Source organism: Parapedobacter composti (assembly GCF_900112315.1).
In the GTDB taxonomy this organism is placed as follows: Bacteria; Bacteroidota; Bacteroidia; order Sphingobacteriales; family Sphingobacteriaceae; genus Parapedobacter; species Parapedobacter composti.
Map to the genome: position 1 here is coordinate 115,344 of NZ_FOLL01000006.1, position 57,671 is coordinate 173,014.

55 protein-coding genes, 1 tRNA gene and 1 pseudogene (2 of these 57 cut by a window edge) are annotated in these 57,671 nt (G+C 48.8%); 40 read left to right on the top strand and 17 right to left on the bottom strand.

Annotated elements, in window-relative coordinates; genetic code table 11:
- Both mltG and BM030_RS08560 read right to left on the bottom strand, forming a co-directional pair.
- Nucleotides 1–752: the 5' portion of an endolytic transglycosylase MltG gene (gene mltG, locus BM030_RS08555; RefSeq protein ID WP_090973176.1), read on the bottom strand. Its footprint begins 295 nt before the window's first position; 752 of the gene's 1,047 nt are visible here — the first part of the coding sequence; its start codon is at nt 750–752; its stop codon lies beyond the left edge, outside the window.
- Nucleotides 753–804: 52 nt separating this feature from the next.
- Nucleotides 805–1,563, bottom strand: coding sequence for a PASTA domain-containing protein (locus tag BM030_RS08560; protein WP_090973177.1), 759 nt, complete (start codon nt 1,561–1,563; stop codon nt 805–807).
- 150 nt (nt 1,564–1,713) lie between these two features.
- On the opposite strand from BM030_RS08560, the gene BM030_RS08565 reads away from it, so the two are divergent.
- Nucleotides 1,714–2,712 (top strand): D-alanine--D-alanine ligase, encoded by a 999-nt coding sequence (locus tag BM030_RS08565; RefSeq protein WP_090973178.1) that lies wholly within the window; start codon nt 1,714–1,716, stop codon nt 2,710–2,712.
- 17 nt (nt 2,713–2,729) lie between these two features.
- Here BM030_RS08565 and BM030_RS08570 read toward each other — a convergent pair whose 3' ends face one another.
- The gene (locus tag BM030_RS08570; RefSeq protein WP_211657559.1) at nt 2,730–3,851 is read right to left on the bottom strand and encodes an MBL fold metallo-hydrolase; all 1,122 of its coding nucleotides are present in this window, start codon (nt 3,849–3,851) and stop codon (nt 2,730–2,732) included.
- Between the two features lie 102 nt (nt 3,852–3,953).
- Nucleotides 3,954–4,781: an alpha/beta fold hydrolase gene (locus BM030_RS08575; protein WP_090973179.1), complete on the bottom strand. Its 828-nt coding sequence runs from the start codon at nt 4,779–4,781 to the stop codon at nt 3,954–3,956.
- 160 nt (nt 4,782–4,941) lie between these two features.
- Between BM030_RS08575 and BM030_RS08585 the strand changes: the two genes are divergently transcribed.
- The 3 genes from BM030_RS08585 to obgE all read left to right on the top strand — a co-directional run bounded on the left by BM030_RS08585 (nt 4,942) and on the right by obgE (nt 6,686).
- Nucleotides 4,942–5,015, top strand: a tRNA-Arg gene (locus BM030_RS08585).
- A 63-nt stretch (nt 5,016–5,078) separates the two neighbouring features.
- Entirely contained in the window at nt 5,079–5,669 is a 591-nt protein-coding gene (locus BM030_RS08590; protein ID WP_090973181.1) for an adenylate kinase, read from the top strand.
- An 18-nt stretch (nt 5,670–5,687) separates the two neighbouring features.
- Nucleotides 5,688–6,686 (top strand): GTPase ObgE, encoded by a 999-nt coding sequence (gene obgE / locus BM030_RS08595; protein WP_090973182.1) that lies wholly within the window; start codon nt 5,688–5,690, stop codon nt 6,684–6,686.
- Here obgE and BM030_RS08600 read toward each other — a convergent pair.
- Genes BM030_RS08600 through panB form a run of 3 tightly spaced genes read right to left on the bottom strand, consistent with a single transcriptional unit; the run spans nt 6,676 to nt 10,108 of the window.
- Nucleotides 6,676–7,743, bottom strand: coding sequence for a mechanosensitive ion channel family protein (locus BM030_RS08600; protein ID WP_211657560.1), 1,068 nt, complete (start codon nt 7,741–7,743; stop codon nt 6,676–6,678). The two genes, obgE and BM030_RS08600, sit on opposite strands and share 11 nt — an antisense overlap.
- Before the next feature lie 42 nt (nt 7,744–7,785).
- The gene (locus BM030_RS08605; protein ID WP_090973261.1) at nt 7,786–9,258 is read right to left on the bottom strand and encodes a S10 family peptidase; all 1,473 of its coding nucleotides are present in this window, start codon (nt 9,256–9,258) and stop codon (nt 7,786–7,788) included.
- 34 nt (nt 9,259–9,292) lie between these two features.
- On the bottom strand, nt 9,293–10,108 hold the full coding sequence (panB, locus tag BM030_RS08610; protein ID WP_090973184.1) for a 3-methyl-2-oxobutanoate hydroxymethyltransferase: 816 nt from the start codon (nt 10,106–10,108) through the stop codon (nt 9,293–9,295).
- A gap of 140 nt (nt 10,109–10,248) precedes the next feature.
- Between panB and BM030_RS08615 the strand changes: the two genes are divergently transcribed.
- The 7 genes from BM030_RS08615 to BM030_RS08645 all read left to right on the top strand — a co-directional run bounded on the left by BM030_RS08615 (nt 10,249) and on the right by BM030_RS08645 (nt 16,318).
- On the top strand, nt 10,249–11,073 hold the full coding sequence (locus BM030_RS08615; RefSeq protein ID WP_090973185.1) for a universal stress protein: 825 nt from the start codon (nt 10,249–10,251) through the stop codon (nt 11,071–11,073).
- A 96-nt stretch (nt 11,074–11,169) separates the two neighbouring features.
- Nucleotides 11,170–12,090 (top strand): methylisocitrate lyase, encoded by a 921-nt coding sequence (prpB, locus tag BM030_RS08620; RefSeq protein ID WP_090973186.1) that lies wholly within the window; start codon nt 11,170–11,172, stop codon nt 12,088–12,090.
- Between the two features lie 4 nt (nt 12,091–12,094).
- Complete coding sequence (gene prpC / locus BM030_RS08625; protein ID WP_090973187.1) at nt 12,095–13,252, top strand: bifunctional 2-methylcitrate synthase/citrate synthase; 1,158 nt, start codon at nt 12,095–12,097, stop codon at nt 13,250–13,252.
- A gap of 102 nt (nt 13,253–13,354) precedes the next feature.
- Nucleotides 13,355–14,809 (top strand): bifunctional 2-methylcitrate dehydratase/aconitate hydratase, encoded by a 1,455-nt coding sequence (locus BM030_RS08630; RefSeq protein ID WP_090973188.1) that lies wholly within the window; start codon nt 13,355–13,357, stop codon nt 14,807–14,809.
- 38 nt (nt 14,810–14,847) lie between these two features.
- Nucleotides 14,848–15,543, top strand: a complete 696-nt coding sequence (locus BM030_RS08635) for an RluA family pseudouridine synthase (protein WP_090973189.1) — start codon at nt 14,848–14,850, stop codon at nt 15,541–15,543.
- Between the two features lie 53 nt (nt 15,544–15,596).
- Nucleotides 15,597–15,875 (top strand): hypothetical protein, encoded by a 279-nt coding sequence (locus tag BM030_RS08640; protein ID WP_090973190.1) that lies wholly within the window; start codon nt 15,597–15,599, stop codon nt 15,873–15,875.
- A 122-nt stretch (nt 15,876–15,997) separates the two neighbouring features.
- Nucleotides 15,998–16,318, top strand: a complete 321-nt coding sequence (locus tag BM030_RS08645) for a DUF983 domain-containing protein (protein WP_317615105.1) — start codon at nt 15,998–16,000, stop codon at nt 16,316–16,318.
- A 17-nt stretch (nt 16,319–16,335) separates the two neighbouring features.
- On the opposite strand, the gene rfbC is transcribed toward BM030_RS08645, so the two are convergent.
- Entirely contained in the window at nt 16,336–16,881 is a 546-nt protein-coding gene (gene rfbC, locus BM030_RS08650) for a dTDP-4-dehydrorhamnose 3,5-epimerase (protein ID WP_090973192.1), read from the bottom strand.
- A gap of 4 nt (nt 16,882–16,885) precedes the next feature.
- Nucleotides 16,886–17,179, bottom strand: coding sequence for a DUF4286 family protein (locus BM030_RS08655; protein WP_090973193.1), 294 nt, complete (start codon nt 17,177–17,179; stop codon nt 16,886–16,888).
- A 143-nt stretch (nt 17,180–17,322) separates the two neighbouring features.
- Here BM030_RS08655 and BM030_RS08660 point away from each other — a divergent pair, with 143 nt between their 5' ends.
- The 9 genes from BM030_RS08660 to BM030_RS08700 all read left to right on the top strand — a co-directional run bounded on the left by BM030_RS08660 (nt 17,323) and on the right by BM030_RS08700 (nt 26,176).
- Nucleotides 17,323–19,209 (top strand): S9 family peptidase, encoded by a 1,887-nt coding sequence (locus BM030_RS08660; protein ID WP_090973194.1) that lies wholly within the window; start codon nt 17,323–17,325, stop codon nt 19,207–19,209.
- Nucleotides 19,206–20,870 carry a sensor histidine kinase gene (locus BM030_RS08665; protein ID WP_090973195.1) on the top strand — a complete coding sequence of 555 codons (1,665 nt, stop codon included), beginning with the start codon at nt 19,206–19,208 and terminating at the stop codon, nt 20,868–20,870. The genes BM030_RS08660 and BM030_RS08665 overlap by 4 nt, the downstream gene beginning before the upstream one ends.
- Nucleotides 20,871–20,903: 33 nt before the next feature.
- Nucleotides 20,904–21,596 carry a winged helix-turn-helix domain-containing protein gene (locus BM030_RS08670; RefSeq protein WP_090973196.1) on the top strand — a complete coding sequence of 231 codons (693 nt, stop codon included), beginning with the start codon at nt 20,904–20,906 and terminating at the stop codon, nt 21,594–21,596.
- A 133-nt stretch (nt 21,597–21,729) separates the two neighbouring features.
- Nucleotides 21,730–22,203: a transcription elongation factor GreA gene (greA, locus tag BM030_RS08675; protein WP_090973262.1), complete on the top strand. Its 474-nt coding sequence runs from the start codon at nt 21,730–21,732 to the stop codon at nt 22,201–22,203.
- 192 nt (nt 22,204–22,395) lie between these two features.
- Complete coding sequence (locus tag BM030_RS08680; RefSeq protein ID WP_090973197.1) at nt 22,396–22,809, top strand: HIT family protein; 414 nt, start codon at nt 22,396–22,398, stop codon at nt 22,807–22,809.
- A gap of 98 nt (nt 22,810–22,907) precedes the next feature.
- Nucleotides 22,908–23,561 (top strand): DedA family protein, encoded by a 654-nt coding sequence (locus tag BM030_RS08685; protein WP_090973198.1) that lies wholly within the window; start codon nt 22,908–22,910, stop codon nt 23,559–23,561.
- A 26-nt stretch (nt 23,562–23,587) separates the two neighbouring features.
- Nucleotides 23,588–24,139 carry an inorganic diphosphatase gene (locus BM030_RS08690; protein ID WP_090973199.1) on the top strand — a complete coding sequence of 184 codons (552 nt, stop codon included), beginning with the start codon at nt 23,588–23,590 and terminating at the stop codon, nt 24,137–24,139.
- A complete protein-coding gene (locus tag BM030_RS08695; RefSeq protein ID WP_090973200.1) occupies nt 24,139–25,452 on the top strand; it encodes a hemolysin family protein in 1,314 nt (437 codons plus the stop codon). The genes BM030_RS08690 and BM030_RS08695 overlap by 1 nt, the downstream gene beginning before the upstream one ends.
- A 10-nt stretch (nt 25,453–25,462) precedes the next feature.
- Nucleotides 25,463–26,176, top strand: coding sequence for a 16S rRNA (uracil(1498)-N(3))-methyltransferase (locus tag BM030_RS08700; protein ID WP_090973201.1), 714 nt, complete (start codon nt 25,463–25,465; stop codon nt 26,174–26,176).
- Here the strand turns inward: BM030_RS08700 and BM030_RS08705 are convergent.
- Genes BM030_RS08705 through BM030_RS08715 form a run of 3 tightly spaced genes read right to left on the bottom strand, consistent with a single transcriptional unit; the run spans nt 26,170 to nt 28,743 of the window.
- Nucleotides 26,170–26,658 (bottom strand): DUF3299 domain-containing protein, encoded by a 489-nt coding sequence (locus BM030_RS08705; protein ID WP_090973202.1) that lies wholly within the window; start codon nt 26,656–26,658, stop codon nt 26,170–26,172. The genes BM030_RS08700 and BM030_RS08705 overlap by 7 nt on opposite strands.
- Nucleotides 26,659–26,668: 10 nt before the next feature.
- A complete protein-coding gene (locus BM030_RS08710) occupies nt 26,669–28,081 on the bottom strand; it encodes an ABC transporter permease (RefSeq protein WP_090973203.1) in 1,413 nt (470 codons plus the stop codon).
- A complete protein-coding gene (locus BM030_RS08715) occupies nt 28,078–28,743 on the bottom strand; it encodes an ABC transporter ATP-binding protein (protein WP_090973204.1) in 666 nt (221 codons plus the stop codon). The genes BM030_RS08710 and BM030_RS08715 overlap by 4 nt, the downstream gene beginning before the upstream one ends.
- Before the next feature lie 321 nt (nt 28,744–29,064).
- Between BM030_RS08715 and ald the strand changes: the two genes are divergently transcribed.
- From ald to BM030_RS08740, 5 genes are all read left to right on the top strand, one after another.
- Entirely contained in the window at nt 29,065–30,180 is a 1,116-nt protein-coding gene (gene ald / locus BM030_RS08720; RefSeq protein WP_090973205.1) for an alanine dehydrogenase, read from the top strand.
- A gap of 124 nt (nt 30,181–30,304) precedes the next feature.
- A complete protein-coding gene (locus BM030_RS08725; RefSeq protein WP_090973206.1) occupies nt 30,305–33,121 on the top strand; it encodes a TonB-dependent receptor in 2,817 nt (938 codons plus the stop codon).
- A 61-nt stretch (nt 33,122–33,182) separates the two neighbouring features.
- A complete protein-coding gene (locus BM030_RS08730; RefSeq protein ID WP_090973207.1) occupies nt 33,183–34,499 on the top strand; it encodes a hypothetical protein in 1,317 nt (438 codons plus the stop codon).
- 240 nt (nt 34,500–34,739) lie between these two features.
- Nucleotides 34,740–35,351, top strand: coding sequence for a transposase (locus BM030_RS08735; protein ID WP_090973208.1), 612 nt, complete (start codon nt 34,740–34,742; stop codon nt 35,349–35,351).
- 613 nt (nt 35,352–35,964) lie between these two features.
- Nucleotides 35,965–37,698, top strand: a complete 1,734-nt coding sequence (locus BM030_RS08740) for a hypothetical protein (RefSeq protein WP_090973209.1) — start codon at nt 35,965–35,967, stop codon at nt 37,696–37,698.
- An 815-nt stretch (nt 37,699–38,513) separates the two neighbouring features.
- Here BM030_RS08740 and BM030_RS08750 read toward each other — a convergent pair.
- From BM030_RS08750 to BM030_RS08760, 3 genes are all read right to left on the bottom strand, one after another.
- Nucleotides 38,514–38,774 (bottom strand): hypothetical protein, encoded by a 261-nt coding sequence (locus BM030_RS08750; RefSeq protein ID WP_090973211.1) that lies wholly within the window; start codon nt 38,772–38,774, stop codon nt 38,514–38,516.
- Between the two features lie 252 nt (nt 38,775–39,026).
- Nucleotides 39,027–39,539, bottom strand: a complete 513-nt coding sequence (locus BM030_RS19850) for a hypothetical protein (RefSeq protein WP_170845676.1) — start codon at nt 39,537–39,539, stop codon at nt 39,027–39,029.
- A 67-nt stretch (nt 39,540–39,606) separates the two neighbouring features.
- Entirely contained in the window at nt 39,607–40,074 is a 468-nt protein-coding gene (locus BM030_RS08760; RefSeq protein ID WP_090973213.1) for an Lrp/AsnC family transcriptional regulator, read from the bottom strand.
- Between the two features lie 389 nt (nt 40,075–40,463).
- On the opposite strand from BM030_RS08760, the pseudogene BM030_RS08765 reads away from it, so the two are divergent.
- A pseudogene (locus BM030_RS08765) lies at nt 40,464–41,129 on the top strand (aquaporin); the annotation flags it as partial.
- 51 nt (nt 41,130–41,180) lie between these two features.
- Here BM030_RS08765 and BM030_RS08770 read toward each other — a convergent pair.
- Nucleotides 41,181–43,082 carry a TonB-dependent receptor plug domain-containing protein gene (locus BM030_RS08770; protein ID WP_211657561.1) on the bottom strand — a complete coding sequence of 634 codons (1,902 nt, stop codon included), beginning with the start codon at nt 43,080–43,082 and terminating at the stop codon, nt 41,181–41,183.
- A gap of 64 nt (nt 43,083–43,146) precedes the next feature.
- Here BM030_RS08770 and BM030_RS08775 point away from each other — a divergent pair, with 64 nt between their 5' ends.
- Complete coding sequence (locus BM030_RS08775) at nt 43,147–44,652, top strand: aminotransferase-like domain-containing protein (protein WP_090973214.1); 1,506 nt, start codon at nt 43,147–43,149, stop codon at nt 44,650–44,652.
- Here the strand turns inward: BM030_RS08775 and BM030_RS08780 are convergent.
- On the bottom strand, nt 44,627–45,574 hold the full coding sequence (locus tag BM030_RS08780; protein ID WP_090973215.1) for a zinc dependent phospholipase C family protein: 948 nt from the start codon (nt 45,572–45,574) through the stop codon (nt 44,627–44,629). The genes BM030_RS08775 and BM030_RS08780 overlap by 26 nt on opposite strands.
- A gap of 329 nt (nt 45,575–45,903) precedes the next feature.
- Here BM030_RS08780 and BM030_RS08785 point away from each other — a divergent pair, with 329 nt between their 5' ends.
- The 13 genes from BM030_RS08785 to BM030_RS08845 form a co-directional block, all read left to right on the top strand.
- Nucleotides 45,904–46,905: a glycosyltransferase family protein gene (locus BM030_RS08785; protein WP_090973216.1), complete on the top strand. Its 1,002-nt coding sequence runs from the start codon at nt 45,904–45,906 to the stop codon at nt 46,903–46,905.
- The gene (locus BM030_RS08790) at nt 46,905–48,236 is read left to right on the top strand and encodes a GH1 family beta-glucosidase (protein ID WP_090973217.1); all 1,332 of its coding nucleotides are present in this window, start codon (nt 46,905–46,907) and stop codon (nt 48,234–48,236) included. Before BM030_RS08785 ends, BM030_RS08790 begins: the two co-directional genes overlap by 1 nt.
- Before the next feature lie 168 nt (nt 48,237–48,404).
- A complete protein-coding gene (locus BM030_RS08795) occupies nt 48,405–49,082 on the top strand; it encodes a DedA family protein (protein WP_090973218.1) in 678 nt (225 codons plus the stop codon).
- Between the two features lie 103 nt (nt 49,083–49,185).
- The gene (locus BM030_RS08800) at nt 49,186–51,408 is read left to right on the top strand and encodes a sensor histidine kinase (protein ID WP_090973219.1); all 2,223 of its coding nucleotides are present in this window, start codon (nt 49,186–49,188) and stop codon (nt 51,406–51,408) included.
- A gap of 30 nt (nt 51,409–51,438) precedes the next feature.
- The gene (locus BM030_RS08805) at nt 51,439–52,158 is read left to right on the top strand and encodes a response regulator (RefSeq protein ID WP_090973220.1); all 720 of its coding nucleotides are present in this window, start codon (nt 51,439–51,441) and stop codon (nt 52,156–52,158) included.
- 137 nt (nt 52,159–52,295) lie between these two features.
- The gene (locus tag BM030_RS08810) at nt 52,296–52,598 is read left to right on the top strand and encodes a hypothetical protein (RefSeq protein ID WP_090973221.1); all 303 of its coding nucleotides are present in this window, start codon (nt 52,296–52,298) and stop codon (nt 52,596–52,598) included.
- 35 nt (nt 52,599–52,633) lie between these two features.
- Nucleotides 52,634–53,491 (top strand): porin family protein, encoded by an 858-nt coding sequence (locus tag BM030_RS08815; RefSeq protein WP_139215857.1) that lies wholly within the window; start codon nt 52,634–52,636, stop codon nt 53,489–53,491.
- A gap of 17 nt (nt 53,492–53,508) precedes the next feature.
- Nucleotides 53,509–53,961, top strand: coding sequence for a hypothetical protein (locus tag BM030_RS08820; RefSeq protein WP_090973223.1), 453 nt, complete (start codon nt 53,509–53,511; stop codon nt 53,959–53,961).
- On the top strand, nt 53,958–54,428 hold the full coding sequence (locus BM030_RS08825) for a hypothetical protein (RefSeq protein ID WP_090973224.1): 471 nt from the start codon (nt 53,958–53,960) through the stop codon (nt 54,426–54,428). The genes BM030_RS08820 and BM030_RS08825 overlap by 4 nt, the downstream gene beginning before the upstream one ends.
- Before the next feature lie 151 nt (nt 54,429–54,579).
- Nucleotides 54,580–55,794 (top strand): MFS transporter, encoded by a 1,215-nt coding sequence (locus BM030_RS08830; RefSeq protein ID WP_090973225.1) that lies wholly within the window; start codon nt 54,580–54,582, stop codon nt 55,792–55,794.
- A gap of 154 nt (nt 55,795–55,948) precedes the next feature.
- Complete coding sequence (locus BM030_RS08835) at nt 55,949–56,662, top strand: BamJ family beta-barrel-assembly machinery protein (protein WP_170845677.1); 714 nt, start codon at nt 55,949–55,951, stop codon at nt 56,660–56,662.
- Nucleotides 56,659–57,555, top strand: a complete 897-nt coding sequence (locus tag BM030_RS08840) for an aldo/keto reductase (protein WP_090973226.1) — start codon at nt 56,659–56,661, stop codon at nt 57,553–57,555. Before BM030_RS08835 ends, BM030_RS08840 begins: the two co-directional genes overlap by 4 nt.
- 53 nt (nt 57,556–57,608) lie before the next feature.
- Nucleotides 57,609–57,671: the start of a sugar phosphate isomerase/epimerase family protein gene (locus BM030_RS08845; RefSeq protein WP_090973227.1), read on the top strand. Its footprint extends 780 nt past the window's final position; only the first 63 of its 843 coding nucleotides appear in the window; it begins with the start codon at nt 57,609–57,611; its stop codon lies beyond the right edge, outside the window.

The window sequence follows — 57,671 nt, forward strand, 5'->3', positions numbered from 1 at the left end:
GGATCGGCTTGCAACAGCATTCCCTTTCGTAGCCGGTTGAGGTACAGGCCGGCTATGGTGGGCATTTCATCGGTGTGCAGTGCTTCGCCCTTTACGATAGCGGCTAATATGCTCACTTGCTGTGGTGTCAGGTTCAGTTCAGCGGCTTTTTCCCGGCGTTGCGTATTCCAGAACCGTTGGTATTCTTCGTGCATCCTTTCCACAAAGCGTTCAGGGGAGGTGTTCCAGTAAAACTCATAGGTGTTGGGGATGAACATGCTGAAGAAATTTTCAGTGTCAAACCCGTATCCCGCAGCGATACTGTCGTTATTCAATACATCAATGAAAGCGATGGAATCCGGCTCAAGCTGGCTGGCCAGTATCGCAGCGAAATGCTCCTTTAGCCTTACATTTTCGAAACGGAGTTTGACGGGTTCCTGCATTCCCCCTCCCAATTTGTTGAGCAACGTACGGTTGTTCATGCCCGGTTCCAGTTTATATTTTCCGGGTTTCACACGGTTCGGATATTCCATCTTGTTCGCCGCCCAGCGAAAAGAAGCAGTGTCGTCTACGATATGGAGTTCGCCGATACTGGTCATTACATCTTCAAAATCCCAATGTGTGTAAACATACAGGTATTCTTCTTCGGCAGTGACATTCGGCGCAAAAAGCCCTTTGTAATAGCGATAAGCGATAATGCCACCTATGGCAATCGCGATGGCAGCGATGATGAACAGTATCCTGAATAGCGCCTTTTTTCTTCTTTTTTCCATTTATTGATTCTTTTCCTCACTAACCGTTAACATGAGGTGACTGATGTTTCCGTTATTGGTTGGCCAATGCAACATTCACGGGGGAGCCGATGCTTACGTTGGGATCATCAGGCGTAGGCGTCTGTGAGACCACCACGGCACTGGTACTGTCGGCAACCAACCCCATATAGTTAACGGTTCCCAAAGTCAGCGAAGCGCCCTTCAATGCGAAACGCACTTCAGAAAGAGTAAGTCCGGTCAGGTCGGGTACCGGAACTTCGTTAGCTCCCCTGCCGTCGCCCAGCACGAGATCTATTGTCGATCCTTTCGGTATAGGACGCCCTGCATTCAGCTTTTCCCCTCCGAATTTGACATCGAGTACCACATCTTTAGCAATATCGGGGATATAGGTGGTGTCGCCCAGTTTAAGGCCATAGCTATTCAGGACGGCCTTAGCCTCTACGAAAGTTTTTTCTATAAGTTCAGGAAACGCGACTTCGGGAGCTGTGCGCGTAATAATGGTTAAATAAAGTGTGCGGTTTTTCTTCACTTTGGTGTCTGGATCGGGGTCCTGCTCGATAACCAGGCCCGGCCTGGCATCCATCTGGTATACCGAATCTACTTCATATTGAAAGCCTTGGGCTTCTAATTTTTTTATGGCATCATCAATTACCAGCCCTTTAAGCTGCGGCACGGGAACCGACTCGTTATGCCGGGTATAATGGCGCAGGCCGAATATGATGATAAGGAAGAAAACGGTTAAGCCGATCAGCGCGGCGATAAGGTTTTTTCTAAAGGCATCTGTCCTTAGGTACTGGAAAAATTTAACCATGTCGAATTGTATAATGTCAGCGCTAAAGCTAAATACGGTTTGTCTGTGTTCAGCAATATTAGCGCCACAATTTTTACTCCGTAATTAAAACGGAAGATAGGGACAAAATTATTCGTTTTTCCGTGCATCGCAAATTATATTTGCCGAATCATGAAGAGAACGATAGCTTTAGTCACCGGAGGATACACAGGTGAGTCCGAGGTCTCGCTGAAAAGCGCTGAATTTGTCTATCAGCAGCTTGATAAGTCAGCATACGATATTTATACGATTGTCATCACCGTTGACAGTTGGTTCCATGTAGCCGATAATGGTGTCAAATACGTGGTTAACCGGGACGACTTCAGCTTACCGATAGACGGGCGCGTGGTCCGGTTTGATGCGGCTTTCATCATGCTGCACGGGTCGCCCGGCGAAGATGGCCGGCTTCAAGGCTATTTTGATATGGTCGGGCTTCCGTATACTTCATGTGATGCGCTTACTTCGGCGTTGACCATGAACAAAGCCTATACAAAAGCCGTGTTGGCGGGCATTCCGGATCTGTACCTGGCCAACTCGGTGCAGCTGTTTGATTCGCAGCGGGCTGAGGCTGCCGAACTTGTACGGCAGGCATTGTCTCTTCCATATTTCGTGAAACCCAATGCTGGAGGGAGTAGTATCGGCATGACTAAAGTGAAGACGGCGGATGAATTGCCCGCAGCCATCGAAAAAGCATTCTCTGCCGAGAATACGGGCAAGCAAGTCATCGTGGAGGAATTTGTGGAAGGCAGAGAATTTTCTGTAGGCGTATACCGCCGTGCTGCCGGCCTGTTTGTATTACCAGCCACAGAGGTAATTACTACGCGTGAATTTTTTGATTTTGAAGCCAAGTATATGCCTGGCCAAACGGAAGAGATAACCCCTGCAGCGCTGACGACGGAGCAGCGGAACCGGGTGGAGCTGCTGGTCAAAGCGATTTACACGCGCCTTAATTGCAAAGGCATGGTGCGTGTCGATTTTTTCCTTGAACGGCATACGGATAATTTTTATTTCATTGAAATCAATACGGTGCCAGGGCAGACGGCACAAAGCTTTATCCCGCAACAGGTACGGGCTGCGGGAATGACGGAAACTGCATTTTACGGCGAGCTTATCGAGTCGGCATTGACTTGACACTCGGTACGGTAGAACTACTCTTTAGCTTCCCACCACCGCTCGAATACCTGGGTACTATCATTGAGATATACCGGTTGCCCGATCTTGGGAGTCAAGAGGGGTAGGCCTATGTGTTTGTTGGCTTGGGTAATGCGGGTCAGCGGTTCATTCCATGCATGCATGGCCAGGGCAAACTTGGAGTGGTGTACAGGCAGCACCCGTTTGGTGCCCAAATCGCGGGCTGCGTCAAGTACCTGCTCCGGAAGCGTATGAATATATATCCAGTAAGGATGGTACTGCCCGTTTTCAAGGATAGTCAAATCGAAAGGGCCATACTTTTTCCCGATGTCAGCAAAATGCCTTCCGTAACCACTGTCGCCGCCAATAAAAATACGGCCCGATGGGCTTTCCAGCACAAAAGAAGCCCATAGTGTGCCGTTGCGTTTAAAACCCCTGCCCGAGAAATGCCGTGCGGGCGTGGCGCGCAGGGTGAAGCCGTCGGTCAGCGCGGTGGCTTCATGCCAGTCCAGCTCAGTGATTTTTCCGGGCGGATATCCCCAATGTTCAAGATGTGCTCCCACTCCCAACGGACAGATAACGCGGCCTACGTTGTGCTGTAGCTTTTTTACGGTCGGATAATCAAGGTGATCCCAATGATCGTGTGTGATAATCAGCACGTCGATGGCAGGCATGTCTTCAGCGTTGTAGCCGGTAGTTCCCCGGAAGCTTTTCGTGGTAAATGCCACGGGAGAAGCATGCCCATTGAAAACGGGATCCACCAAAAACCGAACGCCGCCCATTTGAAGGAAATAAGAAGAATGCCCAAACCACACTAACACGTCGGTATGCATATCCAGCGCTTGGAGGTCGGTTTTGATATTTGGAACCGGGTTTGTTGGAACCTGGTCCAGTGTCTTATTAAATATAAAATTCCATAGTACGGTGGTCATATTAACCCCTTCCGCTAAGTCGGGCGTAGCTTCCAGGTTATGGAACTTCCCGTTCTTGTAATTGGGTGAGGCTTGTATCCGTTCCAGCCGCTTGCCTGTGGGGGCTTTGCCAAACTGCGGTTGCCTCATGAATATTATTACGGTGATGACCAGCGCTGCGCAGATGATAACGAACGATATCAGCATTAGTTTAATGAATTTTTTCATGCCGCTGTGAGGACGTGAAGGAAAGTGCCAAAGCTAACCATCCTGCACCAGCCATCCAGCATAAGCTGCTGATTTTACACTATTTTGACCAAGAATGACGATTTAGATCTGAGCTAACAGTGCGTTCATCTCGTTATTGAACAGGTCGGGAGCTTCCAGATTAGGAAGGTGTCCGCATTCGGGGATTTCAACGTAGGTGGCGCCGGGTATGTTTGATACTAAGATATCCGCCTGTTCTTTGGTCGTTATCCGATCTTCGGTGCCCCGGATGACCAGTGTAGGAACGGTAATGTCTTTCAGGCTTTCCGTGGTATCGGTCCGCGAAGCCAATGCAAGCAGTGTGGCACAGATGCTGCTTTCTGTATTTCGCCGGATACTGCTCTTTATCAGATCTACGGCTGCCGTATTTTCGGTTAAGCTACGTTGCGAAAAGACATTATTGACAAAGCCGATGGAAAAGGCCCGTTTGCCATGTTTCAAGACGGATTGGATGCTGTCAAAACGTTTGATTTTGGCATCGTTATCGTCAGCCAAGGAATTCGTGTCGCTCAGTATAAGCGCTGAAAATACCTCCGGCTGCAGTTGATACGTGCGCAAGGCGATATATCCACCCATAGACACACCGCATAAAACCGATTGGTGTATCTCCAGTTTCCGCAGAAATACCAAGAGGTCCTTTGCAAATACATCCACACTGAAAAAGCCGTGTCCTGCTGTACTGTTGCCATGGCCCCTCACATCCACGGCGATGCCCGTGACATCGGCCGGCAACGCCTCCAGTTGGGGTAGCCACATGTTCTTATTGAAAGGGAACCCGTGTATAAACACCACGGTTTTGCTGGAAGAAACACCTTCGTGTATAAGGTAACTGATACTGATGTCGCCGATACGGATACGTTTCCGTTTAAGTAGGTTTTTATTGTATTTCATATATGAGTTTGTAACAACAAAAGAAGCGGATAAGTTTTGCTTCTTTAAAAGTAATAAAATGAGGGGACTACAGCAATTTCTTTTCCGAAAGCTGTTTTTTTCTAAAAATATTTTCGGTTATATCGATCAAGTTTCTATCTTTGCAGACCGATTCAGGAATGCGCTTGTAGCTTAATTGGATAGAGCATCTGACTACGGATCAGAAGGTTAGGGGTTCGACTCCCTTCAAGCGCACATGTTTTACCCATATAGCCTAATCAAATTGCCGGTTAGGCTATTGTTTTTTACACATATATTATGCTGAACCTCGTTTTGTTTGGCCCTCCGGGAGCAGGGAAGGGCACCCAATCACAGAAACTTATTGATGAATACCAGTTGGTGCATATTTCGACAGGTGATTTGTTCCGGGCACACATCAGTAATCAGACAGAGCTCGGCCAGCGGGTAAGTAAACTGATTGCAGAGGGCGAGTTGGTGCCAGACTCCATTACCATCGCTATGCTGGAAGAAGAGATCGATAAAAATCCGGATGCCAGGGGCTTCATATTTGACGGTTTTCCGCGTACCGTGGCGCAAGCCGAAGCGTTGGATAGCTTCTTGGAATCGAAAGGTACGGACATTACCGGCGTTATTGCGCTTGATGTAAACGAGGAAGAGTTAACCGACCGAATTGCCAAGCGAAAAGCCGTCAGCAACCGGGTGGATGATGATAGCGAGAAATTGAAAAAGCGGATAGCAGAATATTTCGATAAAACGATTCATGTACTCCCTTACTACGAGAAGCAGGGTAAATTGAAGAAAGTGGATGGCATCGGAGAAATTGGAGTCATTTTTGAGGAAATCAAAGGGATTATTGACGGCTTAAAGGTAAGTCAGTCCAAAGGTTAATCCGTGATCCGTTAAGAAATGCCTCAGGGGTCGAATTTCGTCGATTATGTAAAGGTTTGTTGTCGTTCGGGCCGAGGGGGTGCCGGAGCGGTACACCTACACCGCGATAGGTTTACATCAAAGGGCGGACCCGATGGCGGCGACGGCGGCAGGGGAGGGCACATCATCTTAAAAGGGAATGCGCAGTTGTGGACCTTGCTGCACTTAAAATACCGCAAACATATTATCGCTGAAGATGGGCAGCCCGGCGGAAGCGCCCTTAAACATGGTGCTAATGGGAAAGACGAAGTGTTGGAGGTTCCGCTTGGCACCGTGGCACGAAACGCAGCCACCAATGAAATCCTATTCGAGATTACGGAAGATAATGAAACGCGGGTAATAACGCCCGGAGGCCGCGGTGGACTGGGAAACTGGCATTTCAAAAGTCCCACACAGCAGACGCCACGGTTTGCTCAGCCAGGGGAACCGGGACGGGAAGAGTGGATTATCCTTGAATTGAAGGTCCTTGCCGACGTGGGGCTTGTGGGATTTCCCAATGCAGGTAAATCTACCTTACTTTCTGTAGTCACTGCCGCAAAACCTGAAATCGCTGATTATCCGTTTACAACGCTGGTGCCCAATCTGGGTATCGTTTCTTACCGAGACAATAAGTCGTTCGTCATGGCCGATATTCCGGGGATTATTGAAGGTGCCTCGGAGGGAAAAGGACTGGGACACCGTTTTTTACGCCATATTGAGCGTAATTCAGTGCTGCTCTTTATGGTGCCCGCCGATACCAACCGGACCATCGCTGCTGAATATGAGATATTGTTGAATGAACTTGCCGCTTTTAACCCCGAACTGAAAGATAAACCCCGGATTCTTGCCGTTACCAAATCCGATTTATTGGATGACGAGCTTCAGCAAGAAATGGCAGCGGAAATCCCCCGCGGTATCCCGCATGTGTTTATTTCGTCTGTTTCAGGTAAAAATATCCAGCAGCTGAAAGACCTTATCTGGCAGGTCATCAATGGATAACCGTGGGTGCCGTTCTGGGGGTGGGTGACTGCATAATAATCTGCTGCGTTGGATATGCGAACTGTATATCCTCCCGTTCAAATGCATCATAGATATACAGGTTTATTTGCTGGTTGATATCCATATACTTGTTGTAGTTGTCGCTCAGTACAAAATATACCACTTCAAATATCAGGCTATATTCCCCATACGACATAAAATGTGCCCGGTCGAAGCGGGTTTCGGGTTGGCTGGTAATTGCTTCCTGAATAATCAATGGGATTTTAGTCAGCTTTTCTTTGGAAGTATCATATGTAACGCCGAGGGTAAACACAATACGTCGTTGTTGTAGCCGCTTGAAATTGTGGAGGCGCGAGTTCGTCAAATCGGTATTGGAAAATACCAGCTGCTCTCCGGTAAGTGCCCTGATTCTGGTGGTCTTGATGCCGATGGCTTCGACGGATCCACTCTTATCTTCCACCACAACAAAGTCGCCTACCTCAAATGGCCGGTCAAAGAAGAGTACGAAATAGTTAAATAAGTCGGCTATGATATTTTGGGTGGCCAGCGCAATGGCAATGCCACCGATGCCAAGGCCGGTGAGGAGGGTTGCTACGTTATAACCTAGGTTGCTTATGAAAAACAAGATGGCCATAATCCATATTAACGCTGAAAGAATCAACGTCACACCTTTCATTTGTTGCATACTGCTTTCGCCCCGACCTTTACGCTTCAGGTAATTCCCCAGCAAATAGCGGATGGAAAAGATAATCAGCCGGGTAACAAGAAACGTCCAAAGCAGCATTGCTGCCACATCCAGCGCGCGGTTAAGAAACGGCGGAAGGATAAGGCTTTTCAAAGTGAAGTAGAAAACGGCAAAATAAAGCAAGGGTAATATGGCTGTGCTGAGTCCATGAACGAGGAAGTCATCGAAAGTTGTATCGGATTTTTTGACCATCCGGCTAAGCCATTCCAGGATGGAGCGCTTAAAAAGCCGGATTACCAGTATGCCCAATACGATAATGCCGGCAGCAATAAGATAAGATTGCAGTGTGTTTTCGAAGATCACCTTTTCCATACCGGAGGTAACACACATTCCCCCGGAATTGTTGGCAGGAGATTAATACTTCGCTGGGGTTCCCTTTGCGGGGATACTGGATCGGATAAAATTCCGGATATCCTCGTTGCCTTTCTCCAGGTCTTCTTTACGGAGATACATCATGTGGCCGCTGCGGTACGCCATAAAGTGCATGCGTTTTTGCAGTTTGCCCGAGGGGTCCAGCTGCCACAAGTTATACTTCGCGCTGAAATAATCGCATGCCCCGTCGTAGTAGCCGGATTGTACCATCACATGGAGATAGGGGTTCTGAGCCATTGCCTGGCGTAGGTTTTCACCGGTGCGGTCGTTACTTCTATCCCACGGATGCACAGGTCCGAACATGTTGTATTTAACATCAGTTTGGAATTTCAAGTCGTTTCGCATATAGTGGTTGATTGCCGGAGTGAACGCATGCAACCACGCTGTAAGCTCCGCATTGAAATCCGGGCGTTCGCCCCCGTCCCTGCGGTCTATGCCCAGGTACCGGGAATCCAGTCGGCCAATGGTGTAACCGCTGTCGCGGAGCAGCTCCTTCCAGAACAGGGATGTAGCGATGTCAAGGTTATTCTGGAGAATCACCTTTTCGGAAAGACCTGAATAGCGGGCCATCTTGGTAGCCATGGCCTGTTTTTCAACTGGGCTGAGCGCCCCGCCTTTTACAAGTGCGGGTAGAAATTCGCTTACCGTAAACTGCTCTACCTCCGGCAATATTTCGGTAAGATCCTTCCGCTGCAGGTCGGCCGGTAGTTTCCCGTGATACCAAGCCGTTGCAGCAAAATAAGGAAGCCGCAACGCCATATCCACCGGGCCGTCACGCCGGATGCCCAGATCTGTCGGTGAAACAAGGATGACGCCATTGAGATACATCCATTGGCTGTTTTGAAGTTCCAATGCAAGCCCCGCCACACGAGTTGTGCCATAGCTTTCGCCGATAAGGTATTTAGGCGATAGCCAGCGGTTCCGGCGGTTAACAAACGTGCTGAGCCATTCGGCCAGGTATTTAATATCGGCGTTAACGCCAAAGAAAACCGATTTGTCAACCGATTCATCCAGTATCCGGGAGTATCCGGTGTTAACGGGATTGACAAATACGATGTCTGCAATATCCAATATTGAATACGGGTTCTTTTTGATGCCGTAAGGTTGGACGGGGTATCCTTCATCGTCAATTTCCAGCAATGTTGGCCCCGTGTAAGCAATCTGCATCCATACCGATGCAGAACCAGGCCCTCCGTTGAATGAAATCACCAGCGGACGGGAAGAGCGGTCGTCAATTCCGTCGCGCTCGTAATACGTATAGTCAACCGTAGCAATTGCTTTGCCTGTGTCGTTCCAAACGGGCTGGGTGCCTTTATAAGCTGTGTAACTGAAACGCTGACCCTTGACCGAGATTTCGTGCTTTGTTACCACAGCCGTGTCTGCGGGAATTTCCGGTTGGGCAAATAAACAAAAGATGTTCACGAGCGCAGCGGTGGAAGAAAGAAGATATCTCATAAGGTACCCCATAGCTAATTGATCATAACCGTTGTTAGTATTGTTCTTGATCATTAGGGAAGTCGGCCGCTTTCACATCCTGGATATACCGGCCCACGGCGTTACTGATGTCTTCGTATAGGTTAAGGTACTGCCGTAAGAATTTGGGTTTGAAACCTTTATTGATGCCAAGCATATCGTGTACCACCAGCACCTGTCCGTCGCAGCCGGCACCTGCACCTATGCCGATAGTGGGGATGTTAAGGTTTGCCGAGACCTCAGCAGCCAATACCGCCGGGATTTTTTCCAACACGATACCGAAACACCCGGCTTCTTCAAGCAATTGCGCATCCGCTCTCAGTTTATTGGCTTCGGCTTCATCCTTAGCCCTGACCGTGTAGGTTCCGAATTTGTATATTGACTGTGGTGTGAGGCCAAGATGGCCCATGACGGGGATTCCCGCATTTACGATACGCTGCACGGCCTCCTTGATTTCGGCTCCTCCTTCCACCTTTAATGCATGGGCGCCGGTTTCTTTCATCACCCGTACGGCAGCCTTCAGCGCATCGCTGCTGTCCCCCTGGTATGTGCCGAAGGGTAGATCTACCACTATTAGGGCCCGTTTGGCTGCGCGGACCACGGCCGAGGCATAGCATATCATTTCATCCAGCGTAATCGGTACCGTTGTCTCATATCCGGCCATGACGTTGGCGGCTGAGTCGCCAACAAGGATGATGTCAATGCCCGCGTCATCCAGAATACGGGCCATGGAATAATCATAACCGGTAAGTACCGCTATTTTTTCTCCGCGGGCTTTCATCTCGCGGATGGTATGGGTGGTTATGCGTTTGATTTCTTTATTTACAGACATAAGGCAAACGTAAGAAAAAAATCGCCAGCGGAGAGACCGCTAAAGTAGCTTTTTTATTTAACGCGGTTATAATTGCATAGCAATACAACTTTATCTAAGTTTGTTAACACAAAATTTGCCGTTTACTTGTAATTAAAGTCATGAAGACCATATTAGTACCCACAGATTTTTCGAAAAATGCGTTTGTGGCTGCCGAATATGCATGTGCATTGGCTAGCATAACAAACCAGAAAGTGCAATTGCTGCATGTCTATATCGCATTATATTCCGGTTATGGAGAGGGAGGCAACAGCGTTAAACAAATCAAATGGGCTGAGAGCGAATCCGTCAAGGCCATGAAAGAGCTCGTAGATTCCCTGAATAAGCAGTTTCCGGAGGTCGATATTGAGGGAGAGTGTGTGAAAGGGTTTATGATTGAAGTGGTTGCTGATAAGCTGAAAAAAGGTGGCGCTTCTTTGGTTGTGATGGGAACCAAAGGAGTCACAAACTTAACCGAGAGCCTTCTGGGAAGTACAACCTATGAGGTCATCAAGAAATCGCCGGTGCCGGTGTTGGTTGTACCCATGGATACCCCCGATTTCGCATTCGAACGTATCGGCTTTTTTACGGCGTATGACGATCACGAACTGGATGCGTTGCTGGCATTGCAGCAGACAGTGAACCTCCGGCCGCATTTATTGATGCTGCATTTTTGTAATGAGGGGGAAAAGGCACCCGATAAAGAGTTGACGCGCTGGGAGCGCAAGGTTGACGCAGCCTATCCGGATTGGAGTATTTCTTACCGGACAATACCGGTTGAGAAGACAGATATTAATGCGGTAACCCAGGCCGCGAAATCGGAAGCGTTAGACCTGTTGGTTTTTGCACGTCCGCAGAAATCGTTTTTCCAGAATATATTCATGCCAAGTTTAACCAAAGCCGTGGCGAACTATCCATCTATCCCTTCGTTGTTTATCAGCGTATGACCGGAAGCAGGCGGCAGGTTTCCTTGGCTCTGGGCACCGGCCGGATTTGGCTGATTGGGGGAGAATCTATATATTTACATCATTCACAAGCAAACCATGACAAACAGGGACGCAATAACCGCAGGCGCACGTTGGCATGCTGCCATGCGGGCCGAACGCCCGCTGCAGATTGCGGGAGCCATTAACGCCAACCATGCCTTGCTGGCCACAGCGGCGGGCTTCAAGGCGATATACCTGTCGGGCGGAGGAGTAGCTGCCGGGTCGCTTGGTGTGCCAGATCTGGGTATAGCCACGTTGCATGATGTGCTGATTGACGTGGAGCGTATCACTAACGTGTGCGATACACCGTTATTGGTGGATGTTGATACGGGATTTGGTCCTTCTGCGTTCAACGTCGCCCGTACGGTAAAGAGTTTGATTAAGGCGGGAGCCGCAGCACTGCATATGGAAGATCAGGTAGGTGCAAAGCGCTGCGGGCACCGGCCGAATAAAGAACTGGTGAGCAAAGACGAAATGGTGGATAGGTTGAAGGCTGCGGTAGACGCCCGTACCGACGATCAGTTTGCTGTGGGGGCGCGAACCGATGCGCTGGCCAACGAGGGGTTGGAGGCTACATTGGAACGGGCGGTCGCCTATGCTGAAGCCGGTGCCGATTTTATTTTTGCTGAAGCGGTTACCGAACTGGAGCAGTATCGGGCTTTTGCCGAAGCGACGGGACTTCCCGTGCTTGCCAATATTACGGAATTCGGCATGACACCGCTGTGGAGTGTCGATGAATTGGCAGACGCTGGTGTGGCTCTTGTGCTTTATCCGCTGTCGGCATTCCGTGCAGCCAATAAAGCGGCCCTGAATGTATACAGCCACATCCGTCAAGATGGTACGCAGCAGCATGTGCTGGATACCATGCAAACCCGGGCTGAACTATACGAGAGTATCGGTTACCATGCGTTTGAGGAAAAACTGGACGCGTTATACAACCGTGGACCGGTTGTGGGAGATGCTAACCGCTTAACTTAAAAATATGAGTGATATACATGGGAATACTGGCTTTAAGCCGAAAAAATCAGTGGCATTATCCGGAGTCGTCGCCGGTAACACGGCGTTATGTACCGTTGGACGGAGCGGCAACGATTTGCACTACAGGGGATATGATATTCTGGATTTGGCAGAGGGCGCACTGTTTGAGGAGGTGGCTTATTTGCTAATTCATGGGGTGCTGCCTACCGCAGTCCAATTGAATGCATATCAAGCTAAGCTGAGGTCGCTGCGCGGAATACCGCAAACGGCGATGCGCGTGCTCGAACAACTTCCCGCAGCGGCACACCCAATGGATGTGCTCCGTTCATATACAGCCGTACTTGGTACCCTGCTCCCGGAGAAAGAAGACCATGGTGCCCCAGGGGCACGGGACATCGCAGACAAGCTGCTGGCATCGTATTCCTCGGCTCTCTTATATTGGTATCATTACGCGCATAACGGCAAGCGTATAACAGTAGAAACCGATGATACATCCATCGGCGCGCATTTTCTCCACCTGTTACATGGTGAGGCGCCGTCAGAGGCTTGGAGTAAGGCCATGTCCATATCGCTTAACCTATATGCAGAACATGAGTTTAATGCGTCAACGTTTACAGGAAGGGTAATTGCCGGTACCGGATCGGATATCTACTCTTGCATCACAGGCAGTATCGGTGCATTGCGGGGGCCAAAACATGGCGGCGCGAATGAGGTGGCTTATGAAATACTTAGCCGGTATGCCGGCGCTGATGAAGCCGTGGCCGACATTAAGCGGCGCCTGGAGCGGAAAGAGGTAATCATCGGCTTCGGGCATCCGGTTTACACGGTCTCAGACCCCCGCAACGTGGTAATCAAGAAAGTAGCCAGGCAGCTTTCGGAAGAAGCAGGAAACCTCGCTTTGTTTAATATCGCGGAGCGACTGGAAGCGCTGATGTGGGAAGAAAAAAAGATGTTTCCCAATTTGGATTGGTTTTCGGCGGTATCCTATCACCTGATGGGTATTCCGACAGCTTTTTTTACTCCTCTTTTTGTTATCGCCCGGGTTACGGGGTGGAGCGCTCATGTCATTGAACAGCGGCAGGACGGCAAGATTATACGGCCGAGTGCAAATTACATCGGGCCCGAACCAAGAAATTTTGTCCCGATACACGATAGGGGCTAAGTTCAGACGCTAAGCCGGGTTTGAATCATAGCAGTCAATTAACGATAGCTCGGGTGTATCATTATGCCTGGGCAGAATAAAATATAAACATCAGATTAAACAATGTCATCATTCATCTCCAATGAACGTCCGGAACCGGATAAGGTTATCGCCGACATCGTAGACTACACCCTTACTTATGAAATTACCAGTGAACTGGCCTTTCGGACCGCCCATTACTGCCTGCTGGATACCCTGGGCTGCGGATTCGAGGCACTTACTTATCCTGCCTGTACCAAGCTGCTCGGACCGGTAGTCAGCGGTACTGTTGTTCCTCATGGCGCTAAAGTGCCGGGAACATCTTATCAGCTTGACCCCATACATGCCGCTTTTAATATCGGGACCATGGTTCGCTGGCTAGATTTCAATGATACCTGGTTGGCTGCTGAATGGGGACATCCATCCGATAACCTCGGTGGGATACTGGCGACGGCCGACTGGCTGTCCCGTACGGCAGTGGCGGGCGGTAAGCCGCCGTTAACTATGCGCAGCGTGCTGGACGCCATGATACGGGCTCATGAGATCCAAGGGGTAATGGCACTGGAAAATTCGTTCAATAAGGTAGGGCTTGATCATGTTATCCTGGTGAAGCTCGCATCCACTGCGGTGGTGGGCAGACTGCTCGGCCTCACGCGCGATGAGCTTATCAATGCTGTATCGTTGGTGTTTGTTGATGGTCATCCCTTGCGTACCTACAGGCATGCACCCAATACGGGCAGTCGTAAGTCCTGGGCTGCGGGCGATGCCACCTCAAGGGCGGTACGGCTGGCGCTGATTGCCAGAACCGGTGAAATGGGCTATCCATCGGTGCTTACCGCCCCGAAATGGGGGTTCTATGATGTGCTGTTCCGAGGCGATAGTTTCAGGTTCCAGCGCGAATATGGCTCATACGTTATGGAAAACGTGTTGTTTAAAATATCGTTTCCGGCTGAGTTTCATGCGCAGACCGCTGTAGAAGCAGCCATGCTGCTGCACGGCAAGCTTGCCGAATCGGGCAAAAGCGCGGCCGATATCCAGCATATCCGTATCCGGACGCACGAGGCAGCTATCCGTATTATCGATAAAAAGGGACCTTTGCACAATCCGGCCGACCGGGACCATTGCATTCAATACATGGTTGCCGTACCGTTGATATTCGGCCGGCTCACCGCTGCTGATTATGAAGACAGGGTGGCAGCCGATCCCCGTGTCGACACACTGCGCGCAAAAATGGAAACGGAGGAAGATCCGCAGTTTACAAGCGATTATCATGATCCGGAAAAACGTTCCATCGCAAATGGCCTTACAGTGACGCTGTCAGACGGCACAGTCTTAGACGAAGTGGTGGTCGAATACCCTATCGGGCACATGCGGCGCCGGGATGAAGGGATTCCGGCATTGTTGGAAAAATACCGGACCAACGTTCGCCGGATATTTTCAGCAAAACAGGAAAGCCGGATTCTGGAAGCGTCGATGGACATGGATAGGTTGGGTGCTATGGCCGTGAATGAATTCGTAGACTTGCTGGTCACCCCTTAAACCGTTATCTTTGTACTGTAAAGTGAAGTTACGGAATTATGCCTATTACCGACAACGACGTCATCTACGAAGACAACCATCTGCTTGCCATCAATAAACGTGCGGGATACCTGGTGCAGGCTGATACGGGAAATGACGAATCCATGGAACAGATGGTCAATACCTACCTTACCCGGAAGTACAGCAAGCCCAATGGAGCTTTCGTGGGTGTAGTGCACCGGCTCGATCGCCCGGTAAGCGGGTTGATATTGTTTGCGAAGACCAGTAAGGGACTGGAGCGCATGCAGCAGATATTCAGGGATAGGGAAATCAAAAAGACCTATTGGGCTGTGGTCCGCAACCCGCCAGAGGTAGTGGAAAAGAAATTGGTAAATTGGCTGTCGCGTGACCGCACGCAGAACATAACTAAAGTTCACCAAGAAGCTGCGGATGGCCGTGTATATGCGGAACTGTCCTATAAGCTGATCGGCCAGATAGACGGTTATTACCTGCTGGAGGTCTATCCGCTGACCGGGCGGACACACCAGATACGTGCACAACTGGCTTCCATTGGTTGCCCCATCGTGGGGGATCACAAATATGGCTATCCGAGGGGAAGTTTACGGCGGACCATTTGCCTGCATGCCCGAAAATTGGAGTTTGTGCACCCCATCAAGAAAGAAACCGTTGTTTTGTATGCCGAACTGCCCAAGGATGGTTTTTGGGATCGTTTTGAAGTATTCAATATCAGGTAGGCGTAAAACATAATATATTCGTGAAAGCTAAGCTTTTTCGTTATTTTTGTGTCATGAATACGATGAAGCAGTTTTTGGCAGCGATAAGTATGGCTATGCTATTGCTCATGGCCATGCCCGATAGCGCCTCTGCGCAGTGTTCCATGTGTTCGCTCACTGCAGAGAATGCTACGAATCACGGCAACACACAGGGGAAGGGGCTGAATAAGGGTATTCTGTTTTTGCTGGCCATTCCCTACGCGGCCGCACTGGGAATCGGGATACTCTGGTACAAACGGTTCCGCGGCAAGAAGACGGTCAACGTCGATAATGATCCGATTGTATTGAATTAGCCTTCCGTAAGGCATTTTCCTTTTCTATGGCTGCTGTACATACTTCCAGAACAAAAGCGGTGCTCACTTCCAGGTGTCCGAAATGCCGGATAGGGAAAATGTTCGTGGGAAATACTTATGGATTGACAAAGCAACGCATGAATGATGTGTGTCCGCACTGTGGCTTTCGTTTTGAAATAGAGCCCGGCTATTTCTACGCCGCGATGTACGTAAGTTATGCGATGTCCGTTGCTCAGGTAGTCATTGCCGGCTTGCTGACCTATCAGTTTACCAGGAGTGAATCGCCCTGGGTGTATCTTGCCGTGCTGATGGCCGCCATTTTAATCTTTGCCCCCTTCAACTTCCGGTATTCACGGCTAATCCTACTGCATTACCTGACACCCAAGGTGAAATATGATCCCAAATATGAGGATGAACTGGATGATGCTGGCTTAAAAGGCTGAATGCCCCGCGCCCATTCTCAGAAAGGGTTGCTTATTTCCTTTAACAGCGGCAGTTGTCTGTCTTTTGCGGAAATGATAAATTCATCGTGGCGCAGTGGCCACTCGATTGCCAGTTCGGGGTCGTCCCAGCGCACTCCCAGTTCACCACTTTTGTCATAAAACCCCGTTACCTTATAAGCAAACAGCGTATCGTCTTCCAGCGCCAGGAATCCGTGCAAAAAGCCTGGGGGTATCCATAGCGATTTGGCGTTTTCGCCATCAAGTATGATGGAAAAGTGTTTGCCATAGGTGCTCGATGATTTCCGGATATCCACCGCTACATCGAACACACGGCCCCGCAATACCCGTACAAGCTTGCCCTGCGCGTTGTCTCCCGCTTGTGCATGCATGCCACGTAGCACCCCTCGGTGGGAGTAAGACAGGTTGTCCTGAACAAAGCCGGAGATGCCATGTGTACTGAAAGGTTTTTCGTTATAAGTTTCGATGAAAAAGCCGCGTTCGTCTTTCCAGATCTGTGGTTCGATAACGACCAGGCCGGGTATGGGTGTGGGTACGAAATTCATGCCGTTAGTCGTTAAGGTATTTCATAATGCTGTCAAAAAATAATACCTTGCCCGGATATGTGTCAGTTAAGGCTTGGATAGCTGTTAGGTGATGTTTCTGAAAAGCCGTTATCTCCGGCCTGTCTTGGGTAACCAACTGGATGCAATACGTGGTGCCCTCATGGGGCGAATCAAGCATTTCCAACAACCGGGCAGGCGTTTCGTCATTGCGTTGTGTGGCAAGCTGCATCTGGATGTGCTGCTTCACTGCGGCCTCAACGCCGTTTTCTGCAATGACGGTGACGTTATATAGATACATGGCGCGAAGATAAACAATCTGCCGTAAACTGACGAGACCTTATGGGCCGTCCGCTGTTTTAGTGACATGTAAAATTAAGGTTGCATAATCGGCTTTTACGTTAAAATTTTCCACCTTTGGACACAGGAGAGGGGCATAACTATATGGTACGCAGTGTAGCGCTTTGGATATTGATGGCGATTGTCATAGGCCAGCTTTCTGGCTGTGGCAACGATGAGCGGCGTATTATACCCGTGGAAAACTTCTTTTCCGAATCGGAACAGACCAATTTCCAGCTATCGCCTGATGGGAAATATATCGCTTATCTGGGGTTGTATAAAGGGTGCAGAAACCTTTACATCATATACCCTGACGAAGGTTATCGCGAACAGCGTATCACATCGGAGTCCAGCCTCGATATCCAGTCTTTTTTCTGGGCCGACAATGAGGAGTTGATTTTCACGAAAGACAGGCATAACGACAGTGTGCAGGTATATGCCGTAAACCGCGCGTCGTCTGCTGTACGGCACCTAATGGCGCCGGCTACCGTAAAGTTACGATGGATTCCACCCGCCAGAGTGATTAATCACAGCTTCTTGATCTCATTGAATGAGCGCGACTCGTCCGTCTTTGACGTTTACCGGCTCCGAACGGATGCCTGCAAAAAGGAACTGGTAGCCAGAAACCCCGGCAATATTATCCGTTGGTATGCCGATCTTGAGGGCAAATTGAGGCTGGCGTTAGCCAGTGACAGTGCAAGGGAAACCATGTTGTATCGGAATAGCGAAGATGAACCATTCCGCCCCATAGTAAGCAATAGTTTCAGGAATTCGATCAAACCTTTGGGTTTTTCTCGTGTTAATCGCAGCCACATCTATGCGCTTTCCAATATCAACCGTGATAAAATGGCGTTGGTAGAAATCGATATGGAGACCGGCCGGGAGGTAAGACTGATATTCAGCCATCCGGACGTCGATGTCGAGCACGGCGGCTACTCGAGCGACAGGGGTGAAATGTCTTATGCTACTTATGCGACCTGGAAACAGCAACGGCACTTTTTGAACGAGCAGACACGGCAGGTATATGAAGTCATCGGACGGAAGTTAGACGGATATGAAGTCAGTATTTTGGATAGCGATACCGCCCGCAGGCGTTTCATTGTCCGCTCGTTTACCGATAAAAATCCCGGCGCTATCTATTATTATGACATCAACAGTGATCAACTGGTGAAACTGGCTGATAATAAACCGGCTTTGAAAGGCCATATCTTGGCCGAAATGAAGCCGGTGACCTACCTGTCGCGCGACGGGCGCCAAATCCAAGCCTACTTAACGATGCCACCCCGATCGCGGGAGAAGAAGGTGCCCGTAATTGTGTTTCCGCATGGCGGTCCGGGAGATCGGAATAAATGGGGTTTCTATCCAGAGGTGCAGTTTTTCGCCAACCGCGGCTTTGCAGTGTTCCAAACCAATTACCGGGGTTCCAAGGGGTACGGCAAAGACTTCTGGTCGGCGGGTTTCAAGGAATGGGGAGGTAAGATACAAGATGATATCACTGACGGTGTGCACTGGCTTATTCGCGAAGGAATCGCCGATCCGGCACGCATCGGCATTTATGGTGCTGGGTTCGGCGGATACTCCGCATTGCATGGCGCGTGCTTTAATTCAGACCTGTATGCCTGTGCAGCATCGCACTCCGGATTTACCAACCTGTTTACCTATCTGAAGGAAATCCCTCCCCATTTCAAGCCGTACTTGCAAATGTATTACGAGATCGTGGGTAACCCCGAGACCGAGCCAGATCTGATCAGAGCGATGTCGCCGGTGTTCCACGCCGATCGCATCGAGATACCCGTATTCATCGCCCAAGGGGGGAAAGATAGGTGGAGCGCAGTGAATGAAACCAACCAATTTGTCCAGAAACTCAAAAAGCGCAAAGTTCCCATTACTTATATCCTCCGCGAGGAGGAGGGGCGGTACTTCCGGAATGAGGACAACAGAATCCAATTTTACAGGGAATTGGGAGCCTTCTTCGACAGCCATTTGAAATGACCCATCAACGCCATACTTACCGCGTAAACTATGTCTTGATATGCGCTTTTATCGTGGTGGCGGGAGCCTCTTTTGTGCTGGCTATGGTTCTTGCCCGGAATATGACGGTCAAGTATGTAGAAAATGAATTCGCATCGCGCAAGGTCGAGGTCTTGGAACATAATATAGGGCCTTTCAACGATTTTTTCCATAACCGCATACCGGAAGTCTCGTTTTACCAAGGATATCTCGATTCGGCCGGAGTAGCGGTCTACGCGGATAGTGTTTTCCAATACTACCCTTTTGTAGAACGTATTGTTTTTTATGATGTAGCTCTGAGCAACGATAATACCATAGATTATGGCTTTTCTGCCAACAACCTGATGGTATATCCCAAAGGTGTGTATCAGTTCAGTGTTCAGGGCAGCGACAGTGTCGCGCAGATAGGCGCCCCTAATGGGCAACTACCCCTTTCGCTGTCAGACGACTTTAACAATATGGCCGTAAAATTCGCGGCCTTCATTGAGCGTGTGGATACTACCAAAGCCCTGCGCGATGACGATATTTTCAAGGTGTTTTATTCAGTGACTCCCGGCAAGATTTCTTATATGAACATTCCCCGCCGAGACGACCTCAAGATTTATAAGGAACTGATGTACGGACAGCATATACACCGCGCCGGGTATGAACAGGATATCATCACCTATTTCATCAACCCGAATAAGCTTCCGTTAGAAAATACGGTGCCCGAACTGTACCAACATATCCAAATACAACCCCTCGTATATGAGTCGATTGATACGGACCCAGACTTATTGACTACCGAGACCCCGCTACCCGGTGCGTTGTCAGATTATAAGATATATTTTAGTTCAAGTCGGACGTTCCTGCAATCGGAAATTAACAGGCGGTTTTTGCCGGTGATGGCGGGGGTTATCGCGATTTATCTGTTGCTGGCTGTCATCGCATACCTGATTTACCGTAATCTATATATCAATAAACGGATGTTCAAGTTGCAGTACGATTTCATTAATAACCTGACGCATGAGTTCAAAACTCCGGTTAGTGTTATCAAAATCGCCGGCAATAACATCTATAATGCCAAACAACTGTCTGACAGGGAGCGCATGCATTACGGAAAGATATTGGACGAGGAAGCGGATAAACTTAATAATCTGATGAATACGCTGCTTTCTTTTACGCAGATTGAAAATAAATCGATAAAAATAAAGCGTGAAGAAGTCGATTTGCACGAATTTTGTGATAAGATAATGGCGGCTTCCCGGATTAAATATTCAGATTTGGATATCCGGTGTATGGTGGACGCCGACAGGACCTTATATACTGATCCGGTATTGCTGGGCAGCATCTTTCAGAATTTGATTGACAATGCCTACAAATATTCAAAACCGGACAGGAAGGTCTTGGATATCAGGGTAGCACAGGGGAAGAAGCAGGTAGCCATAAGCTTCATGGATAAGGGGATCGGTATCGCGAAAAAGGAACTACCCCATATATTTAAAAAGTTCTACCGCGTACAGAACCAGTATAACCAGCAGGGAAGTGTTGGATTGGGCTTAGCATTCTGCAAAGAACTGGTCAATTTTATGGGCGGGAACATAACTGTAGACAGTGAACTTGGGCAGGGAACGACAATCAGCATTGTCTTTCCTCAGGACTGACCGTTAGAAGAACGACTGATAAATCGTATCGAGATGTATAAAAATATCAAAATAGCCGTCATTGAAGATGACGAGAATTTGCGTTTTCTGGTAGTGCACCGGCTTGAATCCGAAAATTACCAGGTTATTCAGGCTGGAAACGGTGATGAAGCGGAAGCGCTCATACTGGAGCAGAAGCCAGATATCGTGTTATTGGACTGGATGCTTCCCGGCAAACAAGGGTCTGAAATCTGCGCCAACCTGCGCAATGCCGGATTCACTAATCTGATTATCATGATGACCGCCAAATCACAGGATATCGATAAAATAGATGCGTACAGCTTCGGGGTGTCCGACTACATTACCAAACCATTCAGTATGGATGTGTTAGTGGCCATGATTGAAAATAAGGTGAAATACTTCGTGAACAGCCATAGCGCCGATGTCTATACGTTTGGCCATACCGAACACCATCCCAATATCCATTCCCTGGTGCGCGATGGAAAGAAAATTGAACTTACAATTTTGGAAAATCGTATTTTGCTCTACTTCCTGCAACATGTGGGCCGCGTAATCAGCAGAGAAGAGCTTATGCAAGTGGTGTGGGGCTACAGCTCCAATGTAAACACCCGCACCTTGGATATGCATATCGTGCGTCTGCGAAAGAAAATAGAACAAAATGCCGATAAGCCAGCTTATTTGCAGACGGTCAGGGGAATGGGGTATAAGTTTGTGGATAATCCCTGATTATTCACGTTCTTTATTTGCTTATTCCAAAAGATTATCTTATCTTCGTCCAAACGAGCAAGGCCATATCGCTAAGGACGATATGGTCTTGCTTCTTTTTTTGACTTATTTTTTTAATAAATTTATATGTATTATGGCAGAAGTAACGTATTACAGCAAAGAGGGATTGGAGAAACTCAAGGAGGAATTGCAGTATCTCAAAACGGAAGGCCGGGCTAAAATAGCCAAGGCCATTGCCGAGGCACGTGACAAAGGCGATTTGTCTGAAAACGCCGAGTACGATGCCGCAAAGGAAGCCCAGGGATTGCATGAAGCTAAAATTGCCAAGCTGGAAAGTACCTTGGCGAGCGCACGTTTAATCGATGAGTCCGCGTTGGATACATCAAAAGTGTTGGCCCTTTCCATCGTCAAGCTGAAGAATGTGAAAAACGGTGCCGTAATGACCTACCAATTGGTGTCTGAGACGGAAGCCGACCTTAAAGCGGGCAAGATATCGGTCAAGTCGCCAATCGCCCAGGGGCTGTTGGGCAAATCCGTAGGTGACAGGGCCCAGATCCAGGTTCCGGCCGGCGAAGTTGAACTTGAAATCCTGGATATCACCAGGTAACGCGAAAGTGACGGTTATGTGCGGGTCTGCCATAACCGCACATACCAAAACATCATGCTGAGCGGCTGTTCTTCAACAGCCGTTTTTTTTTCGGACGGCCGCTATCACTTGCACCCGGGCCGCCGCAATTAACCGATTGCAAGACCGGTAGATTTTGGCTACATTTGCATGTAAACAAGTTGCAGAAGACACATGCCTACCATATTTTCAAAAATTGTCGCCGGTGAGATTCCGGCCTATAAAGTGGCCGAGAGTAACGATTACCTCGCTTTTCTGGATATCAACCCGCTGGCCAAAGGCCATGTATTGGTCATCCCGAAACGGGAGACAGATTACCTCTTTGATATCAAAGACGATGAATACATGGGGCTTTGGATGTTTGCCAAAATCGTTGCCCAGGGCATAAAAAATGTATACCCCTGCGAACGGATAGGGGTAGCCGTTGTAGGGCTGGAAGTCGCCCATGCCCATATTCACCTGATACCTATCAATAATGTTGATGACATCAACTTCAATCGGCCAAAGCTGAAACTCAGTGCTGAAGAATTTGCCGAAAGTGCAGAAGCAATTAAAAATTCAATTTTGGCAATTACCAATAAGACATAATCTTTGCGTTCCCATCCGCCGCGCTCCGGCGTTTCATTTCCCGGGGGAATAGACGCTGTGCGATTCATTTTATATTCGTATTTTTGTAATTGATACTTATGCAAGAGTTTTGGGAGTCGTTTTCGCAATTACTAGATGCCGAAGCATTGATTAAGTCGGGCGGCTTCTATTTGGTGTTATTCATCGTGTTTGCGGAAACGGGACTCTTCTTCGGTTTTTTTCTGCCAGGAGATTACCTGCTTTTTTTAGCAGGGCTGTTCTGTGCGTCCGGATTGCTGAATGTAGACATTACGACACTCTGCGTGGGGCTTTTTACGGCGGGTGTACTCGGTAATTTTACAGGATACTGGTTTGGCTGGCGCACCGGGCCGATGTTATTTAAGCGCAAGGAAACATGGCTATTTAAGCGGCGTTACGTGGTTATGGCCGAAGAGTTTTATCATAAATACGGCGGCCCCGCGTTAATCATCGGTCGTTTTGTGCCGATAATCCGTACTTTTGCGCCGATATTGGCAGGAGTGGTGCGGCTGAATTTCCGGAAGTTTGTGTTGTATAACGTATCAGGTGCCGCCATCTGGGTTTTGCTGCTGACATTGTCGGGTTTTTTTTTAGGGCGTGAATTTCCGCAGATTATCCATTATATCGAATATATCATTATCGGGTTTGTGGTCATTTCATTTATGCCGATACTGATTGCATTGATACGGCGGAAAATGCGTTTGAACAGAAAAAAGGCCAATATAGAAGATTAACATACCAAAAAATAGTTCTATCCATAATGAGTATATCACACCCCTGGCATGAAGTATCTCCGGGCGACGACGTTCCCTCGTCGGTTAATGCCATCATCGAAATTCCCAAAGGTTCTAAAGCGAAGTATGAAATCGACAAGCAGAGCGGTTTGATAAAACTTGACCGCGTGTTGTTTTCGTCGGTGATGTACCCTGCAAACTATGGTTTCATCCCGAAGACCTATTGTGATGATAAGGATCCGCTGGATATCTTGGTGCTTTGCTCAGTTGACGTGTATCCGATGAGTATCATCGAAGCCAAAGTCATCGGCGTGATGCACATGATTGATAATGGAGAGCAAGACGATAAAATTATTGCGGTGGCAAAGAATGACATGTCTGTCAATTATATCAACGATCTGTCTGAATTACCTCCGCATACCATGAAGGAGATTGTCCGTTTCTTTCAGGATTACAAGGCGTTGGAGCGGAAGAACGTTACCATAGAACGCCTTTTTGGTCGTTCGTATGCCTACCAGATTATACAGGACAGCATCGAACTGTACCAACGGGAATTTGCTAACCAAAAAATAACTTAATGGGCTGGGAGATTTTCTGGACATTATTTCTCGTTTTTGCAAACGGCTTTTTCGTAGCTGCCGAATTTGCGATCGTAAAAGTAAGGGCTTCGCAAATCGAGATCAAGATAAAAACCGGCAGTCAGGTAGCGCAGGTGGCAAAGCACATCACGGGTCACCTGGACGGTTACCTCGCTGCAACACAACTGGGTATTACAATATCGTCGCTTGGTTTGGGCTGGGTAGGCGAAGCAGTGATGACCGATATTGTAGCCACCATATTCGGTTGGTTCAATGTTGAACTGACCGGCACACTCGCCAGAAATCTGGGCTTTGTGCTGGCTTTCAGCATCATCACCGTATTGCATATCGTATTCGGCGAACTTGCGCCCAAGTCAATTGCTATTCAGCGCCCTGTAGCCACCACGATGAATATTGCATTGCCGCTTCGCTTTTTTTATGTTGTGTTTAAGCCCATTATATGGGTATTGAACGGGTTCGCTAACCTCCTCCTTCGGCTAATGGGTTTTGAAACCAACGTAGGTGAAGCCCACCATTCATCTGAAGAACTGCAATACCTGCTTGATCAGGGGCGAGAAAGCGGCGCACTTAACATGGCGGAGCATGAACTTATCAAGAATGTGTTCGATTTCAACGAGCGGATAGTCAAAAACATCATGGTACCCCGCAACAAGATATCCGCTATCGAAATGAATTGCCCCGTCGATGCATTTATTGAACGCATTACAAAGGACGGCTATTCGCGGATTCCAATTTACGACGACAATATCGACCAGATTATCGGCATCGTGCACACCAAAGATATCTTGCCTATCATTGCAAAAGGGAAGGAATTGGTGCTGAAAAATATCATTCGGAAGCCTTACTTCATTCCTGAAACCAAGAAGATAAACGATCTAATGGCTGAATTCCAGCAGAAACGCATTCAGATCGCTATTGTGCTTGATGAATTTGGCGGTACGGCGGGAATGGTCACCTTGGAAGATATTGTAGAAGAGCTGGTGGGCGAAATCCAGGATGAGTATGATGAAGAAATTCCGGTCGTAGAAAAGATATCAGACACTGAGTATATGGTAGATGCCAGTGCTAATGTGCATGATGTCAATGAGCTGCTGCCGGTGGAGTTGCCGGAGAGCAACGACTATGACACGATTTCAGGCTTAGTGAGTGATTTGTTTGACAAGATACCGGATGTGGGCGAACGCAAAGCGTATCACGGATACAATTTCATTATCATGAAGAAAACGCAGCAGAATATCGAGTTTGTGAAGCTGGAGCTCGTGAGAAAGCCGGAAGGCGAAGAAACCGCATAAACCCAAAGTCTTGCAACTGTTCTATACACCGGATATAGCACCGCATCTTAAGTCCTTTGTGCTGAGCGAAGAGGAGAGCCGGCACGCCGTACGCGTACTACGCATGGAAGCGGGACAGCAGGTTCAGCTGGTGGATGGCAGGGGAGGACTGTACACGGCGGTTATCGTTGACGCTCACCCGAAGCGATCCGTATTGGAAATACTCCGCGTAGAAACCCGATACGGTACGCGGCCTTATTACCTGCATGTTGCTATTGCGCCCACCAAACAAATCGAGCGGATAGAGTGGTTCCTTGAAAAAGCCACCGAAGTGGGGATAGATGAGATTACTCCCATCATTTGTGAACGTTCGGAACGGAAAGAAGTAAAAGTAGAGCGGCTGAATAAGATCATGGCCGCGGCCATGAAACAATCGTTGAAAGCTTATATTCCTCGGATGAATGAACCGCTTGGCTTCGGATCGTTTCTTGATCAGCGGACGGAAGGGCAGCGGTTCATCGCCCATTGCGGGGATGGCGACAAGCAATATCTCAGCGAAATCATTGAGCCCGCAGGTCGTTATACCGTACTTGTCGGGCCGGAAGGTGATTTCAGCGGTGCCGAAGTCGACGCCGCGCAGCGTGCCGGATTCTTTCCCGTTACGTTCGGCGCGAGCCGTTTGCGTACGGAAACCGCCGCACTGGTGGCCTGCCTCGAAGCGGCTATCCGGAACCGCCGTTACTGAATGAGTTCGGCGTCCAGGATTTGGATTTCAGAGTTGCCCTCCTGCGTGTTGTGATTGAGGCGTACCCGGCCCTTTATCTTGATTGGTTCTTCCGTAAAGCGCACTTTTTTGCCTTTTTTCATAAATATTTCCACCATGGGCGGGATGTCGCCCTGGCCGCAGAACATGCACTGCATAATAGGCAATACAGACAGCATGAACGTTTCATGATCCCGTCCGCCGTTTAACGGAACCAAATACCCCGGAAGGGTAACCGTTTTATTGTTGATGGCCTTCAGTTCATCCGGGAAATGGGGGGTGTATATGGTTTGATTGTCTTTGTGCGTTACTTTATACATCAACTTATTGATGGTTTCCCATGTCTCGTTCATCATGGGGGTATGATCCGGTATCTCGCCAAACGGGTTATCCTGTGCGTACGCCACCTGGATGCCCGTTATTATCAATGCCACCAATGCTAACCGTTTAATATACTTAATCATTTTTGTTATGTTAATTTCCTGACAATGTCTGTGATATCGGTGTCCGGTAGGCTTTAATGGCAGGGAGAGCCGCCGCCACAAAGCCGATGCCCACACCTATGGCTACCAGCCACGCTTCCTGTGGGAGCAGTGTCATCGCATTCAGTAACGTGGCATTGCCTGTTGTGCTGCTGCTGATGGCGTAAAGGGCAATATGGCCAATGATAATTCCGAACACCGCGCCTACAAAGGTAAGCAATATTCCTTCGGCAATCACTATGCCGAACAGTTTTCCCTGTGAGGCACCCAGTGTGCGCATAATGGCCAGGTCGTATTTCCGGTTTTTCAACGCATTGTAAAGGCTGATGAAAATACTGAGCGCAGCCATCAGCATAATGACATAAGCGAGCACCTGCAGAGAGTCTATGCCGATGCCCAGGAGCGAAAATAGCCGTGCACTCTCGATGGCCGGAGATGCGGCTTGCAGGGCGGTGTTCTGGTTAACCAGTCGAGGGAACATGCCAATGGCTGCGGGATTCCGATATTGGATCAGCAGACTGGTAATTTCGCGTTCGCCCGAGCCGATGTCGCCCATGATGCTTTTGACCAATTGGTGGTCGGTGGTCGGTGATCGGTGATCGGTGTTGGGTGATCGGTGATCGGTGGTCGGTGTTGGGTGATCGGTGGTCGGTGTTGGGTGGTCGGTGGTGGTGTGTTCATGTGTTTCACCATGGTGATGTTCATGTTCCTCCACGCCCACGACGTCGTGCTGGTCGTCGGCGTCATGATGATGGCCATGATCATGTGCTTCTGCATCCGTGTCGGCGTGGTCGCCATGCATGCGCCATACGCTGGCCAGGTTGGTCAGTATGAGCCTGTCGGCGATAGGATGTTTCGTGCCCAGAATACCCGTAACGGTATACGGATGCTCATCGTGCGTGTGGCCCCCACTGCTCAGGCCATGTGCGCCATAGATCTTATCCCCAATGCGCAGTCCGTGCCGGCGAACCACCTCAGCGCCTACAACCGCTTCGAAATCGCCTTGCCACAGTCGGCCTTCAGCCAGTTCCAATCCGTATAACTGCAGGAATGAGCTATCGGTGCCGACGATGCGGTGGCCGCGATAATTGTCGCCCAGCGACAGCGGCACGGCCAGTTTAACCATCGGATTTGCGGTCAGCTTGTTGGCTTCGGCTAAGCTAATGTTGCCCGTGGGGTTGTCCATGTGGTAGACACTGCTTAAGATAAGCTGGATTGGACTGCCTTTGGCACCCACTACCAGGTCTATTCCCCGGCTGTTGTTGTCCAGCTGCTCTTCCAATTGGTGGGAAGTAAGCAGCAGCACGCATAAGATGCCCGTGCCGAAAGCCGTAAGCAGTACTCCTAAAATCGAGGTTGCCTGATTCTGGCGGATGTTTTTCCAGGCAATTTGCAAGAGATTCATGATAGATGCCCTCCTAGTTCATAAGCATGTGCTATCCGTGTTTTCACCCGTTTATCATGTGTGGCGATAATTAATGTGGCCCCGCTGGTTTCCGCTTGATTGAGTAACAGTTCCAGTACACTTGCGGTATTGCGGTCGTCCAGCGATGCGGTGGGCTCGTCGGCCACCAAGATAGCCGGTCGGTTCACCACGGCGCGTGCTATTGCCGCCCGTTGCATCTGTCCGCGGCTTAGTTTATTAGGGTAGCTATTAGCTTTATGGTCGAGGTTAAGCAGCGTTAGCACTTCGTGAATTCTGCTGTTATCCACCTTGGCGCCAGCAAAACCCTGTGCAATCTGTAAATTTTCTTTCACGGTGAGGCTCTTTACGAGATGCGCCTCCTGGAAGATCAAGCCAATACGCCGCCCGCGGAACTCATCCAGCTGCCGTGGCGCCAGGTCGTATAATAGTTGACCGTCGATGGTCACATTTCCGGTATCCGGTTTGAGCAGACCGCTGAGGATATGCAGCAGCGTTGTTTTGCCGCTTCCGGAATCGCCCAATATCAGCGTGTGGCGCCCCACCGGTATTTCTAAGTCCGCGAAATGTAGCGATTCGCCGCCTCGGTACCGGTACGTAACACCGTTCAGGCTGATAACTTTTTCTGTGTTGTTATCCTGCATTGCTAAACTATTAGGTTCCGCAAGTTTAAGATATTCCGTCCAAATACTCGTCACCCTCATGCAACTTTATTGTTAACCCCAGGGGGTATACGCGGCGATGCCTACGAGGTGTCGGAGGTTTCGGGTTTGTTTGGGTTTGCGCTGATGAATGGTTTTATGGTGTATTTTTGTGTTGTAATGCTGTATATTTTTGGTGGTTATTGATTATTTATATTAAATTTTTAATTTATGTGTTATTAATTATTTGTATTTTTTACTTTTTATAAAAATTCAGGTTCATTTTTATCTATTTTTGTGTAGATTTATTCAATATGTATTAAAATGGTTATCGGAATCCCTAAAGAAATCAAAAATAATGAAAGTCGTGTGGCTTTGACTGCCTCAGGGGTATTTGAATTGAAGCAGAATGGGCATCACGTCTTGGTGGAACAAGGCGCAGGGAAGGGAAGCGGGATTTCCGATGCAGAATATGAAAATGCCGGCGCTGAAATTATCACCGATCCCCATGATATTTGGCGACAGGCGGACATGGTTGTCAAAGTAAAGGAGCCCATCGACGGTGAGTTGCGTTTGGCCCGGCCGGGGCAGGTGATATTTACTTATTTCCATTTTGCATCGAGCAGCACGCTCACTGAAGCCATGATAGGGCGCGGAGCGGTGTGTATAGCGTATGAGACGGTAGAAAAGCCGGATGGTTCACTGCCGTTATTAAAACCGATGTCTGAGGTAGCCGGGCGGATGGCCGTTCAGCAGGGCGCCCGTTATTTGGAGAAGCCTGTCAAAGGCCGGGGAGTGCTGCTCGGAGGTGTCCCCGGGGTGCCTCCCGGCCGGGTATTGATCCTGGGTGCGGGCATTGTGGGGGTGCAGGCGGCAAAGATGGCATCCGGACTTGGAGCGCATGTCACTATTCTGGATACCAACACCGATCGGTTGAGGTATGTAAATGACATCTTGCCGCCGCACGTGGTTACACAGTATTCCAGTCAGTACACCATCCGTAAAATGGTACAGACGCACGACCTTATCATTGGTGCGGTGCTGATACCGGGCGCGAAGGCACCTAACCTGGTTACGCGCGATATGCTCAAGACCATGCGGCCCGGCACGGTTATCGTGGACGTTGCCGTAGACCAAGGAGGGTGCGTGGAGACCTGTGTGCCTACCACCCATGAAAACCCCACCTATATCATTGACGACGTGCTGCACTATTGTGTAGCCAACATGCCCGGAGCAGTGCCCTTTACCTCCACGTTGGCATTGACCAACTCGACCCTTCCTTATGTCATCAAGATTGCTAATGAGGGTTGGAAAGCCGCCTGCACCAATGACGACACATTGAGAAAAGGCCTTAATATCGTAGAAGGAAAGGTGGTTTATCAAGGCGTTGCTGACGCATTCGATTTGCCACGATACGATGTGCAAGAGATTTTAGTTTAGCTTGCGTGTCATATCGGGTTCTGTATTAATGAGTTTTGTAACCGCGTAACATTTTCTTAACGTAAATATAAATATTCATTCATGTTGTGTTAACTGTTAGGTAATGTTAAGTTAGGATTATTGCATGGAATTTATTCAGACCATGCAAAAAGCGAATACTACTACTTTAACTCTACTTATTTGGTTTTTATTGTTTCCCTTTGAAAATAAAGCTCAGGTTCAGCAGGGAATTATACAAGGGAAGATTATCGACGCCGAAAACCGACTGCCCATAGAAGGTGCCAGCGTATCGTTGGTCGGCACGAGCATCGGGACGGCTACCGCCAGCAACGGAGTTTTCGAGTTAAGAAATGTCGGCGTAGGTACTTATGTGGTGGCTATAACGTACATTGGCTATCAGGAGTTACGTATCGATGACGTAGTTGTTTTCCCATCTAAAATTACAGATTTAGAGGTTGCCCTGGAGCCTGCGGGAGAATTGATGGAAGAGGTGGTGATTTCGGCGACCGTGAATAAGGAAAGCAATATCGCATTGCTTGCGGACCGCAAACGTTCGACCATGGTCATCCAGAAGGTAGGCTCGCAGGAGTTGAGCCGTAAGGGCATCGGTAATGTCGGTGAGGGTATTGCCAAGGTGGTGGGCGTGGCAATGGTCGGCAACAAGTCGCTCTTTGTCCGCGGTTTGGGCGATCGCTATAATAATGCTACGTTGAACGGGTTGCCGATCCCCTCTACGAACCCCGACCTGAAGTTGATACCGTTGGATATTTTCCCGACGTCCATCGTCAAGAACATCGAAGTCCTGAAATCTTACAACAGTGCTTACTACGGTGATTTTTCCGGGGGCACGATTGATATCGTTACGAAGGATTATCCCGAGAAAGCTTTTATCAGGGCGGCGGTTTCTTCCGGTTTCAATTCCATATCCACGGGCAAGCAATTCCTGGGTATAGACCGCGGCTTTGCAAGCTGGTTGGGGTTTGCGCGGGCAGACCGTGCCATGCCGGCACTGCCTGCGAGTGTCCCGGTATATGACTCGTATTTCAACGACAATGTGGATCCGCAATTCAAGACACCGTTTGTGCCCCATGAATATAAGGCGCCGGTCAATGCAGGACTATCGCTTTCGGGGGGTGATCGGATATCCCTTGACGGAGGCGGGACATTTGGGTATTTGTTTACAGTAGCCAATAAAAATGAATATGTTTTTCTGCCCGGTTCCACGGCGTGGTTCAATGCACAGCAGGAAACGATTTACAATTACGATACCGAAGACTATTTCTACCAGACGAACACCTCCGGCCTATTGAATTTGTATTACAAGCCCAATGCCAAGGCAACATACGGACTGACCGGACTGTTTGTGAACGACTCCAGAGACGGCGTGCTGGATAATTTTGGTCTCAACTGGGATTTGGGCGAGGTTTACGGGCGACGGAATACCTTGATCCAGAACACGCTTTTCACTACCCAATTCAACACGAAGCAGCAGATAACAGAACGTTTTTCATTGGATGGAGCGGTCGGCTACACGAAAACGGTGGGGAGCATACCTGACCGCACGCAGACCATGGTAGAAGCCAGGGACAACAACCAATACCAGTTTTCCCCCAACGGTATCACAGACGTACACCGCTTTTTTGCCGATTTGGATGATCATGATGCTTCCGCACGGTTGGCGGCGGAACTGCGTTTCAGGAATAGTGAGATAGGCCTCACGTCATTGACTTTTGGCGTTGACGGGCGGTATAAAAAACGGCGATTCGATGCGAGGCAGATTGATGCCGATGCCAAAAACATCCGGTCATTGTTCAGGTTGGATGAACTTGACGAGGTCTTGTCTCCGCAGCGGCTCGGTTTCGGAGATGCCACGAGCTGGCGGTATAAGGAAGTGCCAAATGAGCAAAATCGGTACCGTTCTGAAATGTACGTATATGCCCCGTATGCCAACGCCAATTTCCTGTGGGCGGATAAGTGGAATCTAGTAGCAGGCGTCCGTTTTGAATCGTCTTCACAAAGCACGGACTACAAGTTGGAGCGCGATGTTATTGAGGCACCATATCGCAACAATACGATCACGGGCAACGAATTGCTCCCCGCGGTTTCCTTGAAATACATGCCGACCGCTAAGTCCAACGTCATTTTTGCGGCCAGTAAAACGATATCACGACCGTTGTTTATGGAGGCCGCACCGTTCCGCTATAACGAATCTGCCGGAACCGCACAGCGTATCGGTAACCCGTCGCTGACCAACGGTGATGTTTACAACGTTGACTTGCGTTACGATTACTTTCCGAATCCGGGTGAACTGATTTCCGTGTCAGTATTCGGAAAGCGATTGATTGACCCGATCGAATATGTACGGGTGAACAGTGCTGAACCGATGTTTTCGTACGTCAATTCGGATCGGGCAGTCGTAGCAGGGGTTGAGCTTGAGGTTAATAAAAATCTCGGTTCTTTATTCGCATCGGAATTAGACGCTTTAAGGAACGCGTCTATTGGCTTAAACGGTTCTTACCTGTTTTCGGAAGTCGAGTTTGACGAAGACAAGCTAAGCGGAAAAGGTGTTCCGTTTTATCCGACGAATTTTAAGCGACCACTGTTCGGGGCTTCGCCCTATTTGGTCAACGCCGACCTGACCTACCGCGTCAATTGGAATTCGAGGAGCCACACGCAAATTACGGGAACCTACCATGTATTTGGCAAGCGTTTGTTTGTTGCGGGCGCACAGGGTACCGGTGATATCTACGAAATGCCTGTCAACAGGTTGGACGCAGCGATCAATACCGTCATTATGAATAAGATTGGATTCGATATTTCAATCAATAATATTTTGAATCCCGACATCATCTATAATCAGGAGTTCCCGACAAGCGATCTGGAGTACATGAACGTGAAACGCGGTGTTTCTGTGGGCGCGACGTTGAGCTATACCTTCTAAACCGATGGACATTAAACATAAATATTATATATAAATTTTTACTCAATTAAATCAAAACATCATGAAAAAGATGAAATTTGGAAAACTAACATGGAGTGTTCTCGCGGCGGCGGTGATTGTGTTTTCGGCGTGCAGCGATGATGATCCGGATCCTGTTGGCAACGGCGGTCTGTCTGGCGTACTGCCTAATAATACTGAACTGGTGGGCGATATTACCGAAGATGTTACTTTGAGTGCGGGTAACACGTACACTTTACGTGGCGGAGTTCACGTAAAAGACGGTGCGACGATGACCATCGGTGAGGGGGTTACCGTAAGGGCAATTACTAACAGCAGAACGGATTTCGCTAACACCGCCTATCTGTTGATCGAGAGAGGGGCGAAAATCGAAGCAATAGGCACGGCAGACCGCCCTATTGTCTTCACATCCAATTCGGCAACGCCGGCCCCACAGGACTGGGGCGGCATCATCGTTTGCGGTGCTGCGCCGATCAATAACCAAGGCGGGGAAAACCAATCCGAAATGGGTGGACAGGGCGTTATGTACGGTGGTACCAACGCCAATGACAACTCTGGTACATTGAGGTATGTCCGTGTTGAATATACCGGAAAGAAGCAGAGCGCGGAAGCCGAGCATAACGGTTTTACTTTCGAAGGTGTTGGTGCCGGTACGACGCTGGAGTATCTCGCAGTTTACAAGGGTGCTGACGACGGCATCGAGTTTTTCGGCGGAACCGCCAATTTGCGCTATGCATTCGTCAACGGTGCGCAGGACGACCTGTTTGACTATACGTTCGGCTGGTCTGGAAAAGGTCAGTACTGGGTAGGTATCCAGGGCGATGACGTTGCGGACCGCGGCATTGAAGCAGATAACAATGGAGACAACCACGGGTTGCGTCCGCTTTCCAATCCGATTTTATCAAATGTAACCTTGGTAGGGTCGCGGGAAGCAATGACCAACGACAACCCTGACAATGCAACCGAAGCAGACAAAGGCAAAACGATCGGTTTGAAGCTTCGTGCAGGTACCGGCGGTCAATTGCACAACTTTGTCATCTATGGTTTCAACCATGGCATCGACGTGCAACACGATTTGACAGTTGCAAACCTGCCTACCGGCGATTTGAAAGTTGCTAATACAGACCTTTACGGGCCTAATCTGTTCAAATTCGCTCCCGAAGTTGCAAATCCCTGGACTACGATTACAACCAGTGCCGAGGATACGCCATCCTATATGAACGGATATGTGGGTACCTCAACTGAGGGTGCAATCAACCCATCTACGCTGGACAGCTGGTTCCAAGGCGGAAATTTCAAAGGTGCTGTCGAAGCGTCTAACAATTGGGTGACCCAAGGGAACTGGGCTCGTTTGGATTAAGGTTGATATTCAAGAATTTAGGGACTAAATACCTAAAGAAACGAGGCTGTCTCATTAAGTCGAGGCAGTCTCTTTTTTGTGCGTCGTGCATGATTGATAACTTGGTGGTGCAAGTCCACTACGGGGGTAGGTAGCGACCAACCGTTAGCAAAGGCAAGGGTGTCCATCGCGAGGTGAAATCTGAAGGAAGCCGGCGGCAAAAAACCGGCCTGACGGACAGAAACTGCATATGAGGCGAAAATGGGCGGGACGTATTTCCAGTTCGTGGTAAGGATGCGCGATGACACCAACCTGAAATATCTCTACACCGGGCCACGCAAGCCCGGCGGCGGAAGGCCACGGGTGTACGATGGCAAGGTCGGCCAAAGGGACGTCAAGGCTAGCTATTTCCGTTATGTGGGACTGGCCGACGGAACCAAGGCCACAACGGCCGTAGTGTATGCCGTATCGCTCAAACGGAAAGCCCAGGTGGTCAAGGTACCCTTCGGCAAGGCGCACAAGCTGTACTTCTCAACCGATACGGAAATGGATGCCGCAACTATCGTAAGATACTACAGGCTACGCTTCCAGATCGAGTTCATCTACCGTGACGCCAAACAGTTCGCCGGACTGGAGAATTGCCAGACAAGGAGCGAAAGAAAACTGGACTTCCACTTCAGCCTGGTCCTGACGGCAACCAACGTCGCCAAAGCGGCACATCGGATGAGTATCCCGATAGAAGAACGAGGAGCTTTCTCCATGGCGGACAACAAGACGATGAACCGCAACGCTTTACTGATGGACAGACTTTTTTCAACCTTTGGGGTGAACCCACACTTGAAGCAATCTCCATCGCCAATAAAAAAGAAATAATGACGATGGAAAATCAGAAACATGCCAAAAAACTACTACTAATGTACGGCACTATTGCCGCTTAAAAATGAATTAACCATTGTAATAAGAAACTTGCAGATTAGCAAATCTCCAGTTCAAGTGGTTCGCGACCGCGAGACCACCCAATTACGTGGTTAAGGCATGTCACAAGCCGGGACACTACCTTGTTGTATGGATACAGTATCACGTCTGGTTCTGTGAGAGGCTCGGGTAGAAATGTTGCCTAACCCGACTTTCAATGTAGTCGCTACGGTGCTGAACTTCTGTTCAATAACATCGGCACGCCCGCATTTACTCTAATAATACTAACAACCAAAAAAAATTCCTAATAATAACGTAAACCTGTTCAAAGCAGCATGTTCCCATGCTTTCGCGATTTCCGTCGAAAAACGCCGATGTGATGATTCACGAATTGTTAATGCTAATGACGGCTTTTCTCGGGCAAAAGTGCTTCTTAAATATTAAGATTCCTCTATCGAAAAAGATGTATTCGTTAGCGGTTTCTATCAGAAATTTACCTATTGATAACAGTAGGTTTAAGATAATTATAAGTTAAGTGACTATAATTGAATAATTTAAAATAAACATACTTATGAAAACCAAATTACATTTACCTTTGATTTTTAGTATACTTTTAATTGGTTCTTGTCAGAAAATAGACGATCAGGTGGTAATTGATCAAGAAATCTTGGATTTTTCAGTTAGCCCACTTTCAATAACTGATCCTAATGATCCTAATCTAAATGTCAATTGGCGTTTTTATGATCCCGATATTACCACAGCTCTAATATATTATGGGCAGAGACAAAATGGTCAGCCAGTTAGAAGCGTAGAAACTCTGCTACCATGGTTTACCTCTGGTAATCCCGTAAATAATGAACATAAAGATTACCGGCCTGAGCTTGGGTGGGTATTATATTTAAAAGATTTTGGAACACCTCAACGGCCGGCACAAACGCCTTTTTTTGCGCTATATAATAAGTATTCTGGGGTGTTGCGTTTTTTTGTTTACAATTATAGAGTTCGTAATCAGGGAGAACCTTCGAAAACATACTACATAGCGGAGTTGGGTTTTAATAACACAACTAATTACAACGCATCGTTGTCATTTTTTGCCCCTACAAATGAGTTCGTAAAAAACAAGACAAATCCAAATACCAAGCAAATTGTGGTTACCAAAAGAAACGTTTCTGATGCTTGGTTAAATTTCGATTTTGTGATGACATATGATCGAAAATTTAGTGAATTATTACTAAGAATTCATGGTGTTAACCAAGCAGAGATAAATCTAGGTACGGATTTCTCAACGTTAACCTCACGATCTTCAGTAGGTGGTTCTGGCTCGACATCAGGTTTTCACAATGCTATCGAGAAAGGTTATGAGTATATCGGATCCACAGAAACGCTTGTAGATGCTATCGATGATCTAGACAAAAAGCTGAATCCAAATAGAGCTACAGCGACGTCCGTTGCGCCGAATTCGATAATAGGAACAATAGGAGCGGCAATAGGTGTTGTAAAGGGCGCTGTAGGCCTAATTAAGTCATTTTCAGGTGGAAAGAAATCTGCAACTGCGACACAAACGGTGATTCAGTATTCGGGTATTGTTAATACTACGGGAACAGCAACTATTTCAAATAATCTATACAATATTAATTTTCATCAAGACCCTAATGCTTCGCTCACCGCTCATCGGTACCGGCCTATATATAAAAATGTAACAGGTTTGATCGGTGCCCCAAATAGAATTGGGTTACTTGCATATGAACGAGCCTTTCATTATCCTTGTGATCCAATGCAATGGAGGGAAATTAGATTGCATAATTACACCTCAGAATTTAAATATGATAGATTCGTTGATGCTTTTTATGAAAATCCAGATTTAGTGGGAAAGATACGCATAACAAAATTTGACGCTTATCTCATAAACAATAAGGTTTCGGAAATTGGCTTGGGTAATCAACATAATACATTTGAGTTTTTAGGACTTGCCTCATCAGCTTGGAATAATGGGCTTGATGCTAATACCGTTCATACTCCGCCAGTAAATGTTGGGAGATATCGCGACAACGATGAGGTGCAGATTATGTTCGGGCGATATGCATATCCGCCTCTTTACGCTGGAACCCCTTTTCCATATATTACTAAGTATCCGCAAATCGGTATAGAGATCCACTACGAGATTATCGATCCCAATTATCCGTTTGACGATTCCAGAGAACGAATTATACACAAAGTAGTTGCACCAACTACATTTGATGTTCGATTACATACAGGGGCGCCTATTCGAGGTGAATGCGCTACGCGTTATGAGCATATATATTAGCTTTGAAATCTGTATAGCACATCCAGGGATACGTGCTCGAAAATCCGTATGTTCAAATGACAATCAGGAAAAGACTTAGCTGATCTCCGCTCTTCGACTTGAATACCATGATATATGGATAGACCATCTATCGGTCAATATTAAACAAAGGTTTCAGATAGGTATAACAAAAGGCACGTCTGCTAAAGGCCGTGCCTTTTGTTGTTAAACGTCAATCCCTCTATTTTTTTTGGAGGGCACCGGAGACAACCTCAGTCACAACATGATAATCACTCCCGCAATGGTGGAAACGTGCCAGATATTAGTGGTCGGTCTGCTGCGCTGCTCGGTAGATCCGGTTTCCTTACCGATCCCTGAAAGACTGCCGCCAGTGAACATACAAACGCATAAAGGAGTCCAAAGACAACCATTAGGTAAAATGGGACTCTTTGCCATGGCAGTAAAGACTTGAAATTGTTGGGAAAATAAAGGTCGCAGTAGTCGCGCAGCACCGGCCACAATAAGCCCTGCAGCCACCGACTTACGCCGATAAATGCTGCCGTGTCAACTGCCGCGATCAGTACGAGGCTTGTGGCGCCGATATCGACGGCCGCAGCTGTCGGGTCCAGTCGTCGGAGCAATGGGCCCCGCATGGACAAACAGTAAGGCGCCCGCCGCGGTGGTGGTCATGCGTGGCATTTTACAGCCCTAGTACTACTTTTGCCCCACTGCTGGCCGGAGAGATAATGGTGTTGTACGCATAAATAAACAAGATTTGAAATGAACATTGTGAAAATCGAAGTGCGAGCCCGAAGGCTCTCCGCTATCTTGCGCACCTAGCCGAGCACCACTGTGCAGGCACACTGAATGGTGGAAACCTCATAGCCCTCACGGTGCCGGGTAAAGGCCCATACGTGGAACTCGTGGCCGCTGAAAGCGCGGGCAGTTCCAGCACAAGGGTTTCCATCCTCCCTTGAAGCACTGCGTTTGGTCGTGAAGAGGTCATCCGTCCGGCTATAGAGCAATATGATTACCTTATCATCCCTGAAGGCCGTTGGACGAGTGCTGAAACTGGTCGCTTTTCCCTGATAGGGCATTCCGTTTGCTGTCGCTTGGATAAATCATGCAGTGGGACACAATTGATGATATATTAATTGGTAATTAATTGCGACGTAACAATGACCCTATATCTTTGTATCAACAAAAAGCAGCATTCATTTTGTTAGGTTTGGTTAAATGGAATAGGCCTCGTTGTGAAACGGGGCTTTTTTGTGTGAAACTTGCTACTTTCAAAATAAAGTAATTACATTTGGATAAACCAATATCATATAATCATGGAAATTAAAACATCAACTAAATTCGTGGCCGAGATGGTTGGTACCTTTGGCTTGGTGCTGTTCGGCTGCGGGGGTAGGTAGCGACCAACCGTTAGCAAAGGCAAGGGTGTCCATCGCGAGGTGAAACCCCGAAGGGCTCATCGAAGACAACCTGAAGGAAGTCACCCTGCGGTCGGTTATTCTTTCGGCCAGGCTGCGGCTAATGAGTGCCGGGCATGGGGCGCAGCCACTCCCACGGTAATCCCGGACGAACAGCACCTTAACTACCCCCTTTCTTCTGACCAAATTCCCCCGTCTCCCGCGGCCCGCTTTGGGCTGGTCCACGGCGTGTCCACGAAATTCCAAAGAAAAAGCAAAGCAGGGGCAAAGCAGTCCCAAAGATACGGCGGGAGATAGTGGGGAGAAAGTCAGTAAAAAGTCAGTAAAAAGTCCGGATAAATCTACCAGGGTTTCAGGTTCCTCATTGGGTGGAGCACGCCACGCCTGACCAAGGTGCTTGGCAATTCCTGGCGTATCGATCAGCAATTGGAGCCGGGATACGGATAGCGCCCTTTCTTAATTTATACCGCTAATAAGCGCTAGTGTTTGGCCCCTAAATCGGATATGCGGTTTCACTTTTGGTTTCCGAAAGGATAAAAAAGCTCTGCACCGTAACAATGTTGGGTAATACGGCCAGTTTATGCCGTAAAAATAGGTGGTACTCCTCCATATTGCTGGTGGCGATTTTCAGGATGAAATCAAATGATCCCGTCATCTGGTAACACTCCATCACCTCATCAAACTGCGCAACACTGCGTTCAAATTCGCCAAGTGTTTTAGCGGTATGCTCTTTCAGCAACACGTGTGAAATGGCAATGAGCGTTTTGTCTATCTTCCTTCGGTCTACAATGGCCACAATGCGGGTGATGTATCCCTGTTCTTTCAGCCGCCGTACCCGCTCGTGGATTGTGGCGGGCGATTTGTTCAGTTTATAAGCCAATTCCTTGTTGGTCAATGTGGCATCGCGCTGAAGCAATTTTAGTAGTGCCCGGTCTGTCGCATCAAGTGTATTGGTCGTCATTTGCTTCAAAAGTAGGGTATTAATCTGAAGCCTCAAAGAAGGTTTTTCTGTTTTCCTGGCCCCATCAAGACGATATTATAATAAGCTGGTAGCAGAGCTTCGCGTTTCACCGTCCGGAAGTTTGACAATATGTTAATTGACACTTAATCCAGCGGTAACAAAACCTGCCTACCTTTGAGACATCATAACGTAGCATCCTTTAAGGATTTACAGTGAATTCATTTTGTTAGGTTTGGTTAAATGGAAAGGCCCCGCTGTGAAGCGGGGTTTTTTTTGGTTAAATCTTTTGGTTTTAACGAAGGCAGTGTTATATTTGGGTAAACCAATCATAAACAATCATGGAAATCAAAACATCAACCAAATTTGTAGCCGAATAGGTAGGAACCTTCGGTTTGGTGCTTTTTGGCTGCGGCGCAGCAGCAGTGGCGGGGGCAGACACCATCGCCGGCCTTTCGGGCCTCGGTGTCTTGGGTATTTCGTTTGCATTTGGGTTAGCGGTGGTAGTTTTTGCGTATGCCATCGGCGGTGTCAGCGGGTGCCATATCAACCCCGCGGTCACCATCGCAATGCTGATTAATGGCAAGATCTCCCCCGGCGGTGCCGTTGTTTACATCCTTGCTCAGCTGGCGGGTGCCTTGTTAGGTGCGTTTGCATTGCAGCAGATCCTCAGTGGGCAGGTGGCAGGTTTCACCGCTGGAGAATGGGCGTACGGTTCAAACGGATGGGGCACAGGTTATCAAAGCGAGTATGGCCTGAAATCCGCATTCATTGCCGAGACCGTACTTACCTTTTTGTTTTTGTTCGTCATATTCGGAACAACCTCCAAATGGGGCAACAGTACTATGGCGGGGTTAGCTATTGGCTTTACCTTGGTACTCATCCATTTGGTCGCCATTCCCATTACGGGGACTTCTGTCAACCCTGCCCGTAGTTTCGGTCCGGCCGTCCTGGCGGGAGGCGCGGCGCTTAGCCAGTTGTGGTTGTTTATTGTGGCCCCCATTTTGGGCGGTGCGGTAGCGGCCGCCGTATGGCGGTTGCTGGAAAAGGCAGACTGACATGATGAACCCGGCGCCCACCGACAGGGAATGAGCGCCGGGTTCATCATGTTATAAACGATATTTCATTCCGAGGCTGAACCACCTGCCGGGCATAGGTATGGCTGCGGCTTCGATATACGTAACGTCAAAGATGTTCTGCGTGTCAAGGTATATATCCAGCGTACCGAAGCCATAGGCAACACGCACATCCCCCAAGAAGTAGCTTTTATAGCTGAGACGCTCATTTAATCTTGCCGCTACCGTGGCGGAAATTGGCCCTGCGTGCCAATTAACATGCGCCGCCAGTTGGTGACGGAGGCTTTCGATAACGTATTTGTAAAGATACCCCGCCTCCTGGTTATTGACGATGTCCGGCGATAGCCAGGTGTAGGAGAGCCCAGCCAGTAAGGTAGTCCGGCGCTCGTTGGCAACCAACCGGTAATTCCCCGAAAACGTAACTCCCCGTGTGCGGTTGCGCTGGAAATTTTGGGGTTGCCACGGTTGGTCCAGGTTACCACGCACCCAATCGATGAACTCGTTCATATTGCGGTAAAAATAGGTTGCTTGTGCGACCAGACGATTGTCAACGTATTTGAGGCCTCCCTCCGCATGCCAAGCACGTTCCGACAGAAGTGAAGGGTTGCCGACATTTCCCGGCTGGTTCAGGTAAAGATCCGTAAATGACGGGATACGTTGCCCGGTGCCGGTATGGGCTACCAGTTTCAATCGATTATTGAGCGTGTATCCCACGTCAATGCCGGGAAATAGTTGCCACCCGTAATCAGAATTATAGTTAATATAGGTGCCGGCGCTCAACAGCAGCTTGTCGTGAATGCGTGCTGTCTTGAATTCCGCATACAGGCCGTAGTTGCTGCGGTTGTGGTTACCGATGTTTGTGCTCCGGATGATTTCGTTACGCATTTCCAGCCCGATGCCGATGTCACCTGCCGAAGTTTGCATCGTTCCGTTGATTTCGGTATTGATGGCCTGGCCGTGATGCTGGCTACGGGCACGGCTCAGGTCATTCCGGAAATAGCGGTAATCGTCGTATGCATAACGGTAGCTCACACGGGGCGAAACCGAGATCCGTTCGGTAAGCTGGCTACGGTAGCTGAGGGCTGCCAGTACCGTCTGGACAATTTCTTGCGATTCTTTGTCTCCCGGTGCAGCATAGAAACCGTTGGCGCCGAAGTTGTTGGATACATAGCCGCCCATCAGCGATAGCGCGTCGGTGGTATTGGCGCGTACTTCGCCCTGATATAGTAGCTTGTTGTTGCGAAATGCCGTGTTATAACGGTAGCCATTGCCCGACTCGTGGCTGCCGTGCAGCGAATGGCGGTGATGCTCCTTCACCAAGTTGCTGCCCAGTTGCACACCGCGGCCATGGAAAAGCACATGGTCGGCAGCGGCAGTATCCCTTTTGAAGCCTGAGCCTGTATAGGCATGGACCTGGACACCCGAGGCAGTTGGCTTCCTCGTTACGATGTTAATCGCTCCGGTGAGGCTGTTGATGCCGTAGACGCGTGCCGCGGGCCCGCGGATGATTTCTATCCGCTCAATGGCGTCCGTTGGGATGGGCAGGTTCAGGGTATTATGCCCGGTTTGGGCGTCGAGCACCTTCATGCCGTTTACAAGGACGAGGGTTTGCTCAAAACTGCCGCCGTCGATGCTGACGTCAGCTTGTGTGCCGAATGGTCCGCGCTGACGGAGATCGACACCCGCCACGTGGCTTAATAATTCGTTGACGGAACGTGCAGGCAATGCGTCAATCTGCTTACGGTCGATGATCTGGATATGGCGGTTTTGCTGGATAAACGGCAATTGCAATCGGTTTTCGGTGATGATAACTTCGCTTAAGGGAATAGTCGTTGTATCGGGTTCGCTTTCGGACTGTTGCGCCGGTGCAAGCCCGGTTCCGAGCATGGTCCAGATGAACGGAATGTTGCGGATTATCGTTGAAAATTTTTTCATTTCATTGGTTTTTTTGCAAAAGTCGTACCTTGGCGGCATATCTAGGTAGTCCAGTTTTTATTTTATGGATAGTCCGGTTTTGGTGCCTTATCAAAGTTTTATCCAGGTAGACCGTTCGTCGGCAACGCCTGTATACCTGCAGGTGGCTCATCAGCTTATCAATGCTATCCAGCGCGGTTACCTGATGGACGGGCATAAACTGCCTGGCAGCCGTAAGATGGGTAAACTATTGGGCCTGAATCGCAATACGGTGGTGGCCAGTTATGCCGAGCTCGATGCCCAAGGGTGGTTGAAAACCCATCCCAGTCGGGGCGCGTTTATTAGTAACGGGAAAACCGGGAAACCGCGGAAGTTCACAACAAAAAGCGGACCGCCTGTAGCGGCCTATCCACGGCATCCGGGGTTTGATTTCAGGAAATGGAACGTGCTGGATAACCCGTTCGATCATTCGAGCGCACGTCTCACGTTCGACGATGGTTTGCCAGATACCCGCCTTTCACACGTCGATTACCTTTCAAGGCTGTTTCACACCAACATGAAACGCCGCAGAAACCTGGCAAAACTGGGATATATGCCTACGGCGGGAAGCGAATACTACCAGGAAAACCTGGCTAATTTCCTCAACTTAACCCGGGGGCTGCATATTGCCCGGAAAAACCTGCTTGTAACGCGCAGCCTTGAGCTGAGCATTTATATTGTCGCCGAAACGCTGATATCACCGGGCGATTGCGTAGTGGTGGGGGAGTTGAGCTATTTTGCCACGAACATGATTTTCCAGAAGGCCGGTGCACGGATACTTACCGTACCGCTGGATGCCGAAGGGATTCTCACGGATGCGCTGCGCGAACACTGCGAGCGGCAGCCTATACGCATGCTTTACATCACTCCGCATCATCACTATCCAACCACGGTGGCATTAAGTGCAAGGCGCCGCATTGAACTGCTGGAGCTTTCGGCAATGTTCGGGTTCATTATCCTTGAAGACGATTACGACTACGATTTCCACTACGATGGCAGCCCGTTATTGCCCATGGCCAGTGCAGACAGCGAAGGGATGGTGGTCTATGTGGGTACCTTCGGCAAATCCATGGCCTCGGGGTTCCGATCGGGCTTTATCGTGGCGCCGGAAGCACTGATCAACGAAATGGCAAAACTACTGGGTATCATGGATAGGTATGGCGATGTCTTGACGGAGCTTGCATTGGGCGAACTTATCGCAGAAGGAGAGATGCATCGCTACCTGCGCAAAACCACAGCCGAATACCGTGCCCGCCGGGATCGCCTCGCAGAGCTGCTGGACGGGCAGCTGGATGGTGCCGTTCAGTTTATCAAACCTTCGGGCGGACTGGCCATCTGGACCCGTTGGCCCCGCGGAGTCAATTTGATGCGGTTTGCCAGAGAATGCTTGACCGAAGGGTTATGCATTCCCCGGTTTCTGTTGTATCAGACAGACGAGCATTGCGCTATGCGGTTGGGCTTTGGAAGCCTGACAGCGGATGAGTTGGCCCAGGCCGTTAATATCATGCGCGACGGCTTGGAACGGATCAGTGCCACTCTTCCCGTCCGATAATCGGTTGGTTTCCCGCAGGCATCGGAACAGTGTCAATGGGTACCGCATCAGCGGTAAGTCGCCTGATGTCCGGCTGTCCGGCATCCACCCATGCCGAATACCAAAAACTGCCTATACTATGGATGGCACCACGCATACGCCGCTCCACCATCCCGCGCAGCGCGTCGTGGTATGCTTTTGAATAGGCGTCGGAATACGTGCGTATAAGCACTCCATTCCGCTCAACATACCCATATTTACGGTCCGAAGGGAATGTATCGTTCAGCTGGGCTTCTAAGCCGAGTACGGAATCAACCAAGGCGTGGCTTTCGCGTACAATGGTCCACGCGGTTTCCAGGGGCGACTCCACATAGCGGGCCCGGCCAACCATGAAATCGTACTGTTCAGAAAAGAGCTCCGGCAGGCGGCTCTCCCAAAAGGCATGGATGCCTACTTGATTGGTCAACTGCCCGTTGTAGTTGCTGGTGGTATGCAAAGGCACGTGGGCATCAGCCAGATAGTGACCAATATCGGCGGCATATCGGAGAATCCGGCGCACGTCTTTTTCGCTGAATGCGCTCACCAGACTGCGGTAACTGCGGTAAATTTGCCAAGGCAAAATACCTGAAGCGAGCAGCCTACGCTCAGAGAATTTCTCAACCGCGGCGCTCCAATGGATGGGGATGGTGTCAAACGGTTGTGCGCCGTATCGGTCAGCGTCAATGAAATGGCGGGGCGACTCGGCAGTATCGACATAGCATCGCTTATCCGCGTCAATGGCATGTTCCGTCAGATAGTCCGCATGAGGTTTGTAGAACACCGCGAGATCTGCCGGCAATGTAAAGACGGCCATCCGGTTGATCAGCTTATGGGCATGGAAACCCCACGACGGAAGCAGCAGGATGGCAACGAAGGAAATAAGTATCAGGCCAATCCGTTTCATGTGTTAAAAATAAGACATCGCCAGAAACATCACAAATCCTTCACCCGTATTTAACGGTGGGATCACATCAAATAACCATTTTTGCATTAGAACAGAAACATGCTGCCATTATGAAAGCACTAATTAGTTGGTTTGAGGGTTTGAAAAGCCGGTTTTTTTTGCGTTTTTTGGCTTCGGCATTCAGGCATTAAGAAACAAAGAACCTGCACAAGCTGTTGCTCAATAAGTGGGTAAGAATTTATACAGATGAAACCTGCATAAATTGCCATAACGAAAGGACATGAATAATTTATGCAAGCTTCATAGCCGTTAAAAAGCAATTTATTCTGATGAAAATTCTCTACGCAGTGCAAGGCACCGGCAATGGCCATTTGAGCCGGGCTATGGATGTGGTGCCGTGTCTGCAGCGCCGTGCGGCGGTGGATGTGCTGGTGAGTGGTATCCAGGCCGACCTCGTGCTTCCGTTTCCGGTGAAGTACAGGATGCATGGCCTGAGCTTTATCTTCGGTAAAAAGGGCGGGGTCGACTTATGGAAGACGTTTATGAGTTCAACCGTACGGCGGCTGGTCCAGGAAGTGAGTTCATTGCCAATAGAAGACTACGATCTTGTCATTAATGATTTTGAACCCATTTCGGCTTGGGCATGCAACACGCGGGAAAAGGCATGCGTCGGTCTCAGCCATCAGGTAGCAACCATGGATCCCCTGGCACCGAAACCCAAGGATCAGGATATGCTGGGTAAATTGATTATGCGTTATTATGCACCTGCGACCACTAACTATGGATTCCATTTTAAACGATATAGCGAACGGATATTCACTCCTGTCATCAGACAACAGGTTCGCCAGCTCGATGTAGCTGACAAAGGGCATTATACCGTATACCTGCCGGCTTATGACGATGCCCGGTTGCTCAAACACCTGATGAGGTTTCCCGATATCCGGTGGGAAGTGTTTTCAAAACACAACAAAACCCCTTTCGAAATGCGGAATGTACGCGTTCAGCCCATAGATAACGATAGCTTTATTCAAAGCATGGCTACTTCGTCCGGTGTGTTATGTGGTGCCGGGTTTGAAACCCCCGCCGAGGCATTGTTTCTGCAAAAGAAATTGCTGGTTGTGCCGATGAAAAACCAGTATGAGCAGCATCTCAACGCTGCTGCCTTGGAGGAAATGGGAGTGCCTGTCATCAAAAACCTGAAATCCAAGCATGACGACACCATAGCGGCTTGGTTAAACAGCAAACAGGTGGTTACCGTGGATTACCCCGATTGTACCCAGGAAATTGTTGATAACATCTTGGAAACCCACGTATCCAAAGCATTCGCTTGATGGTAAAAGACGACTTCGGACAGGACTTCGTGTGGGGGGTGTCCAGTGCGGCATTTCAGACCGAGGGCGCGTGGGATGCTGATGGTAAGGGAATATCTATCTGGGATACCTTTACGTTGCGCAAGGGAAAAATCAAGGGGCGTCAACATGCACGTGAGGCCTGCGATTTTTATCACCGCTACCAAGAGGATGTTATGCTCATCAAGCAAATGTCCATCCCTAATTTCCGGTTTTCGCTGTCGTGGCCGCGTATTTTGCCCCACGGAACGGGAGCATATAACGCCCGCGGAATGGACTTTTACGACCGACTGGTCGATCATTGCCTGGAACAGGGAATCGTGCCATGGGTGACCCTCTATCATTGGGATTTGCCCCAGGCGTTGCAGGATAGGGGAGGTTGGACGAACCGGGATATGCTCTCGTGGCTGGAGGAATATGCTGTCTGTGCTGCGAAGCGCCTTGGCGACCGCGTCCGGCATTGGATGGTGCTCAATGAACCGGCTGTGTTTACCGGGGCGGGGTACTTTTTCGGGGTACATGCGCCGGGATTGACCGGAATACGTAACTTTTTTCCGGCGGCGCATCACGCCGCGCTGGCGATGGGCCACGTGGGGCGGCTGTTGCGTGCCGAATTACCGCACGCTTCGCTGGGCAGCACGTTTTCTTGCTCCAGCATCCACCCGTTCAGTACCCATCCCCGGGATGCCAATGCGGCACGCCGTGCCGACGCCTTGATTAACCGCTTGTTTATCGAGGCTGTCCTGGGGCTGGGATATCCTGTGGCCGATCTGAAAGCGTTAGCGGGCATCGAACGGTATATGCAGGCAGGTGATGACACGGCATTGCCTTTTGATTTTGATTTCATAGGGCTCCAGTGCTATACCCGGGAGGTGGTGGCCAGCTCCCTGTTTGTGCCCTATATCCAGGCCAAGCTGGTACCGGCACAGAAACGGAGGGTGCCGCTGACCACCATGGGGTGGGAGGTATACCCCCAATGCCTGTATGAGGTGATTAGGCAGTTCAACGCATACCCCAATATGCCTAAACTGTATATTACCGAAAACGGTGCAGCTTTTCCGGATGACGTGGTCAACGGCCAAGTGGATGACGACCTTCGCCGACGTTACCTGCAGGCCCACCTTGGGCAGGTATTGCGCGCCAAACAGGAAGGGCTGAACATACACGGTTATTTCGTGTGGACCCTCACCGATAATTTCGAATGGGCGGAGGGGTATCACGCCCGGTTCGGCCTCGTGCATGTGGATTTCCAAACCCAACGGCGTATCATAAAGGCGTCAGGAAGATGGTACGGTGATTTCCTCGGCAGCTGATGAAAATTCTTTTAATTTTGAGGAGGCTGCCGTCATATTTGTCAAGAATTTGCCATTTTGACTTACATGGTAATCTATGTGGCGCACGCCACGGTAAATGGCACGGTTTTATACAGTATCTTTCCAGTATTCGATCGTTGTTTTGCTTTCAAACTTTAGAGGTAGTCTGTGACTGAATTTCTTGATTTTTTAAACAACCTGACCAATCCCGACTGGATTGTCGCTCACGGGGGGCTTTATTTACTGTTATTCATTGTGTTTGCCGAAACGGGTATTCTTGTCGGTTTTTTCCTGCCAGGGGATCCTATTTTGTTCATTGCCGGTATCATCATCGCTAACCTGACGCTGGAACCGGTGGATTCCGTGCTGACCCTGTTATATTGGATAGCGTTGATTTCGGCAGCCGGTATCCTGGGTAATTTTGTAGGCTATTGGTGCGGCAAATATTTCGGGCACCGTCTGCTGAAAATGAAAGACAATTGGCTGTTCAAAAAAGAATACATTTACAAAGCTCAGGAATTCTATGAACGCCGGGGCGGAATGGCCATTATTTTGGCCCGTTTTCTTCCGGTGGTGAGGACGTTTGCGCCCATTGTGGCTGGCATTGTGGAAATGGACTTCCGGAAATTCGCTTTTTACAATGTGGTCGGGGGTATCTTATGGGTGGGCAGCTTGGCGACCCTGGGCTATATGCTGGGTGAAAATGAGTGGGTGCAGCATAACCTGGAGTATGTTATCCTGGCCATTGTTGTGGCTGCTACGGCACCGGTGATTATTAGAGTAATCACGGGGAAGAGAAAAACGGTCGCCGCCGTAGCTGAACCTGAGATGTTGGAAGAAGAATAATTTGTCTTTCCGCTGCAAATTTTTTTATATTCGTCCGAAAGTTAGCTTAATCAACTTAAGGCTGGCCGTTATCAATCATGAATAAGCTTGCGTAATATGCGTTATGGGCGCGGTTAATGGGGTATGGTATGTCATGGCTTACTGCTGCTTGCTGTTGGTTTATAGTCAAGTTGCAATAGCCCAAGAGCGCGCGCAAGAAACGTTAATGGTTGAATTTAAGCGATTAACCGCTGAACCGCTTAATGAGACGCGCTTTCAAGCGGCGTGTTCAATTATCGACCAATTGGAGGAATACGATGCTGTTATTGGGATGAAGTATACGAATCGGTTAACAGCCATCGTTCGTCCGATGAATCGCCGCAAATGGATGCATGCGTTGTTGACCAATAAATACGAACTTGCACAGCTAGTATATCCTTTTCTTGATTCGGCGGTGACTTTGGCTGCGGCACTTCAGAAAAACGCTGGAAATCAAAGGGACAATATTTTCCGTGAATCTATAGTGTATAGCGTCCATGCATATAGTCAGTCCGGTAATGTTGATTTAGCGAAGAAATTTATAGCAATCGGCATACAGGCGTGCGAAGAGGCCCGCGACTCGCTGAATCTGGGTATGCTTTATGCGTTTCGGGGAGAATTATTTTCCAAGGAGGGACATGAAGAAGCAATTAAACAGGCGCTCGTGTATGTGCAAAAAGCTCAGGATATCGCTCAGGACTTAACGAACAAAACACCTTATTTTGCTTCGGCTTACTTGGGGGCTCACATTGCCCACGTGAATAACCCTGCGAAATTGGTGGAAGCTCTGGAACGGCTAATCCCAATGGCCAGAGACTCATCCCTGATCAAGCAGAATTTCTACAAACAGTCTTTTTTCAGATTTGCCAAACCTGATTTTACCATTTATTTGGATCTGATGCGGTTGAATTTGGTATTAATGGATATTCCCAATGCCAGGCGTATGTACCGGCTTATTGAGGGAGCATTGAACACCCGTAAACGCAAAACCGGAATTCTGAACGATAGAAGCTTGGGTATGCTGGTGTCAGACCGGGCAGTGATTGAAGCATTTGCGGGCAACCGCCAATTGACGGCTAAATTATTGGATTCTTGTCGTAGGTATTTTTCTGCGGTTAGGGTTTCAGAGGAGGAAATTCCATCAGTGAACTATTACCTCGCCCGCACGCTGTGGAACGAAATGGAAGGCCAATATCCGGCGATGCTTAACAGCTTGGAAATATTGAAGTCTAAGTATGTAGGAGCTGTGCTTCCGCTGTCGATAACTACGTTGTTTGCACATGCGTATGCGCTCAACGGCCGTCATGAGCACGCTGAGGTTTATTTTGATCGTGCAGAAGGAGAATTAACTAATCGTGAGTATTCTGCCGCCGGTTATTATCACTATAAATACTATGCCGATTGGCTGTATGGGAAAAGAGAATATCTGCTCTACGCCCATGCGCTTAAGAAATTTTATCGTATCAAAGATTCTATTGCCAACATTCAGCAAATGCGGCATATCAACGATGTGCAGACGCAGCGTTATGTCACAGAACGTGATCTGGAAATCGCTTATTTGAAGAAAATTCAAGAGGCCGATTATAAGCTTAATCGGTTGATTTGGATTGGGGGCATGACCGTACTGGTGGTTCTCATATTTGCAGTAGCACTTCTTTACAACCGTAGCCTACAGCGAAAAAAAAACAATATTATCCTGCAAGAAAAAAATGAGCGTATTGAGACCCTTATACGTGAATTACATCATCGGGTAAAAAACAACTTGCAGGTAATAAGCAGTCTGCTGAGTTTGCAGTCGCTTAAGATGGAAGAAGGGGAGGCAAGGCAGGCGGTGGCAGAAGGCCAGCGCAGAGTAGAATCTATGGTATTGATTCACCAAAAGCTTTACCAGCACGAAGATATTGCCGGTGTGAACATGAAAGCGTATGTCAATGATCTGATCCAATATATTGTATATAGTTTTGGTGTTTCGGATATTGAATTAAACATCGTTATTGAAGAGTTTGTATTGGATATCGATACGGCTATGCCGTTGGGATTAATTATTAACGAGTTGGTTACCAACTCACTGAAATATGGTGTAGGGGAAAAAGAGAAAAATCGGCTGGATATTGGTTTCTATCGTCGCCCTAACCATTACCAGCTTACGCTTGCTGACAACGGCTCAGGATTGCCGGAGGGATTCGATATCGCGAATTCATCGTCATTTGGGTTAAGGCTTGTCAGCGAGCTGGTGCGTCAATTGCGGGCAACGATTAGTTGGCGTACAACTGGTGGAGCAGTGTTTGAATTAATTATACCTAAATAGCTGTTAATTGTCGTAAAACCGACCGTAGATATGGAGAAGGTTAAAATTTTGGTTATCGAAGATGAAGCTATCGTAGCCAAGGATATCGTTGCCCGGCTGGAATTGGCGGATTATACAATCACAGGGGTGGCAGACAACGGAGAAGATGCCTTTTTAAATTATTTGCAGGTTAAACCCGATATCATCATGGCTGATATTCATTTAAAAGGTGAAATGGACGGGATACAAACAGTCGAACGGATTACTCAACTGGGGCCGATACCCGTGATTTACCTGACGGCTTATGCCGATGGCCGGACGTGGGAACGTGCCAAGCAAACGCGACCCGCGGCTTACTTGACCAAACCGTTCCGTGAAAGAGATATTCATAGTGCGATTGAACTGGCTTTGGATCGATATCGAGAGGCTGTCGGAAACCGAGAAATTAATGCGACTAACCATTTCTTTATCCGAACCGAAAATGGCCGCTTCGAGAAATTGTTGTTGGAAGACCTGCTATACCTGGAAGCAGACCGCAGTTATTGCCATGTGTACACCCGGCAGCGACGTGTCCTGATCTCTGAGTCACTGAACAAGCTCCATGAAAAATTCTGCCACGATAACCTTATTCGGATTCACCGATCGTACGTAATCAACAAAACTGCCGTTGAAGCTATCGACCATAATACCGTCATTATTAACGGTGCGGTATTACCAATCGGCCAGTCGTATGAAATGGAGTTTTTCTCTAAAATCCATTTTATTCGTTAACCCCGGAGTTAAATTTTGACTCTTGGGAAACCGAATGTAGGTGTTCGGAAACCGTTACTGTTGTTTTTCCGCTCGTATTGACAGTTTTGTGTGGTTGGTACAACAATATCACTCACTAAATTCAGTCAACTTTAATCATGAAAAAAACAAACAGTAAACGGATCGCCACTATGATGGTGGTTGCTTTGGTCTTCAGCTTCAGCAGTTGTGAGAAAAACGACAATGGGCCCGCATGCAATTGGGATAAAGAATATGCGGATTATGAAGCGAAGCTCAACGCTTATGCCGCCGATGTATCCAGTGTTTCAAAATGCAATGCATTGAAGCAGTCGGCCATAAATCTGCTCGGGAAATTAAAGGGATGCTCGGGGGTCGGAGAAATAGAGGCCGCAATAAATCAATGGAAAGACATTAACTGCAACAATCTTAGTCATTTTTAATTAACCACTTATAATACTAAGAAATGATTGGCAACATGAAACAGTTTTACATGTGTGTGGTCCTCACGGCAACGTTTTGTTGTGGCTTCGTCTTGGTGAGGGCTCAGGATGTGATTTATAAGACAGACCGGTCTGAAATTAAGGCAAAGGTTCAGGAAATTGACGAAGATAAAATTAGGTATAAACTGTTTGACCACTTGGACGGACCTGCATATACAGTACCTAAAAGAGAGGTTTTTATGATTATTTACCAGAATGGTAAGCGGGAAACCTTCAGTAGTGCACCTCTGGCTAAAGCTGAAGCCGATCCGTCGGCCATACCGCCAGGTAACCGGCCGGCTGCTGAAAGTGACGCCGTAGCGAAAGCGGTTCACATTACCAAAACCGCGGCTGCCCAGACTAAATCATCCGATGTTTCGGATTTTAAGTACGCTCCCGGCCGGTTGGTATTAAATCTTGTGGAAGGGTATGATTTCTCGCTTGGTGCCATGATAGAATCGCCGCTTTCAAAAAAGTTGACTGCCCAGCAGGATGCGCCCATCTATTCATACATCAATTTGGGTCTCCTTGCCTCAGTCTCGTCATATGCGGATGATTATAGCGGCATAGTGGTATGGGATCTGGGCCTGTATGGAAATTGGTATTTTCCCGTTAATAAGCTGTCCGGATCGGCAAAGGTCAATTCGGGATTCTTTCCGTATGTCTATTTGGGCGGGTTGCTAAGAAGTAGTACTGTTACGGTGGAGTATGGTGAAGCAGACGATTATACGGACACGACGGGTGACATCGCTTTTGGTGTTGGAGTGGACTACCGGTTTACAAAAGGTTTCGGCGTAACGGCACGCTATGATGCGGATTACAAGTTTGGTTTGGGGGTGTCCTTTGCCTTTTAGTTTAAATATTGAGGGTCATGAAAAATGTTATTCATTTTTTGCTGTGGGGTAGTTTAGTCCTATTGGGTGCTTGCAAGAAGGACGGTGACGCGGACGACGATGGGGGCAGGCATCAAACTGAGGATAGCCGGCTGGTGGGCAAATGGCAGAACGAATCCGGCACCACGATTTATAATGGTAGGGCCGACGGTTTGATGCTGGAGTCGACCACGAACAGTGCGTGGCTGGAAACAATACAGACTGGGTTTGTAAAGTACGGTGATTTTTACATCAAAAACCTGAACCGCGAGTCTGAAAATAGATTTTCCTGCGAGGCGCTGTGGTATACCCGTGTCAACGGTACTATCTCCGGGGTGAGGTATTCTTCGGAAAGTACCTTAACGATATCCCAAGACGGCAACCAATTGGAGTTAGACAGTTACAGCCCGTACGATGGTCAACGAGCAACAAGTATCTTGATAAAGAGATGAAGAAGTTTAGTACGTTTATTTTGCTGAGTATATATGGATTGATTTTCGTAGGTGCCGCCGGATGTTCAAAAAAGGAAGCGCCGGAAGTTATCGATGAAGTCGAGGAAGAGGAGACAGTAACATGGGTGACGCTCTTTTTCAAGGAAGTAGCAAGTGAGGATTACTGGATAAGGAGTGTGAAGATAGGCCACGCTGCGTACGAATTAGGCGGGTTTACCGATCGGAACGCTGCTCCCCACTGCGGCGAGGATATCGCGTTCCCGACTCGGTACCCGATCGATGAAACGGATATTAGGAATGGCAACGTAAAGATTGTAGTGCTCTTCAATTACTATCCGACAAATACATTTTCAAGGCAGCAAACATTTGAGATCCCCACATCGGTATTCAAGGAAGGTGCATGTACACCTGTGGAGATTCAGATACATACACCGGGAATCTTCCAGTTATATGTTCATCATCAGTGATCGTTTTCCGTAGATGGAAAAAACGTTATACGTTCAGCCTTTTCTTGCCGGGGACAGATTGACCCCGGCTTTTATTTTTACGGCTTTATTACGCTAAAATGATACCTCCGGGCCAGCAGATTTGTTAGCTTTGCAGAAAAATCCTGTATTAATGGGCACTGAAGCATCTGAAGTAAAGCACGTACCTGCAACCATCTATCCCGTCCTGTTCGCCTTAAGTTTTTCTCACCTGCTTAATGATACCATCCAGTCGCTTATCCCGGCCATCTATCCGCTGGTGAAAGACACGTTCCTGTTAAGTTTTTCACAAATCGGGATCATAACGCTGGTATTCCAGCTATCATCGTCGCTTTTGCAGCCGCTTGTCGGGATGATTACGGATAGCAGGCCCTATCCTTATGCGTTGCCGGTGGGCATGGGATTCAGTCTCGGCGGACTGGTCATGCTGGCGGTTGCGCCGAGTTATCAGTGGGTACTGGTGGCTGTGGCTTTCGTGGGGGCGGGTTCATCGGTGTTTCATCCAGAGGCGTCGCGAATGGCCTATGTGGCGTCGGGAGGCAGGCGCGGTTTCGCGCAGTCGCTGTTCCAGGTGGGGGGCAATGCGGGTAGTGCCATCGGACCGCTGCTGGCTGCCATGCTTATCGCGCCTTTCGGGCGATTCAACGTGATTTGGTTTTCTTTTGCGGCACTTACGGCAATAGTCATTCTGTATCGCATCGGTAAGTGGTATAAGCCAAAATCTATCCGTAATTACATTCTGCGTAAAAATAATAAGGTGAAGACCGTGGTGCAGCAGTCCCTGCCGCGCCGGACAGTGGTTATTTCCATTTTGGTGCTTCTGGTGCTGATCTTCTCCAAGTACTTTTATTTTGCCAGCCTTACCAGTTATTATACGTTCTATTTGATGCATAAATTCGGCGTATCCGTGCAGCAGTCGCAAATCTACTTGTTTGTCTTCCTCTTTGCCGTGGCGGCGGGTACGATGATCGGCGGTCCGGTGGGCGATCGCATCGGGCGCAAATACGTCATCTGGCTGTCTATTCTCGGCGCGTCTCCTTTTGCACTGGCACTCCCGTATGCTAATCTGTTCTGGACGGTCGTTCTGTCGTTCATTATAGGTGTGGTCATTGCTTCGGCCTTCTCTGCCATCCTGGTGTATGCGCAGGAACTACTGCCCGGAAATGTGGGGCTGGTGTCGGGCTTGTTTTTCGGGTTTGCTTTTGGGATGGGAGGGGTAGGTTCGGCCGTGCTTGGCAGACTGGCCGATAGTGCCGGGATAGATTATGTATACCGGCTTTGTTCTTTTCTTCCGCTAATCGGCATCGTTGCCGCTTTGCTGCCGAACTTAGCGAAGCGATCGCGTTGATGCCATATTCGCCAGCAGACGGGCTATTATTTAAAGAAACGGACGGTGGAAAAAAATAAGTGTGTATATTTGACGGTGTGAAGCCTTTGAAGAACAAAAAGGAAAGCTTTCATTAAGACCATTGAAAACAGATAAAATCGTTAATTATTTTCAAATGAAATTGTCCACCATCATAGCGGTCAGCAGCGTGCTGATGGCAGCCACCAATGCGCATGCGCAGCTTAAGAACCAAGCCGATTCGGTGGCATATGCGTTTGGTGCTTCCATCGCCCGCGACCTGAAGCAGGCCGGCCTCGAAACGATAAATGCCGCAGTGCTGGCTCAGGCTGTGGCTGATGTTTTTTCGGGAAATGACCGCTTGTTTGACGAAGGGTTGGAGCGCGAACTCATTATGGGCGCAATTACTGCTGCTCGGGAAAAAATGGATGCAAAGTTAAGGAACGAGGCAGATGAATTTATGGCGGGCAACCAGACCAGACAAGGGGTGAATACGACTGCTTCAGGTCTTCAATATGAGGTGATCCGTGCCGGAGAGGGCGAAAAACCCACGGTTGCCGACACAGTGACCGTCCATTATAAGGGACAACTGCGCAACGGCCAGGTCTTCGATAGTTCGTATGACCGCGGGGAGCCGGCAACCTTTCCGCTCGAACGGGTGATACAGGGCTGGATTGAGGGGCTGCAATTGATGCCTGCAGGATCGCATTACCGACTTTATGTGCCGTATGCACTGGGCTACGGTGAGCGCGGTGCGGGGCCGGATATTCCGCCGTACAGCCCGCTGATATTCGATGTGGAACTGATTTCGGTAAAGAAAGGCGGCGAGGTAACTCCAGTAGCGGATAGCCCTGCCCATGGAACCAAATGAACCCTTTAGGTAAATCGGATTTATACGTAACCCGGGTCGGCTTCGGCTGCATGTCGCTGGGTGAAAACCAGTCGGCCAGCAAGGATTTGTTGCGCAAAGCGGTAGATGGCGGCATAAACTTTTTTGATACAGCAGACCTGTATCAGAAAGGATTCAATGAACAGGTGGTGGGCGACGCACTTAAACCGGTCCGGAAGGATATAATCATTGCCACCAAGGTAGGCAACCAATGGCGGCCCGATGGAAGCGGGTGGGACTGGAACCCCAGCAAGGATTATATCATAAAAAGCGTTGAGCATAGCCTCCGCCGGCTGAAAACGGACTACATCGATCTGTACCAGTTGCACGGGGGGACAATTGATGACCCGTTGGATGAAACCATCAGTGCATTTGAATTGCTTAAACAGCAGGGCAAAATCCGCTGGTATGGCATTTCATCGATCCGGCCGAACGTTATCCGGGAATATGTGAAGCGCTCCAACATTGTGAGCGTGATGATGCAGTATAGTCTGCTCGATCATCGGCCGGAAGAGGAACTATTGGACCTGTTGCACGCGCATGGTATCAGCGTGATCTGCCGGGGCGCGGTGGCCCAGGGCTTGTTGGTGGGTAAAGGGGCGGCCGCATACCTGCAATATACCGATGGTGAGGTTGGCAGGGCTGCCAAAGCGATAGCCAGCATGGCTGCGGAGATGGGGATAGACAAGCTGGAGGTGGCGTTGGGATATGTTTGGGGGCATCCCGCTGTGGCTACCGCTGCATTGGGGATCCGGACATCGGCGCAGTTGGACGATGCGTTGCGCGTGCTGCGCCGCGGCACCCCCCTGGCTGATGAACAACGGGCCTTGCTCCGCAAGTCGGTGCGGGCCTATCGTTATGACGCTCACCGGTGATTCCATCGCCGCTGAACTTATGATGTATATTTATAACTTAACAAAGATACAATATGAAAAAAAACCTTCACACGCTTGCTCTTATCGGGTTCGTCACACTGGCCTCCGCGATGCAG

Bases quoted from the DNA above. Each gene is read 5' to 3' on its own strand.
- BM030_RS08800 (WP_090973219.1), top strand. From the start codon at position 49,186: ATGGGCGCGGTTAATGGGGTATGGTATGTCATGGCTTACTGCTGCTTG.
- BM030_RS08725 (WP_090973206.1), top strand. From the start codon at position 30,305: ATGGAATTTATTCAGACCATGCAAAAAGCGAATACTACTACTTTAACT.
- BM030_RS08615 (WP_090973185.1), top strand. From the start codon at position 10,249: ATGAAGACCATATTAGTACCCACAGATTTTTCGAAAAATGCGTTTGTG.
- BM030_RS08820 (WP_090973223.1), top strand. From the start codon at position 53,509: ATGAAAAATGTTATTCATTTTTTGCTGTGGGGTAGTTTAGTCCTATTG.
- BM030_RS08640 (WP_090973190.1), top strand. From the start codon at position 15,597: ATGAATACGATGAAGCAGTTTTTGGCAGCGATAAGTATGGCTATGCTA.
- BM030_RS08560 (WP_090973177.1), bottom strand. From the start codon at position 1,563: ATGGTTAAATTTTTCCAGTACCTAAGGACAGATGCCTTTAGAAAAAAC.
- BM030_RS08575 (WP_090973179.1), bottom strand. From the start codon at position 4,781: ATGAAATACAATAAAAACCTACTTAAACGGAAACGTATCCGTATCGGC.
- BM030_RS08655 (WP_090973193.1), bottom strand. From the start codon at position 17,179: ATGTATCTATATAACGTCACCGTCATTGCAGAAAACGGCGTTGAGGCC.
- BM030_RS08565 (WP_090973178.1), top strand. From the start codon at position 1,714: ATGAAGAGAACGATAGCTTTAGTCACCGGAGGATACACAGGTGAGTCC.
- BM030_RS08705 (WP_090973202.1), bottom strand. From the start codon at position 26,658: ATGATTAAGTATATTAAACGGTTAGCATTGGTGGCATTGATAATAACG.
- BM030_RS08815 (WP_139215857.1), top strand. From the start codon at position 52,634: ATGAAACAGTTTTACATGTGTGTGGTCCTCACGGCAACGTTTTGTTGT.
- rfbC (WP_090973192.1), bottom strand. From the start codon at position 16,881: ATGAATTTCGTACCCACACCCATACCCGGCCTGGTCGTTATCGAACCA.
- BM030_RS08740 (WP_090973209.1), top strand. From the start codon at position 35,965: ATGAAAACCAAATTACATTTACCTTTGATTTTTAGTATACTTTTAATT.
- BM030_RS08805 (WP_090973220.1), top strand. From the start codon at position 51,439: ATGGAGAAGGTTAAAATTTTGGTTATCGAAGATGAAGCTATCGTAGCC.
- obgE (WP_090973182.1), top strand. From the start codon at position 5,688: ATGCCTCAGGGGTCGAATTTCGTCGATTATGTAAAGGTTTGTTGTCGT.
- BM030_RS08685 (WP_090973198.1), top strand. From the start codon at position 22,908: ATGCAAGAGTTTTGGGAGTCGTTTTCGCAATTACTAGATGCCGAAGCA.
- BM030_RS08600 (WP_211657560.1), bottom strand. From the start codon at position 7,743: ATGGAAAAGGTGATCTTCGAAAACACACTGCAATCTTATCTTATTGCT.
- BM030_RS08840 (WP_090973226.1), top strand. From the start codon at position 56,659: ATGAACCCTTTAGGTAAATCGGATTTATACGTAACCCGGGTCGGCTTC.
- BM030_RS08570 (WP_211657559.1), bottom strand. From the start codon at position 3,851: ATGAAAAAATTCATTAAACTAATGCTGATATCGTTCGTTATCATCTGC.
- BM030_RS08635 (WP_090973189.1), top strand. From the start codon at position 14,848: ATGCCTATTACCGACAACGACGTCATCTACGAAGACAACCATCTGCTT.
- ald (WP_090973205.1), top strand. From the start codon at position 29,065: ATGGTTATCGGAATCCCTAAAGAAATCAAAAATAATGAAAGTCGTGTG.
- BM030_RS08715 (WP_090973204.1), bottom strand. From the start codon at position 28,743: ATGCAGGATAACAACACAGAAAAAGTTATCAGCCTGAACGGTGTTACG.
- prpC (WP_090973187.1), top strand. From the start codon at position 12,095: ATGAGTGATATACATGGGAATACTGGCTTTAAGCCGAAAAAATCAGTG.
- BM030_RS08690 (WP_090973199.1), top strand. From the start codon at position 23,588: ATGAGTATATCACACCCCTGGCATGAAGTATCTCCGGGCGACGACGTT.
- BM030_RS08695 (WP_090973200.1), top strand. From the start codon at position 24,139: ATGGGCTGGGAGATTTTCTGGACATTATTTCTCGTTTTTGCAAACGGC.
- BM030_RS08665 (WP_090973195.1), top strand. From the start codon at position 19,206: ATGACCCATCAACGCCATACTTACCGCGTAAACTATGTCTTGATATGC.
- BM030_RS08730 (WP_090973207.1), top strand. From the start codon at position 33,183: ATGAAAAAGATGAAATTTGGAAAACTAACATGGAGTGTTCTCGCGGCG.
- BM030_RS08605 (WP_090973261.1), bottom strand. From the start codon at position 9,258: ATGAGATATCTTCTTTCTTCCACCGCTGCGCTCGTGAACATCTTTTGT.
- BM030_RS08810 (WP_090973221.1), top strand. From the start codon at position 52,296: ATGAAAAAAACAAACAGTAAACGGATCGCCACTATGATGGTGGTTGCT.
- BM030_RS08670 (WP_090973196.1), top strand. From the start codon at position 20,904: ATGTATAAAAATATCAAAATAGCCGTCATTGAAGATGACGAGAATTTG.
- BM030_RS08825 (WP_090973224.1), top strand. From the start codon at position 53,958: ATGAAGAAGTTTAGTACGTTTATTTTGCTGAGTATATATGGATTGATT.
- BM030_RS08830 (WP_090973225.1), top strand. From the start codon at position 54,580: ATGGGCACTGAAGCATCTGAAGTAAAGCACGTACCTGCAACCATCTAT.
- panB (WP_090973184.1), bottom strand. From the start codon at position 10,108: ATGTCTGTAAATAAAGAAATCAAACGCATAACCACCCATACCATCCGC.
- BM030_RS08660 (WP_090973194.1), top strand. From the start codon at position 17,323: ATGGTACGCAGTGTAGCGCTTTGGATATTGATGGCGATTGTCATAGGC.
- BM030_RS08780 (WP_090973215.1), bottom strand. From the start codon at position 45,574: ATGAAACGGATTGGCCTGATACTTATTTCCTTCGTTGCCATCCTGCTG.
- BM030_RS08680 (WP_090973197.1), top strand. From the start codon at position 22,396: ATGCCTACCATATTTTCAAAAATTGTCGCCGGTGAGATTCCGGCCTAT.
- BM030_RS08835 (WP_170845677.1), top strand. From the start codon at position 55,949: ATGAAATTGTCCACCATCATAGCGGTCAGCAGCGTGCTGATGGCAGCC.
- greA (WP_090973262.1), top strand. From the start codon at position 21,730: ATGGCAGAAGTAACGTATTACAGCAAAGAGGGATTGGAGAAACTCAAG.
- BM030_RS08775 (WP_090973214.1), top strand. From the start codon at position 43,147: ATGGATAGTCCGGTTTTGGTGCCTTATCAAAGTTTTATCCAGGTAGAC.
- BM030_RS08710 (WP_090973203.1), bottom strand. From the start codon at position 28,081: ATGAATCTCTTGCAAATTGCCTGGAAAAACATCCGCCAGAATCAGGCA.
- BM030_RS08590 (WP_090973181.1), top strand. From the start codon at position 5,079: ATGCTGAACCTCGTTTTGTTTGGCCCTCCGGGAGCAGGGAAGGGCACC.
- prpB (WP_090973186.1), top strand. From the start codon at position 11,170: ATGACAAACAGGGACGCAATAACCGCAGGCGCACGTTGGCATGCTGCC.
- BM030_RS08785 (WP_090973216.1), top strand. From the start codon at position 45,904: ATGAAAATTCTCTACGCAGTGCAAGGCACCGGCAATGGCCATTTGAGC.
- BM030_RS08760 (WP_090973213.1), bottom strand. From the start codon at position 40,074: ATGACGACCAATACACTTGATGCGACAGACCGGGCACTACTAAAATTG.
- BM030_RS08735 (WP_090973208.1), top strand. From the start codon at position 34,740: ATGGGCGGGACGTATTTCCAGTTCGTGGTAAGGATGCGCGATGACACC.
- BM030_RS08790 (WP_090973217.1), top strand. From the start codon at position 46,905: ATGGTAAAAGACGACTTCGGACAGGACTTCGTGTGGGGGGTGTCCAGT.
- BM030_RS08630 (WP_090973188.1), top strand. From the start codon at position 13,355: ATGTCATCATTCATCTCCAATGAACGTCCGGAACCGGATAAGGTTATC.
- BM030_RS08770 (WP_211657561.1), bottom strand. From the start codon at position 43,082: ATGAAAAAATTTTCAACGATAATCCGCAACATTCCGTTCATCTGGACC.
- BM030_RS08750 (WP_090973211.1), bottom strand. From the start codon at position 38,774: ATGCCCTATCAGGGAAAAGCGACCAGTTTCAGCACTCGTCCAACGGCC.